Annotated in this window: 39 protein-coding genes, 1 other RNA gene and 1 pseudogene; 35 read left to right on the forward strand and 6 right to left on the reverse strand. The window is 58.0% G+C overall.

Annotation, left to right across the window (positions count from 1 at the left end; genetic code table 11):
• Window positions 1–309: 309 nt before the first annotated feature.
• An RNA gene (gene rnpB, locus IJL83_03180) (RNase P RNA component class A) lies at window positions 310–648 on the reverse strand.
• Between the two features lie 429 nt (window positions 649–1,077).
• Between rnpB and IJL83_03185 the strand changes: the two genes are divergently transcribed.
• From IJL83_03185 to IJL83_03255, 15 genes and pseudogenes are all read left to right on the forward strand, one after another.
• Entirely contained in the window at window positions 1,078–1,743 is a 666-nt protein-coding gene (locus tag IJL83_03185; GenBank protein MBQ6552602.1) for an ATP-dependent Clp protease proteolytic subunit, read from the forward strand.
• Between the two features lie 67 nt (window positions 1,744–1,810).
• Window positions 1,811–2,647 carry an undecaprenyl-diphosphate phosphatase gene (locus IJL83_03190; protein ID MBQ6552603.1) on the forward strand — a complete coding sequence of 279 codons (837 nt, stop codon included), beginning with the start codon at window positions 1,811–1,813 and terminating at the stop codon, window positions 2,645–2,647.
• A gap of 24 nt (window positions 2,648–2,671) precedes the next feature.
• Window positions 2,672–5,032 (forward strand): DNA translocase FtsK, encoded by a 2,361-nt coding sequence (locus tag IJL83_03195; protein ID MBQ6552604.1) that lies wholly within the window; start codon window positions 2,672–2,674, stop codon window positions 5,030–5,032.
• An 88-nt stretch (window positions 5,033–5,120) separates the two neighbouring features.
• Window positions 5,121–5,831 (forward strand): M23 family metallopeptidase, encoded by a 711-nt coding sequence (locus IJL83_03200; protein ID MBQ6552605.1) that lies wholly within the window; start codon window positions 5,121–5,123, stop codon window positions 5,829–5,831.
• Between the two features lie 273 nt (window positions 5,832–6,104).
• On the forward strand, window positions 6,105–7,022 hold the full coding sequence (locus tag IJL83_03205) for an ABC transporter permease (GenBank protein ID MBQ6552606.1): 918 nt from the start codon (window positions 6,105–6,107) through the stop codon (window positions 7,020–7,022).
• Window positions 7,023–7,036: 14 nt separating this feature from the next.
• Window positions 7,037–7,297 (forward strand): annotated as a pseudogene (locus IJL83_03210) (ABC transporter permease).
• Window positions 7,298–7,306: 9 nt separating this feature from the next.
• Window positions 7,307–8,284 carry an ABC transporter permease gene (locus IJL83_03215; protein MBQ6552607.1) on the forward strand — a complete coding sequence of 326 codons (978 nt, stop codon included), beginning with the start codon at window positions 7,307–7,309 and terminating at the stop codon, window positions 8,282–8,284.
• Window positions 8,285–8,297: 13 nt separating this feature from the next.
• Entirely contained in the window at window positions 8,298–9,302 is a 1,005-nt protein-coding gene (locus IJL83_03220; GenBank protein MBQ6552608.1) for an ABC transporter ATP-binding protein, read from the forward strand.
• The gene (locus IJL83_03225) at window positions 9,295–10,290 is read left to right on the forward strand and encodes an ABC transporter ATP-binding protein (protein MBQ6552609.1); all 996 of its coding nucleotides are present in this window, start codon (window positions 9,295–9,297) and stop codon (window positions 10,288–10,290) included. The genes IJL83_03220 and IJL83_03225 overlap by 8 nt, the downstream gene beginning before the upstream one ends.
• An 80-nt stretch (window positions 10,291–10,370) precedes the next feature.
• Entirely contained in the window at window positions 10,371–12,011 is a 1,641-nt protein-coding gene (locus IJL83_03230) for a peptide ABC transporter substrate-binding protein (GenBank protein ID MBQ6552610.1), read from the forward strand.
• Between the two features lie 196 nt (window positions 12,012–12,207).
• On the forward strand, window positions 12,208–12,768 hold the full coding sequence (locus tag IJL83_03235; protein ID MBQ6552611.1) for a sigma-70 family RNA polymerase sigma factor: 561 nt from the start codon (window positions 12,208–12,210) through the stop codon (window positions 12,766–12,768).
• A complete protein-coding gene (locus IJL83_03240; GenBank protein ID MBQ6552612.1) occupies window positions 12,755–13,705 on the forward strand; it encodes a hypothetical protein in 951 nt (316 codons plus the stop codon). Before IJL83_03235 ends, IJL83_03240 begins: the two co-directional genes overlap by 14 nt.
• 96 nt (window positions 13,706–13,801) lie before the next feature.
• Entirely contained in the window at window positions 13,802–15,184 is a 1,383-nt protein-coding gene (locus IJL83_03245) for an RICIN domain-containing protein (GenBank protein MBQ6552613.1), read from the forward strand.
• 34 nt (window positions 15,185–15,218) lie between these two features.
• Window positions 15,219–15,971 carry a hypothetical protein gene (locus IJL83_03250; protein MBQ6552614.1) on the forward strand — a complete coding sequence of 251 codons (753 nt, stop codon included), beginning with the start codon at window positions 15,219–15,221 and terminating at the stop codon, window positions 15,969–15,971.
• A 200-nt stretch (window positions 15,972–16,171) separates the two neighbouring features.
• Complete coding sequence (locus IJL83_03255) at window positions 16,172–16,687, forward strand: hypothetical protein (GenBank protein ID MBQ6552615.1); 516 nt, start codon at window positions 16,172–16,174, stop codon at window positions 16,685–16,687.
• A gap of 67 nt (window positions 16,688–16,754) precedes the next feature.
• Here the strand turns inward: IJL83_03255 and upp are convergent, their stop codons facing one another.
• Window positions 16,755–17,390 carry a uracil phosphoribosyltransferase gene (gene upp, locus IJL83_03260; protein MBQ6552616.1) on the reverse strand — a complete coding sequence of 212 codons (636 nt, stop codon included), beginning with the start codon at window positions 17,388–17,390 and terminating at the stop codon, window positions 16,755–16,757.
• Window positions 17,391–17,517: 127 nt separating this feature from the next.
• Between upp and IJL83_03265 the strand changes: the two genes are divergently transcribed.
• From IJL83_03265 to IJL83_03305, 9 genes are all read left to right on the forward strand, one after another.
• Window positions 17,518–18,723, forward strand: a complete 1,206-nt coding sequence (locus IJL83_03265; protein ID MBQ6552617.1) for a CapA family protein — start codon at window positions 17,518–17,520, stop codon at window positions 18,721–18,723.
• On the forward strand, window positions 18,713–20,545 hold the full coding sequence (uvrC, locus tag IJL83_03270) for an excinuclease ABC subunit UvrC (protein MBQ6552618.1): 1,833 nt from the start codon (window positions 18,713–18,715) through the stop codon (window positions 20,543–20,545). Before IJL83_03265 ends, uvrC begins: the two co-directional genes overlap by 11 nt.
• Window positions 20,546–20,683: 138 nt before the next feature.
• Window positions 20,684–21,265, forward strand: a complete 582-nt coding sequence (gene rsmD / locus IJL83_03275) for a 16S rRNA (guanine(966)-N(2))-methyltransferase RsmD (GenBank protein MBQ6552619.1) — start codon at window positions 20,684–20,686, stop codon at window positions 21,263–21,265.
• On the forward strand, window positions 21,234–21,713 hold the full coding sequence (gene coaD / locus IJL83_03280) for a pantetheine-phosphate adenylyltransferase (protein ID MBQ6552620.1): 480 nt from the start codon (window positions 21,234–21,236) through the stop codon (window positions 21,711–21,713). The genes rsmD and coaD overlap by 32 nt, the downstream gene beginning before the upstream one ends.
• Window positions 21,714–21,732: 19 nt before the next feature.
• Window positions 21,733–22,206, forward strand: a complete 474-nt coding sequence (locus IJL83_03285; GenBank protein MBQ6552621.1) for an ATPase — start codon at window positions 21,733–21,735, stop codon at window positions 22,204–22,206.
• A complete protein-coding gene (locus tag IJL83_03290; GenBank protein ID MBQ6552622.1) occupies window positions 22,206–22,868 on the forward strand; it encodes a (d)CMP kinase in 663 nt (220 codons plus the stop codon). The genes IJL83_03285 and IJL83_03290 overlap by 1 nt, the downstream gene beginning before the upstream one ends.
• Window positions 22,868–23,482 (forward strand): 1-acyl-sn-glycerol-3-phosphate acyltransferase, encoded by a 615-nt coding sequence (locus tag IJL83_03295; protein MBQ6552623.1) that lies wholly within the window; start codon window positions 22,868–22,870, stop codon window positions 23,480–23,482. The genes IJL83_03290 and IJL83_03295 overlap by 1 nt, the downstream gene beginning before the upstream one ends.
• Window positions 23,473–25,743, forward strand: a complete 2,271-nt coding sequence (locus tag IJL83_03300) for a bifunctional 4-hydroxy-3-methylbut-2-enyl diphosphate reductase/30S ribosomal protein S1 (GenBank protein ID MBQ6552624.1) — start codon at window positions 23,473–23,475, stop codon at window positions 25,741–25,743. The genes IJL83_03295 and IJL83_03300 overlap by 10 nt, the downstream gene beginning before the upstream one ends.
• Window positions 25,744–25,904: 161 nt before the next feature.
• Window positions 25,905–30,356, forward strand: a complete 4,452-nt coding sequence (locus tag IJL83_03305) for a dockerin type I repeat-containing protein (GenBank protein ID MBQ6552625.1) — start codon at window positions 25,905–25,907, stop codon at window positions 30,354–30,356.
• A gap of 176 nt (window positions 30,357–30,532) precedes the next feature.
• Here IJL83_03305 and rpmA read toward each other — a convergent pair whose 3' ends face one another.
• The 3 genes from rpmA to rplU are packed head-to-tail and all read right to left on the reverse strand — an operon-like array spanning window position 30,533 to window position 31,466.
• Complete coding sequence (rpmA, locus tag IJL83_03310; protein MBQ6552626.1) at window positions 30,533–30,811, reverse strand: 50S ribosomal protein L27; 279 nt, start codon at window positions 30,809–30,811, stop codon at window positions 30,533–30,535.
• Entirely contained in the window at window positions 30,808–31,116 is a 309-nt protein-coding gene (locus tag IJL83_03315) for a ribosomal-processing cysteine protease Prp (protein ID MBQ6552627.1), read from the reverse strand. The genes rpmA and IJL83_03315 overlap by 4 nt, the downstream gene beginning before the upstream one ends.
• Window positions 31,116–31,466, reverse strand: coding sequence for a 50S ribosomal protein L21 (gene rplU / locus IJL83_03320; protein ID MBQ6552628.1), 351 nt, complete (start codon window positions 31,464–31,466; stop codon window positions 31,116–31,118). The genes IJL83_03315 and rplU overlap by 1 nt, the downstream gene beginning before the upstream one ends.
• A 249-nt stretch (window positions 31,467–31,715) precedes the next feature.
• Here rplU and IJL83_03325 point away from each other — a divergent pair, with 249 nt between their 5' ends.
• From IJL83_03325 to IJL83_03355, 7 genes are all read left to right on the forward strand, one after another.
• Window positions 31,716–35,159, forward strand: a complete 3,444-nt coding sequence (locus IJL83_03325; GenBank protein ID MBQ6552629.1) for a discoidin domain-containing protein — start codon at window positions 31,716–31,718, stop codon at window positions 35,157–35,159.
• A gap of 144 nt (window positions 35,160–35,303) precedes the next feature.
• Window positions 35,304–35,513 (forward strand): 50S ribosomal protein L31, encoded by a 210-nt coding sequence (gene rpmE / locus IJL83_03330; protein MBQ6552630.1) that lies wholly within the window; start codon window positions 35,304–35,306, stop codon window positions 35,511–35,513.
• A 166-nt stretch (window positions 35,514–35,679) separates the two neighbouring features.
• A complete protein-coding gene (locus IJL83_03335; protein ID MBQ6552631.1) occupies window positions 35,680–36,297 on the forward strand; it encodes a YigZ family protein in 618 nt (205 codons plus the stop codon).
• A gap of 14 nt (window positions 36,298–36,311) precedes the next feature.
• Window positions 36,312–37,310: a deoxyguanosinetriphosphate triphosphohydrolase gene (locus IJL83_03340; GenBank protein MBQ6552632.1), complete on the forward strand. Its 999-nt coding sequence runs from the start codon at window positions 36,312–36,314 to the stop codon at window positions 37,308–37,310.
• Between the two features lie 14 nt (window positions 37,311–37,324).
• Entirely contained in the window at window positions 37,325–39,100 is a 1,776-nt protein-coding gene (locus IJL83_03345) for a DNA primase (protein MBQ6552633.1), read from the forward strand.
• A gap of 16 nt (window positions 39,101–39,116) precedes the next feature.
• A complete protein-coding gene (gene rpoD / locus IJL83_03350) occupies window positions 39,117–40,229 on the forward strand; it encodes an RNA polymerase sigma factor RpoD (protein ID MBQ6552634.1) in 1,113 nt (370 codons plus the stop codon).
• 244 nt (window positions 40,230–40,473) lie between these two features.
• Window positions 40,474–41,532, forward strand: a complete 1,059-nt coding sequence (locus IJL83_03355) for a leucine-rich repeat protein (protein ID MBQ6552635.1) — start codon at window positions 40,474–40,476, stop codon at window positions 41,530–41,532.
• A gap of 136 nt (window positions 41,533–41,668) precedes the next feature.
• On the opposite strand, the gene IJL83_03360 is transcribed toward IJL83_03355, so the two are convergent.
• Window positions 41,669–43,390, reverse strand: coding sequence for a carbohydrate-binding domain-containing protein (locus IJL83_03360; protein MBQ6552636.1), 1,722 nt, complete (start codon window positions 43,388–43,390; stop codon window positions 41,669–41,671).
• A gap of 303 nt (window positions 43,391–43,693) precedes the next feature.
• On the opposite strand from IJL83_03360, the gene IJL83_03365 reads away from it, so the two are divergent.
• Genes IJL83_03365 through IJL83_03380 form a run of 4 tightly spaced genes read left to right on the forward strand, consistent with a single transcriptional unit; the run spans window position 43,694 to window position 46,006 of the window.
• Window positions 43,694–44,050 (forward strand): GntR family transcriptional regulator, encoded by a 357-nt coding sequence (locus IJL83_03365; protein ID MBQ6552637.1) that lies wholly within the window; start codon window positions 43,694–43,696, stop codon window positions 44,048–44,050.
• 1 nt (window position 44,051) lies between these two features.
• Window positions 44,052–44,744, forward strand: a complete 693-nt coding sequence (locus IJL83_03370) for an ABC transporter ATP-binding protein (GenBank protein MBQ6552638.1) — start codon at window positions 44,052–44,054, stop codon at window positions 44,742–44,744.
• Complete coding sequence (locus IJL83_03375; protein MBQ6552639.1) at window positions 44,741–45,514, forward strand: hypothetical protein; 774 nt, start codon at window positions 44,741–44,743, stop codon at window positions 45,512–45,514. Before IJL83_03370 ends, IJL83_03375 begins: the two co-directional genes overlap by 4 nt.
• Window positions 45,515–45,556: 42 nt before the next feature.
• Window positions 45,557–46,006, forward strand: coding sequence for a GNAT family N-acetyltransferase (locus IJL83_03380; GenBank protein MBQ6552640.1), 450 nt, complete (start codon window positions 45,557–45,559; stop codon window positions 46,004–46,006).
• The last annotated feature ends 164 nt before the right edge of the window (window positions 46,007–46,170 follow it).

Raw genomic sequence — 46,170 nt, forward strand, 5'->3', positions numbered from 1 at the left:
CAGATTTTGCCCCGTTCCGCGTTAAAATGCTCGGCAATACAGCAAGTATTGCCTTGCGCTTTTGCCTTGAACGGAAACAAAATCGGTCCGTTCAAAACTGCTCCGCACCTGAAAGCGTGGCAAATCCGAGGGATTTGCGGCGCGGAGGACGACGGCGGGCTGGCGCCCGGCGAGGACAACAAGCCGGAAAGTTCCGGATTTGACCGCTTCTCAGGCGTATTGTCCTTATCGTCGATCAGTCAAGTACAACAAACCAAGCGGCGCACGAATGTGCGCCGCTTTCTCATGCCCTCGCGGGCGTGTCTTATAAAGGTGAGCAAGTCTGTAAGCCGGGTTCTGTCCTTTAAGACTGCCATCTATCTGGGACGCGCGTCGCCGCGCGCCTCGCGCCACCCTTCAAGGCACGGCGAGCAGCCGTATGGCCTTATTCGGTGTTGCATCGGATAGGGTTTACAGCGCCCCCGCGTTACCGAGGGGGCGGGTGAGCTCTTACCTCGCCTTTCCACCCTTACCGGCAAAAGCCGGCGGTATATCTCTGTTGCACTTTCCCTGGAGTCGCCTCCGGCGGGCGTTACCCGCTATCCCGCTCTGCGATGCCCGGACTTTCCTCATATACCGGGCGAGCGGCAGGGATCCGAATCCGCCTCAAACGGCGATATTTCGCCGCTTTTCAGCTTGTCGTCCTCGGCGGGCGCCGGCCCGCCGTCGTCCTCTGCACCAAAAATCGGCTGAAATCTCATCCGTTTGAGGTCCGGAGGAGTTTTGCCGTAGCTGATTTGCGTCAGACTGCGGCAAAAGCGCAAGGCAATACTGCTGTATTGCCGAGCATTTTAACAATAGTCTGGCGGAAAACAGCACGGCAAAACCGTGTTTCGGATTCCTGCCGCTCGCCCAGCGCATACGCGGCAGCCCGACTTGCTCGGGAGTATGATACCACGTTTTTGCCGAAAAGTAAAGATGTTTTTACTCTTCTTGACATTTGCGGAGAATTATAGTAAAATATAAAAGACTATAAGGCGGCATATCGTTTTCGCGCCTGCGCATAATAATCCCGAATAATATAAAGGCGGTATTGTTATGACGGAAGACAACGAAAACGAAAGACCGCGCGATCCGTCCGGCGAGGACGGAGCCGTGACCGTGAAGGCGGGGACGCACTCGATCTGCTGCTTGACGGTGATCGGGCAGATAGAAGGGCATTACGCCCTTCCGCCTACGGAGAAAGCGACGCGCTACGAGCATATGATCCCGCGGCTCGTCGCGGCGGAGCAGTCGCCGGAGGTCGAGGGCGTGCTGCTTCTGCTGAACACGGTAGGCGGCGATATCGAGGCGGGGCTCGCGATAGCGGAGCTCGTCGCGAGCATGAAGACGCCCTCCGTTTCGCTCGTGCTCGGCGGCAGCCATTCGATTGGCGTGCCGCTCGCGGTCTGTGCGCGCAGGTCATTCATCGTGCCTACGGCGACGATGACGGTGCATCCCGTGCGGCTTACCGGACTTGTGCTCGGCGTGCCGCAGACATTCGATTATTTCCAGAAGATGCAGGAGCGCGTTGTGCGCTTCGTCGCCGGCAACAGCCGGGTTTCGCCGGAGCGTATGCGCGAGCTGATGCTGAACACCGGCGAGCTCGCCACGGATATGGGCAGCGTGCTCGACGGCGAAGCCGCCGTCCGCGAGGGCTTCATCGACGCGGTGGGCGGTCTCGCCGACGCGGTGGAGGCGCTTTACCGGCTGATAGAGGAATAATCCGCGGCGGTCATATCATAGATATTACGGCGGCGGTCCGCCGCAGTACATATTCGGAGCAATCAAGATGACGGTTTTTCAGGCGTTCTTTCAAGGAGTGATACAGGGGCTGACGGAGTTCCTTCCCGTCAGCAGCTCGTGGCATCTCTCGGTCGCCGCGCACTTTTTCGGCATCGAGGGGGCGGGAACAGCGTTTTCCGTTTTCCTGCATCTCGGCACGCTGGCGGCGGTCGTCTTCGCGTTTTTTCCGAGGGTCAAGGAGCTGTTCTTCGAGTTCTTCCGCATGATTGCGGATATTTTCCGCGGCAGGTTCAGCTTTAAGAACTGCGGTCAAACGCGAAGGATGCTGCTGATGATGATCCTTTCGCTCGCGCCGCTGCTCTGCGTCTATCCGATAAAGGATACGATCTCCGCGCTCGGCGAGGACGAGGACGTCGTCGTCGAAGGGATATGCTTCATCTACACCGCGATCCTGCTGCTTCTGGCAAGCTACACCGCGAAGCGCACCGCGGAGCCGCTCGCCGAAGTTACGCCGGGGCGCGCGGTCTACATAGGATTCATGCAGGCGATAGCGCTGCTTCCGGGCGTTTCGCGCAGCGGCTCGACCGTCGGCGCGGGGCTGATCTCCGGAGTCGACCGCGGTTATATGGTCGACTATTCCTTCATTTTGAGCATACCGGTCATATTCGCCGCCGGCGTAAGCGAAACGAAGGACGCCTTCGCGGAAGGCCTCGGCGTGGGAGTTTTCCCGCTCATCGTCGGAGTCGTAACCGCCGCGGCCGTCGGCTTTTTCGCGATAAAGGCGCTCTCGTGGATGGTGAAGAACGATAAGCTCTGGATATTCTCGATATACCTCTTCCTGCTCGGCGGCTTCACAGTCGTCGCGGGAATGAGCGGACTCTGATTATAAAGAACAGGATGTGTGAAAATGGCGCAGAGAGGAAGGCCGAAGGGCTCGAAAAATAAAAACACCGCCGCAGCGGCGCGCTCGGCTGCCGCTGAAAAGCAGCGCAGCAAAAACGTAATATGGAGCACCGTGCTGATACTTGCCGGGCTGCTCCTGTTCGTGCTGCTCGTCGTTTCCGACAAGGGATTTCTCGGCGACGCGATCCAGAAGGGGATGAACACCCTTTTCTCGTGGGTAATGTACTTCCTGCCGGTGCTGCTGATCTATATCGGAGTGCTGCTCGCGGTGCAGAAGACGAAGAAATACATAGCCCTCCGTTTCTGGTTCAGTCTGCTTGCGATAATCATATTCGCGGCGGTCGTCTTCATTCTCAAGGCGGGGAGCAGGGATATAGTCGAGGTGTTCAAAGAAGACGGCGTCAACGCGGTCGGCTTCGGCATCGGCTTCGTTTTCACGAAGGCGCTTGGCAAGGTCGGCGGCCTTATAGCGCTGTTCCTCGTGCTCGCCGGCGCGCTTATGATGTCCGCGGGCATAACGATAATCAACGTTTTCAACTGGCTTAAAAACCTCTTCACGATGGGAGTTGACGAGGAGGACGGAGAAGAGCCGGAGACCGATCCCGTCAAGGCGATCGACAAGATCGGCAGGGAGCCGCAGCCGAAGCCGGAGAAGAAAAAGCGCTCCGCTATCGACATTCCGATACCGGACGGCCCGATAACCGTGCCGGATCTCACAGTCGCGGACCCCGCTCCGAAGCCGGAGATCCGCATCGACGACATAATCAACAAGGCGGCGGCGCCCGCCGCTTCGACCGAAGCGAAGCCAGCGCCCGTTACCGAAAGTCCGAAGCCCGCCGACAAGTACGCGGACAAGCCGGCGGAAAAACCCGCCGAAAAGCCCGCCGAGCCGAAGGAGGACGGCTACGTCTTCCCGCCGCTATCGCTGCTGAAAAAGGGCGTCGGCGGCGTATCCGAGGACGTCTCCAACGAGATGAAGGAAAACGCGGACAAGCTCGTGCGCACGCTGCGCTCCTTCGGCGTTTCCACGTCGATAAGCGAAGTATGCCGCGGCCCGTCCGTCACGCGCTACGAGCTTCAGCCGGAGGCCGGCGTCAAGCTCAGCCGCATAACCGGACTTTCCGACGACCTCGCGCTTTCTCTCGCGGCGAGCAGCATACGCATCGAGGCGCCGATCCCGAACAAAGCGGCGGTCGGCATCGAGGTGCCGAACAAGACGCGCAGCAACGTGTTGCTTCGCGATCTGCTCGAAACCAAGGGGTTTGCGGACAGCCACAGCCGCCTGACGATAGCGATAGGCAAGGGCGTTTCGGGCGATCCGATAGTCGCCGACCTCGCCTCCATGCCGCATATGCTTATCGCCGGCGCGACCGGCTCCGGTAAGTCCATCTGCGAAAACTGCATAATTATGAGCATAATATACAAGGCGAGCCCGGACGAGGTCAAGTTCATAATGATCGACCCGAAGGCCGTCGAGCTGACGATGTATAACGGTCTGCCGCATCTGGCGATCCCGGTCGTCACCGACCCGAAACGCGCCGCCGGCGCGCTCGACTGGGCGGTGCGCGAAATGATGCGCCGCTACAAGCTGCTTTCGGAATCCGGCTGCCGCGACATCAAGAGCTACAACCTGCGCGTGAAGGACGACGAAAACGCCGAGCCGCTACCGCAGTACGTCATAGTCATCGACGAACTCGCGAACCTGATGATGACCTCCCCGAAGGAGGTCGAGGACAGCATCTGCAAGCTCGCCCAGCTTGCCCGCGCCGCCGGAATGCACCTCGTTATCGCTACGCAGCGTCCGTCCGTCGACGTCATCACCGGACTTATCAAAGCGAACATCCCGACCCGCGTCGCGCTTTCGGTCACTTCGCAGGTCGACTCGCGCACGATAATCGACCACGCCGGCGCCGAGAAGCTGCTCGGCCGCGGCGATATGCTCTACGCGCCGATCGACGCGTCGAAGGCGCAGCGCGTTCAGGGCTGCTACGTTTCCGAAGACGAGGTGCGCAGCGTCGTCGAATTCACCAAGAAGAAGGCCGCCGCGCACTACGACGAGAGCATCAGCGAAGCCATTGACGCCTACTCCGCGAACCAGAAGGACAAGGGCGGAGCTTCCGGCGGAGTCGGCGACGACGACGGCGAAGCGGACGAAATGCTCGAAGCCGCCATCGAGATCGCGGTCGAAACGCAGACGATCTCGACTTCGCTGCTCCAGCGCCGCCTCAAGCTCGGCTACGCGCGCGCCGCGCGTATCGTCGACGAGATGGAGGCGCGCGGCATCGTCGGGCCGTTCGAGGGCTCCAAGCCGCGCCAGGTGCTTCTGACGCGCGATCAGTGGATGGAAATGAAAAACCGTCAGTAAGATTTTTGCGTAATTATTCTTTCATAAAAACGGGTGCCTTTGAGCAAAATAAGCTCAAAGGCATCTTTTTTACGAAAGGATAGATATTATGAAGGAATTGAAGCTTCCGAGCGAGAAGAAGAGCAAACTGCCGGGAGGCAAAAAGTTTTTCGCTGTGCTCGCGGCGTGCCTTATCGCCGTCTTCGTAGCCGGATATATCGCGATTGACAGAAGTTTGACCTACACGCGTCCGGTCGAGGAGCCGCCGGTCGAGAGTCAGACCGAGAAGGTCGACAAGCCGCAGAAGGGCGTGACCGAGAAGCCCGCGTCCGAGAGCGAGCCGGAGCCGTCAAGCTCCGAAAAGGAGGACGACGAGCCCGCGAACACCGTTCCGGAACCGACGCTGCTGATATGGCCGGTCAGCGGCGGAACGCTCATGCGCGAATACAGCGCGGACGCGCTCGTTTTTTCGCCCACGATGCAGGACTGGCGCACGCATAACGGAGTCGACATCGCCGCGCCGGTCGGCACGGCCGTCCGCGCCATGGCGGCGGGTGAGGTGACTGGCGTCCGCGAGGACGGGATGCTCGGCTGGGTGATCGAGATAAAGCACGGCAGCTACGCCGCCTCCTACTGCAACGTGCAGGAGGGCGTCGCCGTCAAGGTCGGCGACACGGTAGGCATCGGCGACCAGATCGGCGGAGTAGGGCAGCAGGCGCGCCTTGAGATCGGCGATGAGCCGCACCTCCACCTCGAGGTACGCAAAAACGGCGAGCTGATAGACCCGCTCAGCGTGATGAACAACACGGATATTGAGTAAAAAACGCCTGTCTGTTTTCAGCGGAAACGGCAGAAAGCCATCCTGTATCTTTTGTTCAACGGAAAGATTATAACGGGTATTTCGTCGAATCGGCAAAATAATACGCTGTCCCACCGCCGAATGCGCTTCGGCGGTGATATTTTACTTGACAAAAGCGTTAAAGTGTTATAGAATAAAACAACTAAAGTATGCAGAATAAGGTTATTGTCGAAATTTACCCGCGGGACGTTGCCCGCGCATACGTATAACGATTTCGTCACGGAGGCGCTTTTAATGTTAAAATACGCAGTCAAGCGTATAGCGATGGGAATACTCAGCATCTTTATCGTTGCGACGCTGACGTTCTTCCTTATGAATATGGTACCGGGCGGCCCCTTCGTCGCGGAGAAGTCGATCAGCGCGGAGGCGCAGGCGGCTCTCGCCGCGAAGTACGGGCTGGACAAGCCGATCCTGCAAAGATACGCGACCTATATGACCGACTTCCTGAAGGGCGATATGGGCGTGAGCTTGCGCCAGCGCGGGCGAACGGTTTCCGAGATAATCTTCTCGAAATTTCCGGTCTCCGCGAGACTTGCCGGCATCGCGGTGCTTCTCGCGCTTCTGCTCGGCATACCGCTTGGCTGTCTTTCCGCGTATAACCGCGGCAAGGCGCCGGATAATATCATAATCGTGCTCGCAACCTGCGGAATAGCGATACCGAGCTTTATAAGCAGCGTTTTGCTGTTGTATTTCCTGGGGAGCAAGCTCGGTATCTTCCCGACCGTCGGCCTGAGCACCGCCGCGCATTACGTAATGCCTGTAACGGCGCTCGCGATATACCCGACGGCGTACATAACGCGGCTTATGCGGTCGAGTCTGCTCGACGTTATGGGGCAGGACTATATCCGCACCGCGAAGGCGAAGGGACTGTCGAACTTCAAGACCATATTCAAGCACGCGCTGCGCAACGCGGTGCTTCCGGTCGTTACTTACGTCGGGCCGATGCTGGCCGGACTGATGACCGGTTCCTTCGTCGTGGAAAAAATCTTCACCGTCCCCGGCCTCGGCGGACAGTTCGTTTCATCTATCGTAACCCGTGACTACACCATGGTCATGGGCACTACGATAATCCTCGCGACGCTGGTCATCGCCGCTAACGTGATAGTCGATATACTTTACAAAGTCATCGACCCGCGTATCAATCTTAAATAAGGGGGCGGACCGGAATGATGCACAACAAACCGTTCAGTTTACATATCGATCCGGCGGACTTCGCTCCCGCGACGAACGAGGAGAAGGAAAGTCTCGTCGTAATGCGCGACAGCGTAAGCTTCTGGAGGGACGGCTTCCGCCGCCTCCGCAAAAACAAGATCGCGATGGTCAGCTTCGCGCTGATCGTGCTGATAATGCTCTTCGCGTACGTCCTGCCGTCGTTCTGGCCTTACGCCTACGAACAGCAGACGAAGGGCGCGGAAAATCTTTCGCCCGGCACCAAAATGCTGGTCTGGTCGGTGGAGTACGAAAAAGACGGCGTCCTGTGTTCCTATGAGATCTCCGCCGCGAACGGCACTCTGCTCTCCGTCAACAAAACGCATACGGATTACGGCGTGCCTTACGAAGGCGAGCCCGCCGGATGCTTCAAGCACGACGAAGAAGCGGCGATAAAGACGGCGCTCAACTCCGGCAACGCGGAGCGGCACGCGGTAAATAATCTGAAAGCCGAGCTGCAGCGGAAGGAACAGTTCCCGTTCATTTTCGGAACGGATAAGCTCGGGCGCGACTTCGCGGTGCGTCTTATGATGGGCACGCGCATCAGCTTGACCGTCGGACTCATCTGCGCGGCGCTGGTGCTCCTCGTCGGTTCGACCTTCGGAGCCGTTGCGGGCTTCGCGGGCGGCTGGATCGACAACATAATGATGCGCTTCACCGATATCCTTTACACGATACCGGATATTCTGCTTATAATCATTCTCGCGATGGTGCTGCGCGAACCGCTGAAAAGTCTTTCTACCATCGGCGGCTTCCGCTGGATGCAGCGCGTAGGCCCGAACCTCATTGCGATATTCATCGTCTTCGTCCTTCTGTACTGGGTAGGAATGGCGAGGATCACGCGTTCGCAGGTGCTGGTGCTCAAGGAGTCCGAATACGTCACCGCCGCGCGCGCTCTCGGCGCGGGCAACGGCAGGATCATACGCAAGCATCTGCTTACCAACTGCATCGGAACGCTGATAGTCACCACGACGCTTCAGATTCCCTCTGCGATCTTTACCGAGAGTTACCTGAGCTTCCTCGGGCTCGGCGTCGCGGCGCCCATGCCTTCGCTCGGCTCGCTCGCGACGGACGCGGTCAAGGGAATGAACACGTTCCCGCACCTGCTGCTGTTCCCGGCGATACTGATAAGCATAACCATACTCGTTTTCAATCTGTTCGGCGACGGTCTTCGCGACGCCTTCGACCCCAAGCTTAAGAATTGAGGAGGCGTGAGAAGTGAGTAAAAAGCTTTTGGAAATAAAAGACGAACGCCTGTCCTTCTTCACACCGGCGGGCGAAGTCAAAGCGCTGAACGGCGTTTCCTTCTCGATGGACGAGGGGGAGGTGCTCGGAATAGTCGGCGAGTCCGGCTCCGGCAAATCCGTTACGGCGTATTCGATAATGGGGCTGACCGCCTTCCCCGGCAAGCTCATAGGCGGCACGATAGAATTCAACGGACATCAGGTCGATCAGATGACCGAGAAGGAGTTCCGCAAGATGCGCGGCAACGAGGTCTCCATCATCTTCCAGGACCCGATGACGAGTCTTAACCCCGTATATACGATCGGCAACCAGATCGTCGAGGTCATACTCCTTCACACCGACAAAACGAAGGAGGAGGCGAAGGCGCGCGCCCGCGAGCTGCTTGAGCTCGTCGGCATAAACGAACCCGACAAGCGCCTGAAGCAGTATCCGCACGAGCTTTCCGGCGGAATGCGCCAGCGCGTTATGATCGCGATCGCGCTCGCCTGCGAGCCGAAGCTGCTGATCGCGGACGAACCCACGACCGCGCTCGACGTCACGATCCAGGCGCAGATCCTCGAGCTGATGCAGGAGCTGCGCGAGAAGCTCGGCATGAGCATCATAATGATAACCCACGACCTCGGCGTCGTCGCGAGTATGTGCGAAAAGATAGCGGTCATGTACGCGGGCTACATCGTCGAATACGGCACCGCGGATGAGATCTTCTATCAGCCGAGCCATGAATACACGAAGGGGCTCATCAATTCGATCCCGAAGCTGACCGCCGAGGACGTCGAACGCCTCGTCCCGATCGAGGGACAGCCGGTCGATCTTATGAATCCCCCCGCGGGATGCCCGTTCGCGCCCCGCTGCGCGAGCTGCATGAAGATCTGCCTGCGCGAGATGCCTCCGCGGACGGACTTGAGCGAAACGCATTACAGCCACTGCTGGCTTCGCCAGAAGGAAGCCCTCGAGAAGGGAGGCGCCGACGATGAATGAGCAGAGAAAGCTCGTTGAGATCGAGCACCTCAAGCAGTATTTCCCCGCCGGCGGCTTCGGCAGGAAAAAGCGCTTCGTGCAGGCGGTGGACGACGTTTCCTTCTTCATCTACAAGGGCGAAACGCTCGGCCTTGTCGGCGAGTCCGGCTGCGGCAAGACGACGGTCGGCCGCACGATGCTCCGCCTTTACGAGCCGACGGACGGCAGGATAATCTACGACGGCAACGTCCTCTTTGACAGACAGAACAGGATAGCGGTCGATATGCTGCCTTACCGCCGCAGGATGCAGATCGTTTTCCAGGACCCCTACGCGAGTCTCGACCCGCGTATGACGATAGGGGACATTGTCGGCGAATCGATAGACATCCACAAGCTCGCCGCCTCCAAGCAGGAACGCCGCGACAGGATAATCTACCTGCTCGAGCGCGTCGGACTCAACAGCGAGCACGCCAACCGCTATCCGCACGAGTTCTCCGGCGGACAGCGCCAGCGCGTCGGTATCGCCAGAGCCCTTGCCGTCAACCCCGAATTCATCGTCTGCGACGAGCCGGTCTCCGCGCTCGACGTGTCGATACAGGCGCAGGTCGTCAATATGTTTGAAGACCTGCAGAGAGAAATGGGGCTTACCTATCTTTTCATAGCCCACGATCTGAGCGTCGTGCGCCATATATCCAACCGCATCGGCGTTATGTACCTCGGCAAGCTCGTGGAGCTTGCGGAAAGCTACGAGCTCATCACCCGCAGCGCCCACCCGTACACCCGCAGTCTTATCTCCGCGATCCCGGTCGCCGATCCGATCACGGCGCGCGCCAACAAGCGCATCGTGCTTCAGGGCGACGTTCCGAGTCCGGTCAATCCGCCCAGCGGATGCCGCTTCCGCACGCGCTGTCCCTACGCGGACGAGCGCTGCGCCGCGGAAACGCCGGAGCTGAAAGAGATCTCCGCCGGGCACTGGGCGGCGTGCCACCACCTCGACAAGGTGAACTGAACGTATTCAATACGCGCGAGCGTAATGAATAAATCAAAAACGCGGAAAACCGCGCAAATTTAAGAAAAGGAGAAATCAAAATGAAGGTAAAGAAAATCCTTGCTCTGCTTCTTGCGCTTTGCATGACCCTCGCGCTCGTCGCCTGCGGCGGCGAAAGCGGCGGAAGCGAAGCCAACGACGACGAGCCCACGGCGATCACCGTCCAGATCGGACCCAACCCCGAGACTCTGGATCCGGCTCTGAACAGCGCCGTTGACGGCGGCAACATGCTGATCACGCTGTTTGAGACCCTGCTCATCATCGATGAGAACAACGCCGTTCAGCCCGGCCAGGCGGAGGGCTATACCGTCAGCGAAGACGGCCTCACCTGGACCTTCACGATGCGTGACGGTCTGAAGTGGAGCGACGGCACCGACCTGACCGCGAAGGACTTCGAGTACACCATGAAGCGCATCTGCGATCCCAAAACCGCGGCGCCCTACGGCGAAACGGTCGTCGGAATGATCGACGGTTATCCCGATGCCGACAAGCTGAACGTCAAGGCCAGCGAAGACGGCAAGACCCTGACCATCGTTCTGTCCTATCCCTGCGCTTACTTTGACAAGATCGTTGCGTTCGGCACGATGAGCCCTGTCCAGCAGGCCACCATCGAAGCCAACGGCGACGCCTGGGCGACCAAGCCCGAGACCTACGTCTGCAACGGCCCGTACATGATCAAGTCCTGGACTCCCGGTGAGCGCATCGTATGCGTCAAGAACCCCAACTACAAGGGCGGCTGGGACACCTCCAAGATCGTGACCGACACCATCAACTTCCTGCTCATCGAGGATTCCGCTGCTGCTTACGCCGCTTACACCAGCGGTGAGTCGCTGCTCATCAAGGACGTCCCGACCGAAGAGATCCCCAGTCTGAAGAAGGCGGAAGACGGCGGCGACTTCTACGTTGACACCATCCTCGGCACCTACTACCTGAACCTCAACTGCGAAAAGGAAGTCTTCAAAGACGTCAACGTCCGCAAGGCGCTGAACCTCGCTATCGACCGTGATTACATCGCCAACACGATCATGCAGGGAACCTATTCTCCCGCTTACAACTTCGTAGGCCCCGGCGTTTCCGACGCGAGCGGCTCCTTCTTTGATAACGCTGTTGCGGCCAACGGCGGCAGCACCTACATCAGCAAGGACTACGAGGCCAACAAGGCGGCCGCGAAGGAAGCTATTGCCGCCGCCGGTTATCCCGAAGGCAAGGGCTTCCCGACCATCACCTATTCCACCAACGATTCCGGCTATCACGTAGCGGTTGCGGAATACCTGCAGCAGTGCTATAAGGACGTCCTCGGCATCACGATGGAGATCGAGAAGGTCGAATGGGCCTCCTTCACTCCCCAGCGCCGCGCCGGCGACTACGAGATGGCCCGTAACGGCTGGGTCATGGATTACAACGACGCCTCGAACATGATCGAGCTGCTTTACTCCACGAACGGCAACAACGACGGCAAGTACAACAACCCCGCGTTCGATAAGGCCATCGACGATTCCAAGGTTGCCGACCAGGCCGCTCACTTCAAGGCCCTCCACGAAGCCGAGAAGATCATGATGGAAGACTATGCGAACATTCCGGTCGCGTACTACACCGACTTCTGGCTCCAGAGCTCCACTCTGAAGGGCGTATGGCACAGCCCCTACGGCTACTGGTACTTCCAGTACGCCTACGTCGGATAATCTCCGGCAGGGCTTACGCCGCGTAACAGAAACGAAGCCGCACACCCTCGGGTGTGCGGCTTTTGCGTGCGCTTTTCGTGTTTGTGCGCCGGCGGGAAATATGCTATAATAATAGTTTTTATAACCGTAACTTTCCGCGCCCGATTTTTCGGGTATATAAGTGAAAGGACCTTTCAACACAGAAGGGAGGAGCAGCGTGAACGATTCCGAAATAGTCGGCTTGTTTCTCGAAAGAAACGAATCGGCGCCCGCCGAGGCGGAGACGAAATACGGGAACTACTGCCTGTATATCGCCCGCAACCTGCTCGGCGACGAAGGCGACGCCGAGGAGTGCCTCAACGACGCGCTGCTCGCGGCGTGGAACTCGATCCCGCCGCAGCGGCCGGAAAATCTGAAGGCGTACCTCGGCAAGCTCGCGCGCGAAGCGGCGATAGACCGCCTGCGCTTCAATAACGCGCAAAAGCGCCGTCCGGAGTCGCTCGCCTCGCTGGAGGAGTTCGCGGGCGCGATCCCCGACCGCGATCCCGAGAGCGTCGCCGACAAGGTCGAGCTCGCGGCGCAGATATCGGAGTTCCTGCGCTCAGAGGGCGAGCTTGAGCGTAACGTCTTCATCCGCCGATACTGGTATTACGATACCATAGACGCGATATGCGCCGGATACGGCGTCGGCAGACGTCGGGTAAAAACGATGCTCAAACGTTCGCGCGAGCGCCTCGCCGCGCATTTGAGAAAGGAAGGTTACAATGAGTATATATAACGTAAACAAAGCGATGGGCATGATAGACGCCGATCTTATAGAAGCAGCCGTCTATCCGCCGGAATCGGAACGGGAAAAAGCGAAAACGGCGGTCTTCGCGCCGAAGCCGTGGATGAAATGGGCGGCGGCAGCCGCGGCGTTCGTCGTGGTAGTCGCGGGCGCGCTCGTCGCGCTGAACGTGACCGGCGCGTGGCGCAGCGGCGGCGTCGCTGACCCGGGCGGCAGCGGAGGCAAACACTCCGGCGTCATCGCTTCCTCCGGAAGCGGAAGCGTCGGGAGCGAAGACGGCAGCATCTCCACCGACTACGGAACAAATTACCCGCCTGTGCCCGCCTCGGACAGTCCCCGGACCGATTCCGAGCCGCCCGACCCGTCGGAAGCTCACGGCGGGGACAACGTAAGATGGTCGGATTACAAATACTTGGCGTATGACAATTCGTTGGATAAACTGACATCATTTAGTAAAAATTGGATGGATTATATTCTTGAACAGACCGGCGCCGAGAGTCTCGACGCTCTGTGGAAGAGCGTGTGGGGAGGCGTCGAGTGTGGGCACGTAGCGCCGTACAGCAAAATAGAGATTGTCGAAGAGCTGAATATCCCGAGGGAGAAGTTTGTTGAATTGAACAACATGGAGAGCTCCAGATACGACCATTTTACCGAAGAAGAGATCGACATCATCTATTCCGGCGATAAGAAGCGTATAGCCGAGGCGTTCGCGAGCCCATGGGCTGTCGTCGCGGAGGATTGGGAGATATACCCTATTCGCTGGCTGCTCAATAATTCCGCTTCGACCTATAAGGAAAAGCGTATTCCGGTCGACTCGCTCGAAACGGTGGTCAACAGATACATTAACGATGAGGGGCTTTGCTGCCTTAACGACGACGAAATAAGCACGCTCCTCGACAATGTTGAAGAATACAAGAATATGCAGTAGTTATTAAGCTCAACAAAAAAGAGTAAGGGTGATTCCAATGGGCTTTTCAGATGATCTCCGCGAGGTTTATTAGAATCTAAAAAACAGGAGGTTAGTATGAAAAAGGCACTATCTTTATTCTCGGTCTTTGTTATGCTTTTCGTTGTTTTCGCATCCGGCGTTACCGCCTTCGCGCTGCCGACTCCCGCGAGCGCGTCTTCTGTCGCGTCCAGTACCGTGTATTGTATGCCGGATAACACGTCTTCAATGACTATCGGGTCTATCGGGATTGAAACTGTAAGCGTTTATTGGGCGGAGGGGAACAGCTATTATATCCAATATACCGTAAGCAGCGGAGCTTATTCCGGATACAAGCGCGGTTACGTTCCGAAAAGCAAGATCTCTGTTTCCGGAGTAGGCGGCATCAACTACGCGTCATTCCCTGCGCACACTTCCTCTAACCAAACTGTATATAACCGTAATACGACGTCATCTATGACGATAGGCACCGTCTACTCGACCGACAACATAACTGTATTGCAGGAGGATGGGACGTGGTATTATATACAGTACCCGATAACCGGAGGGTATAAGCGCGGCTACGTTCCCAAAAGCACGGTGGTCGCTGCCGCTGCGCAGCCTTCCGGACATCTTGATGTGGTAAACGCTTCTCTGATAGGAGGATGGGCTTGGATAAGCACATCTCCAAATACGCCTATAAATGTTCGCATCACTATAACGAATGTTGTTACCGGGGCGAAGTTTGAACATACTGTTGCTGCAAATCAGTATCGGTCGGATCTGGTTACTGCCGGCATAGGAAACGGGTATCACGGCTTTTCGTACGGAGTTAACTGGAACAACTTCCCGAATGGTACATACTCAGTAAGTGCTTGCGGGATAGGCGGCTCGAATCCTGCTCTATCTAACAGCCCGAGAAGCTATAATCTCACTTCATCAACTTGCTTTAGCAACGGAACGTATCGCATCAAAAACGTCAACAGCTCAAAGTATCTGGACGTTGCCGGCGGCGGTACGACAAGCGGAACAAACGTGATCCAGTTTTCTCTTAATAACGGTACCAATCAGCAGTGGCAGGTGACCGGTTTAGGAGATGGCTGTCATGTGATAGTCCCGAGGCACACGAACAATGAGGCGCTCTCTGTGTATGATAACTATAAGGACTATGATAATAGTGCTGGTAACTATATTGTGATAGAGACTAATGATTATGACCCAATAACTGGTAATAAGATCCGGGTTGGATTTCAGCATTTAGATTCACCGTCTTCTCTTGGAAATAATGATGTCGTATCAAAAGGTCAAATAATAGGTTATGTTGGAAACAAAGGCTCATCTGCTACCGGATATCATCTGCATCTGTATATGATGCGCGAACCGAATATTTGGACAAATATAGGCAAAACCGTCAACCCGCAGAACTTCTATCCCAATATCAGTTTTACCGGTTCCACAGGAGGACCGTATACAATTGGTTAGTGTAGAGCTTATTCAATTGAAAGGAGTAATAAATATGAAAAGATTTATACTGATACTGCTCGTAGCCGTTATCGGCTTGACGATGTTCGCCTGCGGGAAGGGCTCGACAGGCACGGAATCGCTCCCGGCGTCCGACGACTCTCAGACGGAACAGAATACGCCCGATGTGCAGGATGCCCATGGCGGGGATGATAGAATAAGATTGACTAATTATAAGTATTTAGACGACCGATTCACCTCGATAAGAACGCTGTTGGGTGACTATATTATCGAAAAGACCGGGAAGGACATACAAGAGCTTCACGAGTCAAAGGAGTGGTATACTGATGAGGGTATAGCTTTCAGTTTGATGGAAGTAATTGACGAATTGGATATTACTAAAGAAAGATTCATTGAGCTGAATAATGCGAAAATTGAAGCGCTCCGCGCAAAAATACGTGAGAATAGTATGAAGTATCCGGATTATCCGGCGGAAGAAAGGGAAAAAGATATTTTCCGACATCCTTGTTTCACAGATGAGGAAATCGACATCATCTATTCCGGGGATAAAAAGCGTATCGCAGAGGCGTTTGCTAATCCTTACGCGGTCATCGCGGACGATTGGGAGATATATCCTCTCCGCTGGATAATCGACAATCCCGCGACGCTTTACAAGGAGAAGCAAATATCGCTGAAAGCGCTTGAGACCGCAGCCCACAAGCTGATCGATCAGGGTGAATCGCAGATCTCCGACGAGGACAGCGCCGCGCTGCTTGCGCGGATAGCGGAGTATAAAAAGCTGCAGTAGCTTTTCATTTCCTCCGGTGCCGCTTTTGCGCGGCGCGAAAAAAAGCCCCTCCCGACCGAAGTGGTCGGGAGGGGCTTTGCCGTGCGCTTTTCGTATTTGTGCGCAAAGGATGAGTACCGATCAAGTTTTCAGTTTATTGACTGCCGCTCGATAATGTGATATAATCAAAGCAGAAAACTAAATAAGGGAGGTCGGGAATTATGATGAAGAAAACGGTCAGATCCGTTATCGCATCCGTGTTGCTCGTCTGCATTGTGCTGTGCGTCTGCGGCTGCGAAAAGACCGCGTCAAGCGCGGAGAAGCGCTTTGCGGAGGTGTTTGCGGATGCCGCTTCGCTGCCCGCAGGATACTTTGACCGCCGCATCGACGGCGAGCCGGAGAAGCTCGTGATCGTTGTCACTGACGACAGAGCGAGCGTAAAACAGCGCTACGTTGAGTTGCTCGGCGAGGAATACGCCGACCTCATCGTTCTTGAGAAGCACGAGCTTTCCGATGCGGAGCTCGGGAGCCTTATTGACGAGATAGGTTCGTACCTGAACGCAAGGGGGTTCAAGTATAACGCTTTCTCTAAGTCTGAAGGCAACATCATTCAATTCGGCGTCAACGAGGCTAACAGAGAAGCGTGCAATCTTGCGGATGAGATTTCCGAGAGTTTCGGTGTTCACGTGATTATCGAGATCAGGGGCGATATCGAACTTCTTTCCGACGGAGATTAAAAACGGTCGCGATTGCAAAAGAACAACGCCGCTCCTTATGGAGCGGCGTTCGCGTATTTGTTTTGTTTTACATCGTGCCGAAGATACGGTCGCCGGCGTCGCCGAGACCGGGGACGATGTAGCCGTTCTCGTTGAGCTTCTCATCGAGGCAGCCGCAGTAGAGCTGAACGTCGGGATGCGCGTCCATCAGGCGCTTGATGCCGACGGGGGCGGCGATGATGGACATGAACTTGATGTGCTTGCAGCCGCGCTGCTTGATGAAGTCGACCGCGGCGCAGGCGCTTCCGCCCGTCGCGAGCATCGGATCGAGCAGGATGACGAGGCGCTTGTCGATGTCCTCGGGCAGCTTGCAGTAATATTCATGGGGCTCAAGAGTCTCGTGATCGCGATAAAGGCCGATATGTCCGACCTTCGCGGTGGGCACGAGCGCGTGGATGCCGTTGACCATTCCCAGACCGGCGCGGAGGATGGGGACGATGGCGAGCTTCTTGCCGGCGATGACGGGGGAGACGGTCTTGGTAATGGGCGTCTCGATCTCGATCTTTTCGGTGGGCAGGTCGCGGAGCGCCTCATAGCCCATCAGGATCGCGATCTCCTCGACGAGCTCGCGGAACTGCTTGTTTCCGGTCCTGACGTCGCGCAGGAGGGTTATCTTGTGCGAGATCAGCGGATGGTTGAAGATAGTCGGATTTTCGTGATGCATTTTCTTTTGCCCCTTCCTTGATTTTTTACATTATAGCACAAGCTCCGGCTCAATGCAACAGAATATTGACATAATATTTGCTTTTATCGACAGGGTGTGATAGAATTATACACGGGAAGGTGGTACTATGTATAAAAGACGCGTCGCCGCGGCGCTTCTGCTGCTGTGCGTGCTTTTCGCCTCCGCCGCCTGCGGAACGAAGGCGCCGCAGCCCGCGTTCTCGTCGGCTTCGTCGGCTCCGGGGCCTGCGCCTGCCGAGCCGCAATACGCCGTCGTGCGTCTTATGGCGGTGGGGGATAACCTCATCCACAACGTCATTTACAATCAGGCGAAGGAGCGCGGCACCGCGGAGCTGGAATACGATTTCTCCTACGTCTACGAACACGTCAAGCCGATAATTCAGAAGGCGGACGTCGCCTTCATCAATCAGGAGACCGTCCTCGCGGGCAAATACTTCGAGCCGTCGAACTATCCGCGCTTCTGCACTCCGACGGAGATGGGCGACTGCCTGCTCGACGTCGGCTTCAACGTCTTCAACCACGCGAACAACCATATGCTCGACAAGGGGCGGAAGGGCATCGCCGCCACGCTCGAGTACTGGGATACGCAGGCGGATAAGGATATCTGCGTCTGCGGTATGTATAAGGACGAGGCGGACCTTTACACCTGCCATTATATCGAAAAAAACGGAGTGAAGATCGGCTTTTTCGGCTTCACCGAGCACACGAACGGACTCGTCGCGCCCGACTCTATGACCGAGCGCATCGTCTACGCCGAGGACGAGGCGGTCATCAAGAAGGCGATAGACGTTATGAAGGCGGAATGCGACGTCGTCGCCGTTTCCGCGCACTGGGGCGATGAGAACTACTCCGAGCGCACCAAGACCGCGCTGACGAAGCTCGAGAAGACGCTTTCACAGAAGCTCGCCGACTGGGGCGTCGACCTGATAATCGGCACGCATCCGCACGTCATCCAGCCGATGAAGTGGCTCGACCGCGCCGACGGCGGGAAGACCTTCTGCGTCTATTCGCTCGGCAACTTCGTCTCCGCGATGAACGGCCCCTGCAATATGCTCGGCGGGCTCGTCGACCTCGATATACGCAAAAACAACAACACCGGCGAGATCTCGATAGAGAATATCTGCTACGTTCCGCTCGTCACGCACTATAACCGCGGAATGAAAAACGTCCGCATATATCCGCTTTCCGAATACACCGAGGAGCTCGCCTCCGCCCACGGATGCAAGGCAAAGACCTATTCCGGCTTCTCGCTGAAATATCTGAACAAGGTCGTCACCGACAATATCGAAGAGGAGTACCTTTTTGAAAAATGATCGCATTGAAGCGTGTCTGAAAAAGGCGAATTCGCTTCCGCTGACTCCCGGCGTCTACATCATGAAAAACCGCGAGGGAGAAATCATTTACATAGGCAAGGCGAAGAAGCTCCGCAACCGCGTGAGCCAGTATTTCGCGCGCTTCGAAAGCCACACCGGCAAGACGCGCCGCATGGTCGAGAACGTCTACGATTTCGACTACATACTGACCACCTCCGAGCTGGAGGCGCTGACGCTCGAATGCTCGCAGATCAAGCAGCACCGCCCGAAGTACAACATCCTGCTTAAAGACGACAAGGGCTTCTGCTTCATCCGGCAGAGCCGGGAGCAGTACCCGCGCTTCACCGTCGTCTATCACAAAAAGGACGACGGCGCGGAGTATTTCGGCCCGTTCATGTCCGCCGGCTCGGCGCGGCAGACGCTGGAGCTCGCGTCAAAGCTGTTCCTGCTGCCGACCTGCACGCGCAAGCTCGAGTACGGGAAGCGCTCGGAGCGCCCCTGCCTCAACTATTTCATTAAGCAGTGCTGCGCGCCCTGCACCGGCAGGGTCCCGCCGGAGCGCTACGCCGAGAACGTCAAAGACGCGCTCGCGTTTATAAACGGCGGCATGAAGCAGGCGGTGGAGGATATGACCGCGCGCATGAAGGCGTATTCCGACGCGATGGAATACGAGAAGGCCGCGCAGCTGCGCGACCGTATCGCCGCCGTTGACCGCATCTGGCAGCGGCAGGGAGTCGTTTCCGACGACTGCCGCGAGCACGACGCCTTCGCCATCACCTCCGACGGCGTCACGCAGTGCGTCTGCGTGCTGAACGTTCGCGAGGGCAGGGTGAAGCTGAAGGAAAGCAGCTTCTTCGACTGCGACGAGACCGAGAGCGGCCCCGAGCTGCTGACGAGCTTCATATGCGAGTATTATTCCGAAGACAGGGAGGTGCCTCCCGTCGTCGCGCTCGCGTCCGAGCCGGAGGACTTCGCGCTGCTGCGCGAGTGGCTTTCCGCGAAGCGCGGCAGGCGCGTTTCCCTGCGCTGCAAGGGCAGGGGCGACCTGCCGAAGACCGCGCGCATCTGCCTCGACAACGCCGAGGAGGCGCTTGTGCAGTACAGCGTCCGCCGCGGCGGTAAGAAAACGAAGGCCGCCGAGGAGCTGAAGGCGTACCTCGGGCTGACCGGCGAGCTGACGCGCATCGAGGCGTACGATATATCCCACACCGGCGGCAAAACGACCGTCGGCGGCATGGTGGTCTTCGAGAACGGCGCGCCTAAAAAGAGCGACTACCGCCGCTTCCGCGTCTCCGTCACCGGCGGCGACGACTACGCCGCTACCGCGGAGGTGCTTTCGCGCCGCCTCGCCCATCTGGGCGAGAAGGGCTTCGAGCGTCCGGACGTGATCCTGCTCGACGGCGGCGCCCAGCACGTCGCCGTCGTCGGCGAGCTTTTCAGAGAGAAGGGCGTGGATATCCCGTTCTTCGGCATGGTGAAGGATAACAAGCACTCGCTCCGCGGTCTCGTTTCGCCGGAGGGCGAGCTCGATATAGGCAAAACGACGCGGGCGTTCCGCCTGCTTTACGCCGTTTCCGAGGAGGTGCACCGCTTCGCGATAAGCTACCACCGCGCCGCGCGCTCGGCGGAGCTGAAAACGTCGCAGCTCCGCGTGATAGACGGCGTGGGCGAAAGCCGCGCCGCCGCGCTGCTGAAAGCGTTCGGAAGCGTAGACGGAGTCCGCGCCGCCACGGTCGACGAGCTCGCCGCCGTCAAGGGCATGAGCCGCGCCGCCGCGGAGAACGTCCGCAAGTTCTTCGACGCCATCCCCGCAGACGCGTGATCCGCGAAAAAATCGGGCGAAAATCCAAAAAACCGCTTGCCATAAAGCGCCAAATATGATAACATATATTACTAAGGTGGAAAAGTGGGACTTCGGTGCTGTTTCCACCCGTTCACGCTGTAAAAACGGAGTGAGACGATGAGAGTTGTCAGCGGAAGCGCTAAGGGCACGCCGCTCGAAGCGCCGAAGGGAATGACCACGCGCCCGACGAGCGATAAGGCGAAGGAAGGCGTTTTCAGCGCGATACAGTGCGAGATCGAAGGCGCGAGGGCGCTCGATATTTTCGCCGGCAGCGGCGGGATGGGCATCGAGGCGCTCAGCCGCGGAGCCGCGTCCTGCGTCTTCGTGGATATCGACCTTAACGCCCTGCGCTGCATAAAAAACAACCTCGCGAAAGCGAAGCTCGAGGGCAGGGTGGTCCGCAGGGATGCGATCGCGTTCCTGAACTCCTGCTCCGACCGCTTCGATATCATCTTCAGCGACCCGCCTTACAACAAGGGCTGGACGGCGAAGCTGCTGCCGCTTGCGGCGAAGCTGCTGGACGACGGCGGCGTACTGCTTTGCGAGACAGACGGCGCGGAGCCGCGTCCGGAGGCGGCCGAAGGGCTGCGCCTCCGCAAGACCTACGTTTACGGCAGGGCGGTCGTCACCCTGTTTGAAAAGATTTCCGAGAAAGGAGCCGACGCCGATGAGGACAGCGGTTTACCCGGGCAGTTTTGACCCGATCACGATGGGGCATATAGACATCATCAAGCGCGCCTCGGTGATGTTCGACAAGCTGATAATCTGCGTTATGTCCAACGCGAAGAAGACTCCCGTCTTCACGCCCGATGAGCGCGTCGAGCTTATCAAGCGCGCGACCGCGGGGATCGAAAACATCGAGGTGACCTCCTACGGCGGACTGCTCGCGGATTTCGCCCGTCAGCAGGGAGCCGGCTTCATAGTCAGAGGCCTGCGCGCGCTCTCGGATTTTGAATACGAGTTCCAGATGGCGCTTACCAACCGCAAGCTTTATCCCGACGCCGACACCGTCTTCCTGACGACCAGCGCGGAGTATATGTACCTCAGCTCAAGCATAGTCAAAGAAGTTATTCGCAACGGCGGCTTCGTTCGGGACGCGCTTCCCGAGCAGATTGCCGATGACGTTGTTAAAAAAATAAGAGCGTAAGGAGAAGAAGACCATGGATATGAACATTGACGACCTGCTCGACATAATGGACGAGCTTATTGACAAAGCGTGGAAAGTGCCGCTTTCCTCCAAGAGCATGGTGGACGTTGAGCAGATAAAGGACGTCGTCCAGGATATCCGCCTCAACATGCCCGCCGAGATCCGCCAGGCGAAGACCATCGTCGCGGACCGCAACAAGATCATCGCCGACGCCAGACGTGAAGCGGATACCGTTATCCGCGTAGCCGAGGAAAAGGCGGCGTTCATGGTCACGCAGGAAGAGGTCTACAAGGCCGCGCAGCAGAAGGCGAACGAGACCGTCGCCCAGGCGAACAAGATGTCCGCCGAGCTGAAGCGCTCCACCAACGAGTATATCGAGAATATGCTCAAGCACACCGACGAGGTGCTCACCCAGGAGCTCACCGAGATCCGCAAGGCGCGTCAGAACATGAAGAACATCGGCCGCGGCGAAGCGCCGGCAGAGGCAGAATAATGCTCAATATAGCGATTGACGGACCCTCCGGCGCGGGCAAAAGCACCGTCGCGAAAGAAGTCGCGGCGCGGCGCGGGATGCTCTATCTCGACACCGGCGCGCTTTACCGCGCTGTCGCCCTGCGCGTGCTCGAAAGCGGCGTCGATACGCATGACGAAGCCGTGGTGGAGGCGCTCCTTCCCGGAACGGAGATATCCCTGCGCTTCACCGACGGCGAGCAGCGCGTGCTGCTCGGAGGGCGCGACGTCAGCGACGAGATACGCACCCAGCCGGTCGCCATGGCGGCGTCGGATATATCCGCGATGCCGGCGGTCAGGGCGTTCCTGCTCGAGCTTCAGCGCGGCATCGCCGCGAAGAACGACTGCATCATGGACGGCCGCGACATCGGCACGGTGATCCTGCCGAACGCGGATATCAAGATATTCCTCACCGCCTCCGCCGAGGAACGCGCCGCGCGGCGCGTCAAGCAGCTCGCGGAGAAGGGGATCGAAGCGGACTACGCCACGGTCGTCGAGGAGATCAAGCAGCGCGACGAGCAGGACAGCACCCGAGAAATATCTCCGCTTAAACCCGCTCCCGACGCCTGCATTATCGACTCCACGAACATGAGCTTCGAGCAGGTGGTCGCCTTTATTTCCCGAATGATAGGAGAGCTTGTCTGATGAGTTTTTACGCGGTAGCCAAGGTTATCGTTTACCCGTTTTTCAAGCTGTTTTACGGGCAGCGCGTTATCAACAAAAAGGGCTTCCCGACGGACGAACAGGTGATAGTCGCCTCGAACCACACGTCCTTCATCGACCCGATCCTTATCGGCATGGCGTGCAAAAAGCGGCTGTATTACATGGGCAAGGCGGAGCTCTTCCGCTTCAAGCCGTTCGGAGCGCTGATAAAGGCGCTCGGCGCGTTCCCGGTGCACCGCGGGATGCGCGATTCGGACGCCACCAACCGCGTCTATGAAATTATTAACGAAGGCAAGACCTTCGCGCTCTTCCCGCAGGGAACGCGGCTTCCGCACAGGGAGGATCCGGACGACGGCAAGCCCGGCGTCGCGATGTTCTCCGACAAGACGGGAGTCGGCGTCCTGCCTGTTTACGTCTTCAATAAAAAGGGCAAGGTGCGCGCTTTCTCGCGCAACGTCGTCGTTATCGGCGACGTGATACCCGCGTCCGAATTCTCGGTCGATGGCGGCTCGATGCTGGATTACCGCCGCAAGTCGAAGGAGCTTATGGAAACGCTCTTCGCGCTGAAGGAAAGGGTACCGGAAAAATGGAGGTAATTCTCGCCCGTACTGCCGGCTTCTGCTTCGGCGTAGCGCGCGCGGTGAAGCTCGCCCGCGAGCTTGCCGATTCCGGCGCGCCCGCTGCGACGCTGGGCGAGCTGATACATAACCCAGTCGTTACCCGCGAGCTTGCGGAAGCGGGAGTGCGCCGCATCGACTCGCCGCAGGAGGCGCGGGAAGGCGAAACGGTCGTCATCCGCTCGCACGGCGAAGGTCCCGGCGTTTACGAGACGCTCGCCGCACGCGGAGCGAAGGTAGCGGACGCGACCTGTCCGTTCGTCAAGCGCATCCACGAGCTTGCGGAATCGCTCGGCGAGAACGATTTGCTGCTTCTGGCGGGAGACGAAACGCATCCCGAGGTCAAAGGCGTAGGAAAATATGCAAAATGTTCCGTCTTTGTCTTCAAAAATGAAAAAAATTTCAAAAAAACTCTTTACGAATCAAAAAAAGTAGAGTATAATAGCATAATTATAGCGGCTCAAACTACGTTTTCCGTTTCCGAGTGGGGGAAATGCGCCGAGCTTGCCGCCCGGCTGCTTCCGGAAGCGAGGATAGTGAACACGATCTGCAGTGCCACCGAGGCGCGCCAGACCGAAGCCGCGGAGCTTGCCGCGAAGTGCGACGCGATGATAGTCGTCGGCGGCAGGAACAGCTCCAACACGGCGAAGCTTTACGAGCTTTGCCGCAGTCATTGCGACAATACCGTCCTTGTCGAGACCGCGGACGAAATCGACATGGGCAGGTATGCATATACCGATATTGTCGGGATTACCGCCGGTGCGTCCACACCGTCGGGAATAATTGAGGAGGTTGTTCACAAGATGAACGAAGAAACAAGAGATGCGATCATAGAATCGCAGGAGCCCGAGGCAGCAGCCGAGGAGACCAAAGCGGCCGAGGCCGTTGAAACTGAAGTCAAGGAGGAAGAACCTGTTAAGGAAGTAAACCTTGACGAGATGAGCTTTGCTGAAGCAGTCGATTACACGTTCAAGACTTTATATAACGGGGAAAGGGTCACCGGCAGAGTTATCGGCATAACTCCGACGGAGGTTCAGATCGAGCTGAATACCAAGCACTACGCTTTTGTTCCGCTTTCCGAACTCAGCAGCGACACCACCAAGTCGCCCGAAGAACTCGTTTCCATCGGAGACGAGCTGGATCTCATCGTCACCAGAGTCAACGACGTTGACGGTATGGTCACGCTTTCCAAGAAGCGCGTCGACGCCATGAGAGGTTATGAAGAGATCGAGAAGGCCGTAGGCACTCAGGAGCCCCTTGAAGGCACGATTACCGACGCTGTCAACGGCGGCGTTATCGCCATCGTCAACGGCGTGCGCGTATTCATCCCCGCGTCCCGCACCGGCATTCCGCGCGACGGCGACCTGTCCGTACTGGTCGGCACCACGCAGAAGATAGTCATCCTCGAGATCAACCCGCGCCGCCGCAGAGTCATCGGCTCCATCAAGGCGGGCGAACGCCGCACGCGCAAGGAGCTTGCCGCGCAGCTGTGGTCCGAGATCGAGGTCGGCAAGAAGTACACCGGCAAGGTCAAGTCCCTGACCAGCTACGGCGCCTTCATCGACATCGGCGGAGTGGACGGCATGGTCCACGTCTCCGAGATGTCCTGGGAGCGCGGCAAGAAGCCGGAAGACATCTTCAAGATCGGCGACAGAGTCGAAGTCTACGTCAAGGATTTCGACGCCGAGAAGAAGCGTATTTCCCTCGGCTACCGCAAGGAAGAGGATAACCCGTGGAACACCTTCACCGATAACTTCGCCGTCGGCGACGTCATCGACGTGACGGTCAACCGTCTGATGAGCTTCGGCGCGTTCGTCGCGATCGTTCCGGGCATCGACGGACTGATCCACATTTCGCAGATCGCGGACCGCCGCATAGAGAAGGCGTCCGACGAGCTGAAGGTCGGCCAGGAAGTCAAGGCGAAGATCACCTCGATCGACGTCGAGAATCACAAGGTCGGGCTCTCCATCAGAGCGCTGCTCCCCAAGAAGACCGAAGAAGCTCCCGCCGAAGAGGTCGAGACCGTTTCCGAAGCTTCCGAGGATCCCGCCGCGATAGAAGTCCCCGCGGAGACCGAGGCGCCCGCCGCTCCCGTTGAGGAAGCCGTCGCCGCCGCCGAAGAGACCGCCGAGAAGGTCGAAGAGGCCGCCTCCGCCGTCGAAGAGGCCGTCGAAGAGGCCGCCGCTCCCGTCGAGGAAGCCGCCGCTGTCGAGGAAAAGGCCGAAGAAGCCGCCGAGTGATCCGGCAGATAATAAAAAGGTACAAACGAGCTCCGAAGGGCGTGCCCTTTCGGAGCTTGTTTTTTCTTGACTTTCCGCCGGTTGCGTTGTAATATAGTAATATGTATACTTATATACTCACGCATAATTACCGGGCGTCCTAAAACAAGGAGGCAATAACAATGAAAAAACACACGCTTCGCAAGCTCCTGTCAACGATCATCGCGGCGGCGATGCTGCTCGCGCTGCTCCCGAACGCGTTCATTCCCGCGTCGGCGGCGGAATACGATCTTCTCGTCGCCGGAGTCAAGGTGACCGACGCCAACAAGAGCGATATTCTCGGCGACGGCGCCTTTTCCTACTCCGATGAGCTTAACAGACTCACCGTCAGGGGCGACTGCACGTCGTCAGAAGATATAGTCGAAAGCGATATGCCGGGTCTGGAAGTGTATATCGCCGAGGACGTGACGCTGCGCTCCGACGAGGCGGTATTTGACTTTAACTATAGCGCCGTGATTACGGGCCCCGGCAAGCTCACGGCGATTGCCGGCGAAATATACGTCGCCATCAGCGTGTATAATACCACTACTGACGCGACTCTGATAATTAAGGACGCATGGATTGACGTCACGGGCAGATGGGGCATCAATGGTGGCTACAATTCATCGAACAACGAAAGACTGATTATTCAGAACAGCTATGTGCATGCCTGTAATGCCGACGGATTTGCTTGCCCTATCGGTGATTTTCGCAACGGTATATATCTCTCATATTGCACCATCACTCTGCCGGAAGACGGAAACGTTGCTTTTGGTTATAACGGACTCTATCGAATATTGGACAGTAATGGGTATAACATTACGGAAGTCACAATCGAGCCGAGCGACGATCCCGGTACGCTCCCGTCCGATATGCTGCCCGAGCCCACGGCGTTCTACGATCTCATCGTCGCGGGCGTGGGAGTCAACGACGCGAACGAAAGCGACATCCTCGGCAACGGCGTCTTCAGCTACGACCCCGGCGCAAACGAGCTGACCATACACAAGGATTTCTCTTATGACAAGGATAACCTCATCGATAACGAGATAAAGAATTTGAGGATAAACGCCTTCAGGAACGTAACTCTCACCACTCCCGGCGTCGTCATCCACACCACGAAGGACCTCACCATAAAGGGCGAGGGAATGCTGACGATGAAAAGCGCCGTTTCGAGCTGCGTCTACGCGGAGAGGGGCGCGACCGTCACGCTCGATACCGCGCGAGTCAACGTTGGCGGCAGCAAATACGGACTACGCGGCACCGACACCTCGACCAACGAAAAGGTCGTCATCAAGGACAGCTTCCTTGACGGCCTTACGAATAACGGCTCCGTTACCGGCTTCCGCGGCGGCGTAAACTACAGCGGCTGCGAGATACTCTCGCCGAGCAACCCCCATATCGAAAACGGCGCGATCACCACCGGACAGAACAAGCCGGCGAACTGGGTCACCATCGCGTTCGAATACGACCTCTGGATCGCGGGTTTCCGCGTGAATAACGGCAACGCCCCCGACGTTATGGGCGACGGCGTCTTCGAGTATTACGACAGGACAAAGACGCTCTTTATCAAAGGCGACTTCGATTACACCTACGTAAACGAAGGCGATGATGAAAAAGGCGCCCTGATTTTAGACAAGCTTAAGGATCTGACCGTCTACGTTGCGGAGGAATCCGAGCTCAGGTCCAACAGCGACGTTATCAGAGTAGTTACTTACGGGGAAAACGTTTCGTATCAGGGCGCGGCGACGCTGACTATCGAGGGCCCCGGTAAGCTGCGGATGCGAAGCCACTATAACTGTATCAACCTCAGATATGACGCTCTCCTGACGCTGGACCACGCTGACGTCGATATGTATTCCTCTGCGGATTCCTGCATATGGGATTATTACTCGCATGAGGGCAAGCTCGTGATTGACGAAAGCACGCTTCACGCCAGAGGCTACCACGGCGCGATTGCTTGCATAAACGAAGTCGAACTCATCGACTGCGAGGTCGTCGATCCGCCTCTCGCGAAGTTTAAGGACGGCGCGTTCAGATACCGTGACGAGATCGTGGAAGAGCTCACCATCAGACCGATGATCCGCTACGGCGTCACCGTCGCGGGCGTGGAGGTCACGAGCCTCAACGCGAACAACGTCCTCGGCGACTATTCGGTCTCCTATACGCCCGTGCTGAATGAGCTTATGTTACACAAGGATATTACCTATTCCGACGGCAGCGTTATAGACAACGAAAACCAAGGGCTGACGATCTACGTCGGCGCGGACGTGACTCTGCGCGGCGGCAGCTCGTATCCGACGATACAAACCTCCGCGGACCTCACCGTAACGGGCTCCGGCAAGCTCACGCTCGCGCGCGGACTGGCGGGCGTTCTCGTGACGGGCGGCGCCGCTCTGACGCTGTCCGCCGTGGACCTTACCGTCAAGGACGGCCGCTACGGAATCTGGGGCGGCTCCGGAGACGGCGATAACGTCGATTTCAGATACAGCCGCGTCGTCATCACGTCGTCCTACTCCGCGGTCAGCGGCTTCGGCTCCGTAACGCTGAACGGCTGTCAGATAGACGCGCCCTCCGGCGGCAGAGTTCAGGGCGGCAGCATCGTGGATCGGGACGGCGGCCTTGCCGCAAACGTTACGATATTTGCGAGATTCAAGCTCTGGATCGGCGGTATACAGATAACGAGCGATAACTTCAACCGTGTCTTCGAAATGACAAATAAGGTGATGTCGTACGATCCTTCGTCAAACACCCTGGCGATTTATGGCGGAAGCCTTGACTACGCCTCAAACGTGGATGCGATACGCACCGAGCAGCCGGGGCTCACAATCTACGTTGAGAAATACACGACTATCAACGGCGGCGACGCCGGGCTCGGCATCGGGGCTGATACCACCATTACCGGCCGCGGCACTCTGGAGCTAAACCCGGGCGGCAGCACGGTCGCCGTTGCCGTCCGCAACGGCGCGACGCTGACGCTGGATAAGGCGTCGCTCACCGTCTCCGCCGCCAACGCCTCCGTAGGCATCGACGCCGTGCACGATGAAACGCTCGTCGTCCGCGACAGCCGCCTATACGTTAAGGCGAAGAGCTACGGTATCCTCAACTTTGACAGCATCGTTCTCGACCGCAGCGAGCTCGTCACCCCGTCCGACGGCTGCATAGAGAACGGCAGCGTCTTCACGAACTCTGACTGCACCGCCTACGCAACTTACGTTTACTTCGAGCCGCAGGGCTATAACGTCTGGGTGAGCGGAACGCGCATCAACACCTTCAACGCCTCGGACGTCTTCCTTGACGGCACCGTCCGCTTCTACGATAAGGGCGAATACGTCCCCACCGAGCTCGACCTGGAATACGGCTATGATGAAATTTCATTCCGCTATACCCGCGTGCTGGTGCTTGATAACTACAAGGCGAAGGATATGTATTACCGCGAGGATGATACCCGCTCCGCGCAGCTCTATATCGACGATGACATCTTCGTTGTTCTGAAGGGCGAGAACACCTTCACTAACGGGACCTACGGTAACTATCTCTATGACGGCGACGCCTGCCACGGCGTCTATATCGGCCAAGATTACGTTCATTTCATCGGCGACGGCTCGCTCGAGACGTACGCGGGCTGGTGCGACCGGGACGGGCTTTACGGCGAAGGCGCCTCCGTCTACTTCTGCGAAGAGGTCAAGGTCACGCTGAAAGGCAAATACGGTCTGCATCAGATTTTCAATTACGACACCCCTTACGTCACGGTGGAGGATAACGCGAAGCTGACCTGCGTCGGACTCGGAACGGATAACGCCGATTATCCCGCGCTCGATTGCGCCGGAGTGGAGATTTACAATCACGGCGAGCTGATTTGCAAGACGGACGGCTGGGGAGACGCTATGGATACGTGGGGCAGTGGCTACGCGGAGTTCCCCAATGATTATTACGACATATTGATCCTGAAAAAAGGCGAGTTCGCGTCCGGCTCCAACTGGAACGGCGAATATACCGAGCCCTATAAGCCGGAAAAAGGTATCAACGTCAAAGACGGCGTATGGGGAACCGACTGCCATTATATCCGCATAAAAGGCAAGACCGTCCTCGCGACGAGCGCGTGGTTCAATAATTCGACCTACACCGTGACGCCGGAAAAGAACGATATAACGATTATCTTCGGGCTCGGTCCCGTCGGCGCAGCAGATATCGACTACAGCGACATCGAGTGGGAATGCTCGGACAACAGCGTTATTATGGTGATGCCCACGGGCAAGAACAGAGCCGTCGTCACCGGGTTTTTGAACGGCACCGCGACGGTAACGATAACCGCGAAGGGCGGCGCGACCGCCTCCTGCACGGTCGTCGCGAGCGGTTTCGGGTTCTACTCGCCTATGAAGGGCGACTTTGACGGCGACGGCGAGATCACCGTAGCGGACGCGCTCGCCGCGCTCCGCATCGCCGCGAAGCTTGCTGAAGAAACGTATGAAAGCATCATAATCGGCGACATCGACTATGACGAAACGATCACCGTCTCGGATGCTCTGGCGATCCTACGCGTCGCCGCGAAGCTCGCGTCTCCGGATTCGCTCAATCCGGTGCCGAATATAAGATGACCGCAAACAAGCATTCACCTTGAGGGGAAGGCGGCAAGACGGATGAGGTGCAGCCGCGCAGCGGCGTCCCGTAGGGGCGATTATCAATCGCCCGCGCCGCCTCACAATGCAAAACCGCATAACAAAAAGCGGGGCAGACGAAAAGTCTGCCCCGCTTTGGTTTCAACTCAAAGCAATTACGCCTCGTAGACGCTGACCTGCTTCTTGTCCTTACCGACGCGCTCAAACTTGACCTTGCCGCTGATCATGGCGAAAAGGGTATCGTCGGAACCTCTGCCGACGTTCACGCCGGGATGGATCTTGGTGCCTCTCTGGCGGACGAGGATGTTGCCGGCGAGGACGTACTGACCGTCGCCGCGCTTCGCGCCGAGACGCTTGGAGTGGGAATCTCTGCCGTTCTTGGTGGAGCCCATTCCCTTTTTATGAGCGAAAAACTGTATTCCTAATCTGATCATAACACACACTCCTGTTCTGTGATTCTGATGTTCTTCGGATATTCTTCCGAATAGCCCTTGAGCTGATCGCGCAGCGCGCGTATCACGCGCTCGCTGTTTTCGTCGGGGGAGGGGATACGGACCGTGACCTTCGCGGTTTTTTCGTCGACCTTCGCCTCGCCTCCGGCGAGGTTGGCGGCGAGCTCAGTTGCTGCCGAAACCGCTGCGCAGAGCACGTCGCTGCCGGCGTCGGCAAGCCCCGAATGTCCGCTGATCTCAAACCCGACGTATTTCCCGCCGGATCTGCTGAAAACCGCGGCGATCATTACTCGGCGGCTTCTTCCGTCTTCTCCGCTTTCTTGGCGGCGGCGGAAACGGCGGTTATCTCGACCTTCGTATAGGGCTGTCTGTGACCCTGCTTTTTGCGGGAATCCTTCTTGGGCTTATACTTCAGGATGGTGACCTTCTTGCCCTTGCCGTTCTTCAGAACGGAAGCGGTGACGGTCGCGCCCGCGACGGTGGGGGTGCCGACCTTGCTCTTCTTGCCGTCTCCGACGTAAAGAACCTGATCGAAGGTTACCTCTTCGCCTTCGGCTGCGTCGAGCTTCTCGATGTAGATCTGATCTCCCTTTTCAACCTTGTACTGTTTTCCGCCCGTAACGATAATAGCGTACATTACAAAGCCTCTCTTTCATTAGGACTCGCTGTTCGGGGGCAGGCGAAACGCCTTTGTGCGTGACAAAACACGCCCTCAACACGCGGCAAGTGCTATTTTACACTGCCGCCGCGCGTTTGTCAAGAGTTTTTTTGCCGTTTTTGACATTTTTATTCATATATATTATGCAAAAGCGCGCTCCGTCCGTATTGACGGAACGCCGGAAGCGTGTTAAAATATATCCGCAAGCAATTTCCGGAGGGTACGGCCATGAAACACGCCGCGATAACAAAACGCATATGCGCCTTCGCGCTCGCGCTGACGTTGCTGGCGGGAACGCTTCCGTCCGCTTCCTTCGCGCTCGCGGACGGGCCGGATTTTTCCGCGAACAACGCGCGGGCGATAGTCGCGCGCGGCGAAGACGCTTTCGGCAGGAGCGACTATGCCTTCTCGGCGAAGTGGATATGGTCGCCCTCCGACGACGGCGCGGCGAATCGCTGGATGGCGTTCCGCAAAGACATGACGCTGACCGCCTCCGACCTTGAGGGCGAAATAACCGCGAAGATCGCCGCAGATACGAAGTACTGGCTCTGGATAAACGGCGAGCTCGCCGTCTACGAAGGGCAGCTCAAGCGCGGCGCCGCGCTTTTGAAAAAAGACATCTACCCGCAGGGGAGCGACGAACAGCCCGACCTTGACGAAATGGTGACTGAGGTCGCGACCTACTGCGACGAGGTCGTGCTCACGCCCTACCTGCGCGAAGGCGAAAACGTCATCGCCGCGCTCGTGTGGTATTACGGCAACGAGGGGCACTCCCACGTCGGCAGCGGCAAGGGCGCGTTCCTGTTCGAGTCGCGGATGGGCGGCGAGCTCGTCGTCTCCGATTCGAGCTGGAAGGTCAGCAGGCATATGGGTTATCAGCCGTCGAGCCGCGTAAACGTCCACGCGCAGGAGTTCCATATCGTCTACGACGCGCGGCAGGGCTTCGACGGTTTTTACAAGCCGGAGTTCGACGCGTCCGGCTGGGAGAACGCCGCCGAGGTCGGCGCGGCGGGCGATAAGCCGTGGAACGAGCTGTGGCCGCGTCCGATACCCGAGTGGAAGGTGTGGGACCGCGAAAGCTATCCCGTCACCGATACTGAGCACATTCAGCAGATAAGCGGCGGATACCGCGTGCTTTTCCCGACGAACATACACTTCGGCGCGTATCTTAAAGTGATCGCGCCGGCGGGCAAAACGATAAAGGTCTCCTGCCCGAACGCCGGCAGATACTCCGTTACCTACGTGACGAAGGGCGGCGAAAACGGCGAAGCCGTCGAGCAGGAATACGAGTCGCCCGCGTGGATAAACTGGTGGTACGCGGATTTCGCGGTACCCTCCGGCGTGGAGGTCGTTGAGCTCGGCTACCGCCGCTCCGGCTACAACGCCGAGGAAGTCGGTTACTTCGACTGCAACGACGACTTCTACGACACGCTCTGGCGCAAGGCGGCGGATACCGTCTACGTCAACGTTCGCGACACGTTCATGGACTGCCCGGACTCCGAGCGCGCGCCGTGGCTCGGCGACATGGTCAACGAGGCGCAGATCGCGTACTACACGCTCGACGAGCGCGTTTTCGATGCGCTCCGCAAGGATATCTCCGTCCGCATAAACTGGCAGAACGAGGAGGGGGTAATTTCCTCCACCGCGCCGGCGTCGCTCCGCTACAACGAATGGGCGGAGCTGCCGGGACAGTCGCTCGCGGGCGTGATGTCGTGGTTTCAGTACTATCTCTATTCGGGCGACCGCCTCACGCTTGAGAAGGCGTACCCCGCGCTGCTGAAGTATATCTCGCTTTTCAGACTTGACAGGACCTCGTTCACCGTTCCCTTCGAGCGCCGCAACGGCACTAATACGCAGCATTTGAGCTGGGTGGACTGGGGTAACAACGTAGACACGGACCTATGCCTGAATATCTGGGCGTATATCGGCGTGAAGACCGTCGTCGATTTTGCGACCGCCCTCGGCGACGCGGAGACCGCGGAGTATTACTCCGGCGTCCGCGGCGTCATGGCGTCGAAGTTCGACCGCCTCTTCTGGAACGGGAGCGAATACCGCTCCTCGACCTACGCCGGTCCCGCCGACGACAGAGCGCAGGCGCTCGCGGTCTTCGCGGGTCTCGTTTCGCCCGATAAGTTCCCGGCGCTGCGCGACATACTGCTGAATAATAAGTTCGCCAGTCCGTATATGGTCAAGTACTGCATCGAGGCGCTTTATATCATGGGCTATCCGGACGCCGCGGAACAGCGGATGAAGGAGAGCTATTACGACGCCGTTACGTCGCCGAATCCGACTCTGCCGGAGCGGTGGACCGACGGCAGCGCGAACCACGGCTGGGCGGGCGGCGGACTCGTTTCGCTTTCCGGCTACGCCGCGGGCGTGCGTCCGCTTGAGGCGGGTTACGAAAAGTTCATCGTCAAGCCGCAGCTCGGCGGGCGGATAACGAAGGTCAATGCCGGGATCCCGTCCGTCAAGGGTCTGATCGAGGTGGAGGCCGAGAAGAATGACGGCGGCTTCACTATGACCGTCAACGTGCCGGAGGGCAGCGCCGCGCTACTCGCCGTTCCGCGCGCCGAGGGCGCGACCGCGGTCGTTTCCGGCGGCGTGACGATATGGAACAACGGCGTTGCGAATACCGGCGCCGTGGGTATAACCTACGCTTACGATGATTACAGCCACGTCTATTTTGAGGCGGGCCCGGGCGAATGGAGCGTCGGCTCATACGCCGCGCCGAAGCCGTCCGGCGACAGCTTCACGCTGAAGATAAACGAAACGGAAAACGGCGGGGCGGAGGTCAACGGAACGCCGGTCGCGCTGCCGTATGAAGAAAGCTTCGCCGCCGGAACGCAGGTGACGGTAGAGGCGATACCCGCGCGCGCTTACTGCTTCGCCGGCTTCGACGGCACGCTCGGCTCGCGCGAAAGCGCTCTTACGCTGACGATGGACGCCGACGCGGAGCTGAACGTCCGCTTCGCGCCGACCTCGCTGCCGTTCAGCGAGAACTACGCACTCGGCTGCCGCACCGTCGTCTCCACGGCTTATGTCAACGACGCCGCGTTGCGCCAGCGCTTCGTCAACGACGGCGTTCGCGACACGCGCCCGGGTGAAAACGAGGGCTGGTCGTCGAAAAACGTCAGCGGCGGCAGGAGCGAGTGGGTATACGTCAACCTCGGCGAGCCGAAGGCGATAAACCAGCTCGTGATCTATCCGCGCGTCATCGGCGACGACGCGGGCTTCGGCATACCCGAGGACTTCACCGTCAGCGTCAGCGACGACGGCGAAAGCTGGTACGTCGTTCGCGAAGAAACCGGCTTTGATCGCCCGACCGACTTCTTCACCGTCGACTTCGACGGCATCGAGGCGCAATACGTGAAGTTCGAGGGCGCGAAGTTCCGCGGCAACCCCTACAATCAGAACAGAAGGCGTATGCAGATCGCGGAGCTCGAGGTCTGCTGGTACGGCGAAGCTCCGGTCAAGCTCGGTGAGCTTGACGGCGACGGAAAAGTCACCGTCAGCGACGCGCTGCTCGCGCTTCGCATCGCGGCCGGACTGCTCGCGCCTTCGGAGGAGCAGGCATCCGCCGGCGACTTCGACGGCGACGGCAGGATCACCGTCGCGGACGCGCTTTCCGCGCTCCGCTGCGCCGTCGGACTCGCGCGGGAACGGCTCGTTTAGCGGCTTTCGGGACGCTTTCAAAAAAAACGCGTTTTTTTGAAAAAAACACTTGCATTTATGAGAACCATATAGTATAATGACTCTTGCTGATTAAGAACTGATCGTACTTTACGCCGATCAGCCAAGGAAAAGAGGTTTTGTGCAATGAAGGAAGGAATCCATCCTAACTATCAGCCGACGACCATCAAGTGCGCCTGCGGAGAAGTCATCGAGACTTCCTCCACCAAGAAGGACCTGCGCGTTGACATCTGCTCAAAGTGCCATCCCTTCTACTCCGGCAAGCAGAAGCTGGTCGACACCGGCGGACGTGTTGATAAGTTCAACAAGAAGTTCGGCCTTAATAACAACAAATAAGACTGTTCAGCATCGCTCCGACGTAAATTATTACGGGAGGATATGCCGATAGTTTATCAAGCCGACCTATTGAAGAATACAACGAGTTCTCGAAGCACAAGCTCAATACGGCTTGTGCTTTTCGGGCATAGTAAAAATAATTGCGTTTTCGCATAGGGGTGCCGGTATGGAGTATATGACCGTTTTTGAAGAAGCGGAAGCCCGCCACACCGAGAAGCGCTCCGAATTCATAGGCAGAATAGCTCACGCCGCGGACGAAAGGGAAGCCGCAGCGTTCGTTTCGCGTGTCCGCGCGCTTGAACGCGACGCGCGCCACAACGTCTTCGCGTATATCGCCTCCGGCGGAAGCGCCGTCCGCTATTCCGACGACGGCGAGCCGCAGGGGACGGGCGGGATGCCCTGTCTCGAGGTGCTGAAAAACGCCGGACTTACCGACGTCGTCGTCACCGTCACCCGCTACTTCGGCGGCATACTGCTCGGCGCGCCCGGGCTCGTCCGCGCCTACACGAAGGCGGCGGCGGAAGCGGTAGCGGCGGCGAAGAAGGTCACGATGACCGAGTGCCGCAGAGTCCGCTCCCGCTATGAATACTCCTACCACGGCAGAGTTTCTCTGCTCGCGGAAGCCGCCGGCAAGCTCGACGGCGTCGATTACAGCGACAAAGTCGCCCTCGCCTGCCTGGTCAGGAGCGAGGACGTTGAGAAATACGTCGCCTCCGTCACGGAAGCGACAAACGGCACGGCGGAAACCGAGGTTTCCGACTCCGCCGAATTCGTCGCGCTTTAGCGCGGAGGAATGATATGGACCCGAGAGTTGCATACGAAGACTTTGAATACGAGTTCCTTTCGCCCCGCGCCGTCAAGAGCCGCGACACGAAGGGGAGGCGGAAGCCGATAGATCCCTGCCCGCTGCGCACCGATTTTCAGCGCGATCGCGACAGGATCATCCACTGCAAGTCATTCCGCCGCCTCAAGCACAAGACGCAGGTCTTTCTCGCGCCGGAGGGCGACCATTTCCGCACCCGCCTGACGCATACGCTTGAGGTAGCGCAGATCGCGCGCACCATCGCGCGCGCGCTCCGCCTCAACGAAGACCTTACGGAAGCGATATCCCTCGGCCACGACCTCGGCCACACTCCCTTCGGCCACTCCGGCGAAGCGGCGCTGAACGAGGTATCACCGACCGGCTTTAAGCATTACGAGCATTCGCTGCGCGTCGTGGACGTGCTCGAGCGCAACAGGCAGGGACTGAACCTGACTTACGAAGTGCGCGACGGCATCCTCCGCCACACCTGCGACCCGCTCGCCGCGACGCTTGAAGGGCAGGTCGTCCGCTACGCCGACCACATCGCGTATATGAACCACGACATCGACGACGCGGAGACCGCAGGGATCCTCAAACCCGGCGACATCCCCGCCGATATTCTCGAAGGGCTCGGCAGGTCGCATTCCGGCAGGATCACCACGATGATCTGCTCGCTCGTCCGAGCAAGCGAGAACAGCGAAATAATCACTATGGAGCCGGAAATAAAGAAGCTTTACGACGAGCTCCACACGCTTCTTTACGAAAAGGTCTATTACAACCCGCTCGCAAAGGGCGAGGAAAAGAAGGCGAAAGCCGCGATAATCCGTCTTTACGAGTATTTCTGCAAGAATCCGGATAAGCTCCCGGGCGGTTACAAAAACTACATCGAGTCCGACGGCGTCGAACGCGTCGTATGCGACTACATAGCGGGCATGACGGATACCTATCTTATCAGCGTATTTGAGGATATTTACATCCCGAAGAGCTATAAGTGATTAAGGAAAGGGCTATGAGGATAACGGACGACGTCCTGCGGAGCATCAAGGAACGATGCCCGATAGAGGAGACAATTTCACGCTATGTCACCCTGAAGCCGAACGGCAGCAGGTTCGTCGGTCTGTGCCCGTTTCACAGCGAAAAGACGCCGTCGTTTACCGTTTTCAGCGATACGCAGTCGTTTTACTGTTTCGGCTGCGGCGCGGGCGGCGACGTGATAACCTTCGTCATGCGCGAGGAATCGCTCGAATATCCCGAGGCTGTCAAGCTGCTCGCCGACCGCGCGGGAGTACGCCTCGAGCAGAACGAGGAAGAGGAGAAGGCGGCGCGCCTTCGCGCCCGCGTGCTCGCGATGAACAAGGACGCCGCGAGGTTCTTCCATGAGACGCTCGTTTCCGAAGCCGGAGCGCGCGGAATGGAATACCTCCGCAGGCGAGGACTTAAAAAGAAGACGATAACGCATTTCGGCATCGGCTACGCGCCGGACAGTTGGGACGCGCTGACGAACCACCTTAAATCAAAGGGCTACAGGGAAGATGAAATGATCTCCGCGTTCCTTGCTTCGAAGGGCAAGAAGGGCGGCTGCTACGACGTTTTCCGCGACCGCGTGATCTTCCCGATAATCGACATAACCGGCAGAGTCGTCGCCTTCGGCGGCAGGCGCGTCGGAGACGATGACCCGCGCAAGTATATCAACTCGTCGAATACGCCGGTCTACCGCAAGGGGCAGACGGTGTTCGCGCTGAACTTCGCCAAAGGCGCGGACAAGCTTATACTTACCGAGGGCTATCTCGATACCGTGTCGCTGCACGAAGCGGGATTCACCGGCGCCGTAGCGACCTGCGGCACCGCGATAACCGCGGATCAGGCGCGGCTTCTTGCGCGCTATTTCGACGAAGTCACCATCGCCTACGACTCCGACGGAGCCGGCAGGACCGCCACGTCAAAGGCGATAGAGCTTTTCAAGCCGACGGGCATTTCCATAAACGTCCTCGACTACAAGGGGGCGAAGGACCCGGACGAATTCATACGCCGTTACGGCGCAGACGCCTTCGGCGAGCTGCTTTACGGCTCGGGGAGCTACGTTGATTACCGGCTCGATCTTTTAAAAAGAGACAACGACATAACGAAAGCGGACGGCAAGGTGCGTTACATCAACGCCGCCGTTGACGTCATCGCGGCGGAGGATAACCAGCTGAAGCGCGAGATATACGCGTCGCGCGTCGCGGAGCAGACCTCCGTCGATAAGCGGACGGTATTAAGCGAGATCGAGAGCCGCCGCAAGCAAACGGGCAAGCGCGAACTCGTCAAGGAACAGAAGCAGCGCATACGCGCTTCATTCGGTTCCGACGATAAAGCGAATCCCGAAAAACGCGCTAATCTGAGGGCCGCACGAGCGGAAGAAGAAATACTGCGCTGTCTGTATGCGAACCCCTCGGCTTACGATATCGTTAAAACCGAAATGACGGATTCCGATTTCGTCACGGAGTTTGACCGCAGGATATTTGATTGTATTGTCAGCGTCGTTTCAGACGGAAGAACGCCTGGTCTGTCGGACTTCAACGCGGATTTCGATCCCGTCACGGAGATGAGCGCGGTGACGCGCATAATGCTCGACGCCGATAAGGAGCCGTATGACACGGCGGCGCTTAAAAAAGCGATATCGGTGTTGAAAGAAGAAAAAGGCAAGCTGACGCGAGACACTATCAAGGAAATGTCGCCCGAGGAGCTGAAAGACTACATAGCGGGGCTCGGCAAGGGCGGTCAGCGCAAGCCGGAAGCAGAATGAAAGGGATGGAAGAATCATGAGCGAGAAAAAGAATATTGTAAAAGAGCTTATCGAATACGGAAAGGCAAAGGGTTCCCTGACCAGCAAAGAGATAATGGACGTGCTCGACGACTCCGATCTCGACGTCGATCAGATCGAGAGGATGTATGAGGCGTTTGAAGAGGCGGGCATAGAAGTCATCGAAGACATACAGCTCGACGACTCCATCGACGACCTCGATCCCGATAAGGACCTCGACAAAGACATCCTCGACGACTACGACGAGGATAAGAAGGAAGAGGCGCTTGCCGAAGCCGCCACCAACGACGACCCCGTCAAGATGTATCTGAAAGAAATCGGCCGCGTCCCGCTGCTCAGCGCGGACGAAGAGGTCGAGCTCGCGATAAAGATGCAGAACGGCGATATCGAAGCGCGCAAAAAGCTTTCCGAAGCCAACCTCCGCCTCGTCGTCAGCATCGCGAAGCGCTACGTCGGCCGCGGAATGCTATTCCTCGATCTTATCCAGGAGGGCAACCTCGGTCTTATCCGCGCCGTCGAAAAGTTCGACTACACCAAGGGCTATAAGTTCTCCACCTACGCGACGTGGTGGATCCGCCAGGCGATAACCAGAGCCATCGCCGACCAGGCGAGGATCATCCGCATCCCCGTCCACATGGTCGAAACGATAAACAAGATCGTCCGCATCGAGCGCCAGCTCGTTCAGGAGCTCGGCAGAACGCCGACCGCCAACGAGATCGCCGAGGAAGCGGGCATGTCGGTCGAAAAGATACACGAAATAATGAAGATCGCGCAGGAGCCGGTCTCCCTCGAAACGCCTATCGGCAAGGAGGAGGACAGCCACCTCGGCGACTTCATCCCGGACGAGGACGCCCCCGCGCCCGCCGACGCCGCCTCCCGCGAGCTTCTCAAGGAGACCATCTCCGAGGTGCTCTTCACGCTGACTCCCAGAGAGGAGAAGGTGCTGCGCCTGCGCTTCGGCCTCGTTGACGGCAGACCGCGCACGCTTGAAGAGGTCGGCGACGAGTTCGGCGTCACCCGCGAACGCATCAGACAGATCGAGGCGAAAGCCCTCCGCAAGCTCCGCCACCCGATGCGCTCCAAGAAGCTTAAGGACTTCCTCGATAACTGATCCCGCTTTTCCACGGATGGCGATAGATTATTACAGAATAAACGCAAAACACACCGGAAAAGCCGGTGTGTTTTGCTTTACAATCAATTCAGCTTTGCCCGATTTGTTGACTTGTTTTCCCGTGCGATATGTGATATAATAATCTTGGCATTAAGGATAGCGTTAAGAATCCTGAGATACCTCTTGACAAATTATATATATACTTGTATATAGAGCGCTTTGATTAAAAAGGAGGTATGCTTTTATGAAAAGGTTTGCAAAAACGATCTCTTTGATTACAGCGGCGGTAATGCTGCTCGGTATCGCCGCCTTGCCTGCCGCCGCCGCGGAAAGCGGCTCATGCGGCGACGGTCTGACGTGGACTTTTGATAACGGCGTGCTCACCGTCGGCGGCGAGGGCGCGATGACGGATTATTACGCGAATTCGCCGGATGATATGCCGCCGTGGGTCGAGCTTCCCGTGACGAGCATAGTCGTCGAAGAGGGCGTTACCTCTCTCGGCGTCAACGCGTTCGCGTATTTCACCGCCGGCTCCGTCGAGTCGATCTCGCTCCCCGCGAGTCTGACGGAAATAGGGTATGGCGCGCTCGGCAGACATCTCGAAGCCGTCTCTTTAGCGGAGGACAACGAGATCTTCAAGCTGGAAGGCGATTGCCTTATCAAAGAGGGCAAGCAGATCGTCCTCGGCTGCGACGCGAGCGTTATCCCTTCCGACGGCAGCGTCAAGTCGATAGGTCCCGGCGCGTTCATGGGCTGCGAAGGGCTGACGGAGATCACCCTCCCGGACGGGGTCGTGACCATCGCCGACAAAGCGTTTGCAAATTGCAAAAACCTTGTCAGCGTCACCCTGCCGGATAGCTTGAAGCGTATAGGGCGGGAGGCGTTCGCCGATTGCGTCAACCTGAAGAGCGTTGACCTGCCGGATAGACTGGAAGCGATCATGTATTACGCTTTTGCCGGCTGCAATTCGCTCGAGAGCGTTACAGTACCCGCGAGCGTCAAGGCGGATTCCGCGTATCCGTTCGGATATTCCACCCGCGCCACGCTGAAGGTGTGCGCGCACTCATTCGCGCACCGGATAGCTGAATACTTCGGCTATAACTTCGAGCTGATCGGCACGATCGGAGATTTCGACGGCGACGGGACTGTAACCGTTTCCGACGCGCTCTCCGCGCTGCGTATCGCGGCGAAGCTTGCCGAGGCGGACGAAGCCGCGCTCATTGAAGGCGACCTCGATTTCGACGGCAGGATAACAGTTTCCGACGCGCTCGCCATACTCCGCATCGCCGCAGGTCTCGCATAATGCGGCTCCAAGAAGCTCAAGGACTTCCTCGATAACTGATAATTGCACATAACGCGCAGCGCCCGAAGGCAATTGCCTTCGGGCGCTGCTTTTGCTTCGGCTGATACCGCGCCGAAGCCGGGAGGGAAAACTATCGTCAAGCGTGTGTTCCTTCATCGGGAAAGTCCGGCAGGGCTTCGCCGTCGGGAGGGCTGGGGGGCGTTTCGCCGTTGGGGAGCTCGGGAGGCGTTTCGCCGTCGGGAAGCTCGGGAGGCGTCTCGCCGTTGCCGCGGAATTCCGTTCCGCTTCCGTCGGGGCGCTGTCCGCCGTCCGGATGCTCGCGTTTTTCACCGTCGGAGGTTTGTCCGCCGTCGGGGCGTTCGCCTTTGTTTCCGTCGGGGCGCTGTCCGCCGCCGAAGCCGCCGCGACCTCCGCCGTTGGAGGAGGAGTATCCCGCCGCCGCGGTCGCGCCGCCGTTGAGCGTATACGTCTCGCCGGAGGTCAGATCCGGACTTGTGAAGAGGACGCTGCTTGCGTCGCGCACCGCTTTCGCGGTATAGAGGACGCTGCCGTCCGCGGCGGTTATCCTGATCTCGCCGCCGGCGGCGACGAGTCCGCTGCCGCTGAATTCGGCGTAGGGAGTCGAGGCGTTGTATCTCTGCGCCATTCCGGTATGGCCTACCGCGAGAACGGTCGCGCCGCCGAAATAGGTGACGCTGTCGGAATCGAGCGGGTCGCCGTCGCCCTGCGAGGGTGCGTATACCTCGAGCGTGCCGCCCAGCAGGTAGGTCGTGCCGTTGGAATCGATGCCGTCGCCGCCCGTAACGTCGACGACGACGCTGCCGCCGAACTGGTTGTAACTGTAGGCGTAGTTTTCAAGATCGGAATTAGCGGCGTTGATGCCGTCTTCGGACGCGCTGACGTTTACGCTGCCGGACCAGACGTTGATCGTTGCCGCCTCGACGCCTTCCTCCGCCTTCGTAACGGTTATCGTCGGGCCGTCGACGCCCTTCGTGCCGATGTTCATGACGTAGTCGGATTTGACTCCGTCAGAGGCCGCGGCGACTGTGATATTGCCGGAGAGGACGTTCAGCAGCTTGTCGGATTTCAGTCCGTCGCCCGCCATCGCGGTGATGTTGAGCGTTACCTCTTTAACGGTCAGCGAAGCTTCCGAAATCAGCTTGTCGGTAGCGTTGCCCTCTTCGTCTTCTTCGTAGAGGTCATAGCCGCCCTTGACGCCGTTTTTGCCGTTCGCGGTGACGTTTATCGTTCCGGAGCCGCATATGGTGACGTTCGAGCCGTCCTTGCATTTGATGACGGCGTTCTCTATGTCGGGATAGAGCGTTTCGTCGGTGTAGACGTCGTCGTTGTTGAATTCGTCGTCCGCCAGGTTGTTGACCGTGCCTTCCGCGGCGATGATGCGCGCCTCGCTGCCCTTGTTGCAGGTGACTGGCGCGGTCGCGGAGGCGGAGAGGTCGAGCCCGCTCAGCACGAGCGTGACTCCGGTGACGTTCTTCTTGACTACGATCGTGCCGTTGGAGCAGGAGCCGGAAACGACGTAGGTGCCGGCGGCGGTTATCGACAGCGACGTGCCTTCGACCTTGTATCCGTCGTAGGCGCCATCAGTCACCGTTATCTCCGAATCGGAGAATACGAAGCCCGTCGCGTCGGAAACGTCGTATACCGTCGCCTCGGCGAGCGACGCGGCGGGCGCTTCAACGTCCGGAAGCGTGAATTCCGCCGCCGCGTTTCCGTCGGCCGCCGTTTCGGATTCCGAGCCGCAGCCCGAAACGAGCGCGAAAACGGCCGTCATGGCGAGGATGAGCAGCAATGCCGCGATCCTCTTGAAACGATTACCCGTGCGTTTGTTGTTTTTCATATTTATTACCTCCTTGTGATAAGACGGCGCGGATCGTGCCGCCGCAAGCGTTTTTGAACCGTCCGCCTGTCTTCTATAAACGGGAAGCGGCGTACCGCTCTCCTGTTTTCTGATTATGATTATACCGGCAAAGATTGAATGAACCTTGAAGCTTCTTTTAAATTAAAAAAAGTTTTTGCGAGTGGAACGGATTTGAAAAAAACGCTTGACAAATCAAGGATACGGTTGTATCATTGTGTTAGTTAAGTAATACAGTGAAGCGCGGGCAGGCCGCCCGAGCGAAGACGGAAGGGAAGTGAGCGCGTGGAGTTTGAATTCGACAACGAACGGCCGATATATATGCAGCTTGTGCAGCGGATTCGCATCGGGATAGTTTCGGGCGAGCTGCCGCCGGGCAGCCGTCTGCCGTCGGTGCGCGAGCTCGCGGTGCGGGCGAAGGTCAATCCGAACACCGTTCAGCGCGCGCTCGGCGAGCTGGAGGAAGACGGCCTGCTTTTCACGGAGCGCACGAACGGCAAATTCGTCACCCTCGACGAGACGCATATCCGCTGCGAAAAGGAAAAGCTTGCGCGTGAAAGTCTCGAACGTCTGCGGCGCGAGTTAAAAGGCATCGGAATGACCGACGAAGAAATACGACAGTTCTGGGAGGAGAACAGATAAAATGGATTGGATAACCTGCGAAGGCGTAAAGAAACGCTACGGAACGAACGAGGTGCTGAAGGGAGTGGATCTCTCCATCCGTCCCGACCGCATCGTCGGGCTGCTCGGGAAGAACGGCGCCGGCAAATCGACGCTTTTCAAGCTGATGAACGATCTGCTCACGCCGGACGAGGGCAGGATACTCTTCTGCGGCGAGCCGATCGGGGAGAAGAGCAAGGCGCGCATATCGTATCTGCCCGAGCGCACCTACCTCGACCGCGATATGAAGATATCCGGCGCGCTGCGCTTTTTCGGCGAGTTCTACGCCGACTTCAACGCGGACCGCGCGCGTCAGCTTCTGCGAGAGCTCGATCTGAAAGAGGAAATGCGCATACGCAAAATGAGCAAGGGTATGCAGGAAAAGCTGCAGCTTATCCTGGTGATGAGCAGGGAAGCCGACCTCTATATTCTTGACGAGCCGCTCGGCGGCGTCGATCCCGCGACGCGCGAAACGATACTCGACACGATCCTGTCGAATTTCCGCGACGGCGCGAGCTTGATAATTTCCACTCACATGATCGCTGAGGTCGAGCGTATCCTCGACGAGGTCGTGATTATCCGGGACGGCGTCGTCGCGCTCTCCGGCGCCGCCGACGAGCTGCGCGAGAGGGAGAACGCCTCGATAGACGAGATTTTCAGGAGGACGGTAAAATGATGAAAAACCTGATCAAGCGCCATCTTCTCTGGGACGTGAAGCTCCCCGCGTACTACGCGGCGTTCGCGGCGGTATCCGTTATCATATGCCGCCTGACCGATCCGGTCACGGATTCGGCGGTAGGACTTTTTATCAACCGGCTCTTTTTCGGAATCGCGATCTCGATGGCGGTGTCGACCGTGATAAATATGCTTATCCGCTGCTGGGTCCGCTTCACTCATACGTCGTATAAGGACGAATCGTATCTGTATCACACCCTGCCTCTGCCGCGCGCGAAGCTTTACCGTTCGCATCTGATTTCATCCGCTGTCGCTGTGACCGTCAGCGTAATATTTGCCGCGCTGTGCGCGTTGCTGCTATTTATCAACGCCGATTTTATTGACGGCGTTAAAGCGGCTTTCTCGACGGCGGCGGGCGCGGCGACCGCGGTGCTTATCGCGACGACGCTGCTTATGGAAATGATATTCCTTCTGTTTTGCGGCATCGTCGGCACGATTATCGGTTATTCTTTCGACGGATCGCGCACGCTGAAGTCGGTGCTTTTCGCCGCGGCGATATACGTATGCGCAGGTCTTGCGGCGTTGCCGCTGGTATATCTGCTGGGAATAGCCGATCCCGCGATAAAAGCCATATTCACCGAAGGAGGTTCTCCGTTTTCGACGTCTTTCTGGAAAATCGGCTCAACGCTGACCGCATACTACGTCGCGCTCAGCGCGCTGCTCGCGTGGATAGGCGGGAAGCTCTATCTCAAAAAGATCAACGTCGACTGACAGCGGCGCGCGAACCGAACTGTTACAGAGAAGGGGACCCGCATGAGTTTTTCTTTTGTAAAAACCGACGCCGATTCGCCTGACGCCCGTATGCTTTTGAACGAGTTGAACGACACGCTGATGAGCATACTCGGGCATAACGGTACGGCGCATATCCGCCTCGACGATTTCGGACGCGAAAAAGCGTTTTTCCTCGTCGGCTACGACGGCGAAACGCCCGTCTGCTGCGCGGGCGTCCGCAGGTTCGACGGCGATACCGGCGAAGTCCAGCGCGTTTACGCGCGGAACAATCACGTCGGCGCCGGCGCGGCGCTTATGCGCGCGGTGGAGGAACGCGCGCGCGGACTCGGTTACGCCCGGCTTATTCTGGAATGCCGCGAGGGAAACGCCCACGCCATCGGCTTCTACCTGAGGAACGGATACGCTCTGCGGGAAAAATACCCGCCTTACGACAGCGAAGCCGACGCAGTCTGCTTTGAAAAGAAACTGTAATCGAATTGCATAAAAGAAGCCGCCCTAAAGGGCGCGCAAATTAGGGATAAGTCGGGTTTTGAACGGCTGTTTCCCGCCCATGCTTCACAAAAAACAGCGGCCATACATCAAGTATGACCGCTGTTTTGTTGTTTTGCCTGAACGATAAACATCTCGTTCAAAAC

The organism is Clostridia bacterium (assembly GCA_017438525.1).
Classification (GTDB): domain Bacteria; phylum Bacillota; class Clostridia; order Oscillospirales; family RGIG8002; genus RGIG8002.

Coding starts and splice junctions, on each gene's coding strand:
- IJL83_03185 (MBQ6552602.1), top strand. CDS start 1,078: ATGACGGAAGACAACGAAAACGAAAGACCGCGCGATCCGTCCGGCGAG.
- IJL83_03190 (MBQ6552603.1), top strand. CDS start 1,811: ATGACGGTTTTTCAGGCGTTCTTTCAAGGAGTGATACAGGGGCTGACG.
- IJL83_03195 (MBQ6552604.1), top strand. CDS start 2,672: ATGGCGCAGAGAGGAAGGCCGAAGGGCTCGAAAAATAAAAACACCGCC.
- IJL83_03200 (MBQ6552605.1), top strand. CDS start 5,121: ATGAAGGAATTGAAGCTTCCGAGCGAGAAGAAGAGCAAACTGCCGGGA.
- IJL83_03205 (MBQ6552606.1), top strand. CDS start 6,105: ATGTTAAAATACGCAGTCAAGCGTATAGCGATGGGAATACTCAGCATC.
- IJL83_03215 (MBQ6552607.1), top strand. CDS start 7,307: ATGCTGGTCTGGTCGGTGGAGTACGAAAAAGACGGCGTCCTGTGTTCC.
- IJL83_03225 (MBQ6552609.1), top strand. CDS start 9,295: ATGAATGAGCAGAGAAAGCTCGTTGAGATCGAGCACCTCAAGCAGTAT.
- IJL83_03230 (MBQ6552610.1), top strand. CDS start 10,371: ATGAAGGTAAAGAAAATCCTTGCTCTGCTTCTTGCGCTTTGCATGACC.
- IJL83_03240 (MBQ6552612.1), top strand. CDS start 12,755: ATGAGTATATATAACGTAAACAAAGCGATGGGCATGATAGACGCCGAT.
- IJL83_03245 (MBQ6552613.1), top strand. CDS start 13,802: ATGAAAAAGGCACTATCTTTATTCTCGGTCTTTGTTATGCTTTTCGTT.
- IJL83_03250 (MBQ6552614.1), top strand. CDS start 15,219: ATGAAAAGATTTATACTGATACTGCTCGTAGCCGTTATCGGCTTGACG.
- IJL83_03255 (MBQ6552615.1), top strand. CDS start 16,172: ATGATGAAGAAAACGGTCAGATCCGTTATCGCATCCGTGTTGCTCGTC.
- upp (MBQ6552616.1), bottom strand. CDS start 17,390: ATGCATCACGAAAATCCGACTATCTTCAACCATCCGCTGATCTCGCAC.
- IJL83_03265 (MBQ6552617.1), top strand. CDS start 17,518: ATGTATAAAAGACGCGTCGCCGCGGCGCTTCTGCTGCTGTGCGTGCTT.
- rsmD (MBQ6552619.1), top strand. CDS start 20,684: ATGAGAGTTGTCAGCGGAAGCGCTAAGGGCACGCCGCTCGAAGCGCCG.
- coaD (MBQ6552620.1), top strand. CDS start 21,234: ATGAGGACAGCGGTTTACCCGGGCAGTTTTGACCCGATCACGATGGGG.
- IJL83_03285 (MBQ6552621.1), top strand. CDS start 21,733: ATGAACATTGACGACCTGCTCGACATAATGGACGAGCTTATTGACAAA.
- IJL83_03290 (MBQ6552622.1), top strand. CDS start 22,206: ATGCTCAATATAGCGATTGACGGACCCTCCGGCGCGGGCAAAAGCACC.
- IJL83_03295 (MBQ6552623.1), top strand. CDS start 22,868: ATGAGTTTTTACGCGGTAGCCAAGGTTATCGTTTACCCGTTTTTCAAG.
- IJL83_03300 (MBQ6552624.1), top strand. CDS start 23,473: ATGGAGGTAATTCTCGCCCGTACTGCCGGCTTCTGCTTCGGCGTAGCG.
- IJL83_03305 (MBQ6552625.1), top strand. CDS start 25,905: ATGAAAAAACACACGCTTCGCAAGCTCCTGTCAACGATCATCGCGGCG.
- rpmA (MBQ6552626.1), bottom strand. CDS start 30,811: ATGATCAGATTAGGAATACAGTTTTTCGCTCATAAAAAGGGAATGGGC.
- IJL83_03315 (MBQ6552627.1), bottom strand. CDS start 31,116: ATGATCGCCGCGGTTTTCAGCAGATCCGGCGGGAAATACGTCGGGTTT.
- rplU (MBQ6552628.1), bottom strand. CDS start 31,466: ATGTACGCTATTATCGTTACGGGCGGAAAACAGTACAAGGTTGAAAAG.
- IJL83_03325 (MBQ6552629.1), top strand. CDS start 31,716: ATGAAACACGCCGCGATAACAAAACGCATATGCGCCTTCGCGCTCGCG.
- rpmE (MBQ6552630.1), top strand. CDS start 35,304: ATGAAGGAAGGAATCCATCCTAACTATCAGCCGACGACCATCAAGTGC.
- IJL83_03335 (MBQ6552631.1), top strand. CDS start 35,680: ATGGAGTATATGACCGTTTTTGAAGAAGCGGAAGCCCGCCACACCGAG.
- IJL83_03340 (MBQ6552632.1), top strand. CDS start 36,312: ATGGACCCGAGAGTTGCATACGAAGACTTTGAATACGAGTTCCTTTCG.
- IJL83_03345 (MBQ6552633.1), top strand. CDS start 37,325: ATGAGGATAACGGACGACGTCCTGCGGAGCATCAAGGAACGATGCCCG.
- rpoD (MBQ6552634.1), top strand. CDS start 39,117: ATGAGCGAGAAAAAGAATATTGTAAAAGAGCTTATCGAATACGGAAAG.
- IJL83_03355 (MBQ6552635.1), top strand. CDS start 40,474: ATGAAAAGGTTTGCAAAAACGATCTCTTTGATTACAGCGGCGGTAATG.
- IJL83_03360 (MBQ6552636.1), bottom strand. CDS start 43,390: ATGAAAAACAACAAACGCACGGGTAATCGTTTCAAGAGGATCGCGGCA.
- IJL83_03370 (MBQ6552638.1), top strand. CDS start 44,052: ATGGATTGGATAACCTGCGAAGGCGTAAAGAAACGCTACGGAACGAAC.
- IJL83_03375 (MBQ6552639.1), top strand. CDS start 44,741: ATGATGAAAAACCTGATCAAGCGCCATCTTCTCTGGGACGTGAAGCTC.
- IJL83_03380 (MBQ6552640.1), top strand. CDS start 45,557: ATGAGTTTTTCTTTTGTAAAAACCGACGCCGATTCGCCTGACGCCCGT.